Source organism: Bradyrhizobium sp. USDA 4538 (genome assembly GCF_024171045.1).
Classification (GTDB): Bacteria; Pseudomonadota; Alphaproteobacteria; order Rhizobiales; family Xanthobacteraceae; genus Bradyrhizobium; species Bradyrhizobium australafricanum.
Genome location: NZ_JALJZE010000001.1, coordinates 4,575,468 through 4,631,740, shown reverse-complemented (window position 1 = coordinate 4,631,740; position 56,273 = coordinate 4,575,468). Strand labels below are relative to the sequence as shown.

Annotated in this window: 58 protein-coding genes, 2 tRNA genes and 1 pseudogene (2 of these 61 cut by a window edge); 28 read left to right on the top strand and 33 right to left on the bottom strand. The window is 62.9% G+C overall.

Going from position 1 to position 56,273, the window contains the following annotated elements; all coding sequences use genetic code 11:
• Positions 1-728, bottom strand: the 5' portion of a protein-coding gene (glf, locus tag J2R78_RS20875) for a UDP-galactopyranose mutase (protein WP_253606531.1). It extends 481 nt beyond the left edge of the window; only the first 728 of its 1,209 coding nucleotides appear in the window; it begins with the start codon at positions 726-728; the stop codon falls past the left edge of the window.
• 197 nt (positions 729-925) lie between these two features.
• Here glf and J2R78_RS20870 point away from each other — a divergent pair, with 197 nt between their 5' ends.
• Positions 926-2,158, top strand: a complete 1,233-nt coding sequence (locus tag J2R78_RS20870; RefSeq protein WP_253606529.1) for a hypothetical protein — start codon at positions 926-928, stop codon at positions 2,156-2,158.
• 73 nt (positions 2,159-2,231) lie between these two features.
• On the top strand, positions 2,232-3,386 hold the full coding sequence (locus tag J2R78_RS20865; RefSeq protein WP_253606527.1) for a caspase family protein: 1,155 nt from the start codon (positions 2,232-2,234) through the stop codon (positions 3,384-3,386).
• Positions 3,387-3,399: 13 nt separating this feature from the next.
• Here J2R78_RS20865 and J2R78_RS20860 read toward each other — a convergent pair whose 3' ends face one another.
• The 11 genes from J2R78_RS20860 to J2R78_RS20810 form a co-directional block, all read right to left on the bottom strand.
• Positions 3,400-3,963, bottom strand: a complete 564-nt coding sequence (locus tag J2R78_RS20860) for a DUF488 domain-containing protein (RefSeq protein ID WP_256558913.1) — start codon at positions 3,961-3,963, stop codon at positions 3,400-3,402.
• The gene (locus J2R78_RS20855) at positions 3,956-4,165 is read right to left on the bottom strand and encodes a DUF2945 domain-containing protein (protein WP_057017689.1); all 210 of its coding nucleotides are present in this window, start codon (positions 4,163-4,165) and stop codon (positions 3,956-3,958) included. Before J2R78_RS20855 ends, J2R78_RS20860 begins: the two co-directional genes overlap by 8 nt.
• A gap of 319 nt (positions 4,166-4,484) precedes the next feature.
• A complete protein-coding gene (locus J2R78_RS20850; RefSeq protein WP_253606523.1) occupies positions 4,485-5,096 on the bottom strand; it encodes a DUF502 domain-containing protein in 612 nt (203 codons plus the stop codon).
• A gap of 233 nt (positions 5,097-5,329) precedes the next feature.
• Positions 5,330-5,677 (bottom strand): HdeA/HdeB family chaperone, encoded by a 348-nt coding sequence (locus J2R78_RS20845; RefSeq protein WP_253606521.1) that lies wholly within the window; start codon positions 5,675-5,677, stop codon positions 5,330-5,332.
• 61 nt (positions 5,678-5,738) lie between these two features.
• Positions 5,739-7,163 carry a lytic transglycosylase F gene (locus J2R78_RS20840; protein ID WP_253606519.1) on the bottom strand — a complete coding sequence of 475 codons (1,425 nt, stop codon included), beginning with the start codon at positions 7,161-7,163 and terminating at the stop codon, positions 5,739-5,741.
• 172 nt (positions 7,164-7,335) lie between these two features.
• On the bottom strand, positions 7,336-8,640 hold the full coding sequence (locus tag J2R78_RS20835; protein ID WP_253606517.1) for a DUF3300 domain-containing protein: 1,305 nt from the start codon (positions 8,638-8,640) through the stop codon (positions 7,336-7,338).
• Positions 8,641-8,736: 96 nt separating this feature from the next.
• Positions 8,737-9,747, bottom strand: a complete 1,011-nt coding sequence (locus J2R78_RS20830) for an HAD family phosphatase (RefSeq protein ID WP_253606510.1) — start codon at positions 9,745-9,747, stop codon at positions 8,737-8,739.
• 73 nt (positions 9,748-9,820) lie between these two features.
• Positions 9,821-11,527, bottom strand: a complete 1,707-nt coding sequence (locus J2R78_RS20825; protein WP_253606508.1) for an arylsulfatase — start codon at positions 11,525-11,527, stop codon at positions 9,821-9,823.
• Positions 11,527-12,501 carry a formylglycine-generating enzyme family protein gene (locus J2R78_RS20820; protein WP_256558625.1) on the bottom strand — a complete coding sequence of 325 codons (975 nt, stop codon included), beginning with the start codon at positions 12,499-12,501 and terminating at the stop codon, positions 11,527-11,529. Before J2R78_RS20820 ends, J2R78_RS20825 begins: the two co-directional genes overlap by 1 nt.
• Positions 12,502-12,516: 15 nt before the next feature.
• Positions 12,517-12,657, bottom strand: coding sequence for a hypothetical protein (locus J2R78_RS20815; protein ID WP_253606506.1), 141 nt, complete (start codon positions 12,655-12,657; stop codon positions 12,517-12,519).
• Between the two features lie 31 nt (positions 12,658-12,688).
• Complete coding sequence (locus J2R78_RS20810) at positions 12,689-12,934, bottom strand: hypothetical protein (RefSeq protein ID WP_229192917.1); 246 nt, start codon at positions 12,932-12,934, stop codon at positions 12,689-12,691.
• A gap of 272 nt (positions 12,935-13,206) precedes the next feature.
• Here J2R78_RS20810 and J2R78_RS20805 point away from each other — a divergent pair, with 272 nt between their 5' ends.
• Positions 13,207-14,994 carry a hypothetical protein gene (locus J2R78_RS20805; protein ID WP_253606505.1) on the top strand — a complete coding sequence of 596 codons (1,788 nt, stop codon included), beginning with the start codon at positions 13,207-13,209 and terminating at the stop codon, positions 14,992-14,994.
• A gap of 138 nt (positions 14,995-15,132) precedes the next feature.
• On the opposite strand, the gene J2R78_RS20800 is transcribed toward J2R78_RS20805, so the two are convergent.
• Positions 15,133-15,369: a hypothetical protein gene (locus J2R78_RS20800; protein ID WP_125459201.1), complete on the bottom strand. Its 237-nt coding sequence runs from the start codon at positions 15,367-15,369 to the stop codon at positions 15,133-15,135.
• A 790-nt stretch (positions 15,370-16,159) separates the two neighbouring features.
• Entirely contained in the window at positions 16,160-19,006 is a 2,847-nt protein-coding gene (locus J2R78_RS20795) for an autotransporter outer membrane beta-barrel domain-containing protein (RefSeq protein ID WP_253606503.1), read from the bottom strand.
• A 485-nt stretch (positions 19,007-19,491) separates the two neighbouring features.
• Between J2R78_RS20795 and J2R78_RS45005 the strand changes: the two genes are divergently transcribed.
• Complete coding sequence (locus J2R78_RS45005) at positions 19,492-20,343, top strand: hypothetical protein (protein ID WP_309145008.1); 852 nt, start codon at positions 19,492-19,494, stop codon at positions 20,341-20,343.
• A 153-nt stretch (positions 20,344-20,496) separates the two neighbouring features.
• Here the strand turns inward: J2R78_RS45005 and J2R78_RS20785 are convergent.
• Positions 20,497-20,754 (bottom strand): annotated as a pseudogene (locus J2R78_RS20785) (transposase); the annotation flags it as partial.
• A gap of 131 nt (positions 20,755-20,885) precedes the next feature.
• On the opposite strand from J2R78_RS20785, the gene J2R78_RS20780 reads away from it, so the two are divergent.
• From J2R78_RS20780 to J2R78_RS20770, 3 genes are all read left to right on the top strand, one after another.
• Positions 20,886-22,025, top strand: coding sequence for a TRAP transporter substrate-binding protein (locus J2R78_RS20780; protein WP_092080289.1), 1,140 nt, complete (start codon positions 20,886-20,888; stop codon positions 22,023-22,025).
• A 94-nt stretch (positions 22,026-22,119) separates the two neighbouring features.
• Positions 22,120-22,788 (top strand): TRAP transporter small permease subunit, encoded by a 669-nt coding sequence (locus tag J2R78_RS20775; protein ID WP_092080286.1) that lies wholly within the window; start codon positions 22,120-22,122, stop codon positions 22,786-22,788.
• Entirely contained in the window at positions 22,785-24,533 is a 1,749-nt protein-coding gene (locus J2R78_RS20770) for a TRAP transporter large permease subunit (protein ID WP_253606501.1), read from the top strand. The genes J2R78_RS20775 and J2R78_RS20770 overlap by 4 nt, the downstream gene beginning before the upstream one ends.
• Before the next feature lie 268 nt (positions 24,534-24,801).
• On the opposite strand, the gene J2R78_RS20765 is transcribed toward J2R78_RS20770, so the two are convergent.
• On the bottom strand, positions 24,802-25,107 hold the full coding sequence (locus tag J2R78_RS20765) for an SDR family oxidoreductase (protein WP_253606499.1): 306 nt from the start codon (positions 25,105-25,107) through the stop codon (positions 24,802-24,804).
• A gap of 101 nt (positions 25,108-25,208) precedes the next feature.
• On the bottom strand, positions 25,209-25,697 hold the full coding sequence (locus J2R78_RS20760) for a MarR family winged helix-turn-helix transcriptional regulator (protein ID WP_057017678.1): 489 nt from the start codon (positions 25,695-25,697) through the stop codon (positions 25,209-25,211).
• 250 nt (positions 25,698-25,947) lie between these two features.
• Between J2R78_RS20760 and ectA the strand changes: the two genes are divergently transcribed.
• From ectA to J2R78_RS44775, 8 genes are all read left to right on the top strand, one after another.
• Positions 25,948-26,493, top strand: a complete 546-nt coding sequence (gene ectA / locus J2R78_RS20755; protein WP_225648356.1) for a diaminobutyrate acetyltransferase — start codon at positions 25,948-25,950, stop codon at positions 26,491-26,493.
• A gap of 4 nt (positions 26,494-26,497) precedes the next feature.
• Positions 26,498-27,826 (top strand): diaminobutyrate--2-oxoglutarate transaminase, encoded by a 1,329-nt coding sequence (gene ectB, locus J2R78_RS20750; RefSeq protein WP_253606497.1) that lies wholly within the window; start codon positions 26,498-26,500, stop codon positions 27,824-27,826.
• A 15-nt stretch (positions 27,827-27,841) separates the two neighbouring features.
• A complete protein-coding gene (locus tag J2R78_RS20745; RefSeq protein WP_253606495.1) occupies positions 27,842-28,255 on the top strand; it encodes an ectoine synthase in 414 nt (137 codons plus the stop codon).
• Positions 28,256-28,320: 65 nt separating this feature from the next.
• Positions 28,321-29,199 (top strand): ectoine hydroxylase, encoded by an 879-nt coding sequence (thpD, locus tag J2R78_RS20740; RefSeq protein ID WP_305884492.1) that lies wholly within the window; start codon positions 28,321-28,323, stop codon positions 29,197-29,199.
• A gap of 38 nt (positions 29,200-29,237) precedes the next feature.
• Positions 29,238-29,648 carry a hypothetical protein gene (locus J2R78_RS20735; protein WP_253606492.1) on the top strand — a complete coding sequence of 137 codons (411 nt, stop codon included), beginning with the start codon at positions 29,238-29,240 and terminating at the stop codon, positions 29,646-29,648.
• A 20-nt stretch (positions 29,649-29,668) separates the two neighbouring features.
• Positions 29,669-30,919 carry an MFS transporter gene (locus J2R78_RS20730; RefSeq protein WP_253606490.1) on the top strand — a complete coding sequence of 417 codons (1,251 nt, stop codon included), beginning with the start codon at positions 29,669-29,671 and terminating at the stop codon, positions 30,917-30,919.
• Positions 30,916-32,232, top strand: coding sequence for an MFS transporter (locus J2R78_RS20725; protein WP_199805256.1), 1,317 nt, complete (start codon positions 30,916-30,918; stop codon positions 32,230-32,232). Before J2R78_RS20730 ends, J2R78_RS20725 begins: the two co-directional genes overlap by 4 nt.
• A gap of 149 nt (positions 32,233-32,381) precedes the next feature.
• Positions 32,382-32,516, top strand: coding sequence for a hypothetical protein (locus J2R78_RS44775; RefSeq protein ID WP_256560538.1), 135 nt, complete (start codon positions 32,382-32,384; stop codon positions 32,514-32,516).
• A 66-nt stretch (positions 32,517-32,582) separates the two neighbouring features.
• Here the strand turns inward: J2R78_RS44775 and J2R78_RS20720 are convergent.
• From J2R78_RS20720 to J2R78_RS20680, 9 genes are all read right to left on the bottom strand, one after another.
• Positions 32,583-32,658 (bottom strand) — tRNA-Phe (locus J2R78_RS20720).
• A gap of 139 nt (positions 32,659-32,797) precedes the next feature.
• Complete coding sequence (yacG, locus tag J2R78_RS20715) at positions 32,798-32,992, bottom strand: DNA gyrase inhibitor YacG (protein ID WP_057018155.1); 195 nt, start codon at positions 32,990-32,992, stop codon at positions 32,798-32,800.
• Between the two features lie 454 nt (positions 32,993-33,446).
• A complete protein-coding gene (locus J2R78_RS20710) occupies positions 33,447-34,076 on the bottom strand; it encodes a Maf-like protein (protein ID WP_018269043.1) in 630 nt (209 codons plus the stop codon).
• Positions 34,077-34,273: 197 nt separating this feature from the next.
• Positions 34,274-34,738: a low molecular weight phosphatase family protein gene (locus tag J2R78_RS20705; protein ID WP_076828053.1), complete on the bottom strand. Its 465-nt coding sequence runs from the start codon at positions 34,736-34,738 to the stop codon at positions 34,274-34,276.
• 114 nt (positions 34,739-34,852) lie between these two features.
• A complete protein-coding gene (locus J2R78_RS20700; RefSeq protein ID WP_016841326.1) occupies positions 34,853-35,359 on the bottom strand; it encodes a UPF0262 family protein in 507 nt (168 codons plus the stop codon).
• Positions 35,356-36,651, bottom strand: coding sequence for a histidinol dehydrogenase (hisD, locus tag J2R78_RS20695; protein ID WP_253606488.1), 1,296 nt, complete (start codon positions 36,649-36,651; stop codon positions 35,356-35,358). Before hisD ends, J2R78_RS20700 begins: the two co-directional genes overlap by 4 nt.
• Before the next feature lie 198 nt (positions 36,652-36,849).
• Positions 36,850-37,278 carry a DUF2948 family protein gene (locus tag J2R78_RS20690; RefSeq protein ID WP_253606486.1) on the bottom strand — a complete coding sequence of 143 codons (429 nt, stop codon included), beginning with the start codon at positions 37,276-37,278 and terminating at the stop codon, positions 36,850-36,852.
• 83 nt (positions 37,279-37,361) lie between these two features.
• Positions 37,362-38,021 (bottom strand): epimerase, encoded by a 660-nt coding sequence (locus J2R78_RS20685; RefSeq protein ID WP_253606484.1) that lies wholly within the window; start codon positions 38,019-38,021, stop codon positions 37,362-37,364.
• Positions 38,022-38,050: 29 nt separating this feature from the next.
• Positions 38,051-38,989 carry an SDR family oxidoreductase gene (locus tag J2R78_RS20680; protein ID WP_225160832.1) on the bottom strand — a complete coding sequence of 313 codons (939 nt, stop codon included), beginning with the start codon at positions 38,987-38,989 and terminating at the stop codon, positions 38,051-38,053.
• Positions 38,990-39,158: 169 nt separating this feature from the next.
• Between J2R78_RS20680 and J2R78_RS20675 the strand changes: the two genes are divergently transcribed.
• Positions 39,159-39,764, top strand: coding sequence for a TetR family transcriptional regulator (locus J2R78_RS20675; protein ID WP_253606483.1), 606 nt, complete (start codon positions 39,159-39,161; stop codon positions 39,762-39,764).
• 157 nt (positions 39,765-39,921) lie between these two features.
• On the opposite strand, the gene J2R78_RS20670 is transcribed toward J2R78_RS20675, so the two are convergent.
• From J2R78_RS20670 to J2R78_RS20650, 5 genes are all read right to left on the bottom strand, one after another.
• Positions 39,922-40,746, bottom strand: a complete 825-nt coding sequence (locus tag J2R78_RS20670; protein ID WP_050382324.1) for an alpha/beta fold hydrolase — start codon at positions 40,744-40,746, stop codon at positions 39,922-39,924.
• Between the two features lie 131 nt (positions 40,747-40,877).
• Entirely contained in the window at positions 40,878-41,378 is a 501-nt protein-coding gene (locus J2R78_RS20665; RefSeq protein WP_253606481.1) for a hypothetical protein, read from the bottom strand.
• Between the two features lie 177 nt (positions 41,379-41,555).
• Positions 41,556-41,864 carry a UBP-type zinc finger domain-containing protein gene (locus J2R78_RS20660; RefSeq protein ID WP_057018148.1) on the bottom strand — a complete coding sequence of 103 codons (309 nt, stop codon included), beginning with the start codon at positions 41,862-41,864 and terminating at the stop codon, positions 41,556-41,558.
• 168 nt (positions 41,865-42,032) lie between these two features.
• A complete protein-coding gene (locus J2R78_RS20655; protein ID WP_253606479.1) occupies positions 42,033-43,730 on the bottom strand; it encodes a cyclic nucleotide-binding domain-containing thioredoxin-disulfide reductase in 1,698 nt (565 codons plus the stop codon).
• Between the two features lie 41 nt (positions 43,731-43,771).
• Positions 43,772-43,984: a hypothetical protein gene (locus J2R78_RS20650; RefSeq protein WP_253606477.1), complete on the bottom strand. Its 213-nt coding sequence runs from the start codon at positions 43,982-43,984 to the stop codon at positions 43,772-43,774.
• 314 nt (positions 43,985-44,298) lie between these two features.
• Here J2R78_RS20650 and J2R78_RS20645 point away from each other — a divergent pair.
• From J2R78_RS20645 to J2R78_RS20600, 10 genes are all read left to right on the top strand, one after another.
• Positions 44,299-44,373: transfer RNA gene (locus J2R78_RS20645), tRNA-Thr, on the top strand.
• Positions 44,374-44,707: 334 nt separating this feature from the next.
• Complete coding sequence (locus tag J2R78_RS20640; protein ID WP_253606476.1) at positions 44,708-45,622, top strand: toprim domain-containing protein; 915 nt, start codon at positions 44,708-44,710, stop codon at positions 45,620-45,622.
• A complete protein-coding gene (locus J2R78_RS20635; RefSeq protein WP_253606475.1) occupies positions 45,619-46,728 on the top strand; it encodes an AAA family ATPase in 1,110 nt (369 codons plus the stop codon). Before J2R78_RS20640 ends, J2R78_RS20635 begins: the two co-directional genes overlap by 4 nt.
• A 644-nt stretch (positions 46,729-47,372) precedes the next feature.
• Positions 47,373-48,389: a hypothetical protein gene (locus J2R78_RS20630; RefSeq protein WP_253606474.1), complete on the top strand. Its 1,017-nt coding sequence runs from the start codon at positions 47,373-47,375 to the stop codon at positions 48,387-48,389.
• A 122-nt stretch (positions 48,390-48,511) separates the two neighbouring features.
• Positions 48,512-48,967 carry a hypothetical protein gene (locus tag J2R78_RS20625; RefSeq protein WP_253606473.1) on the top strand — a complete coding sequence of 152 codons (456 nt, stop codon included), beginning with the start codon at positions 48,512-48,514 and terminating at the stop codon, positions 48,965-48,967.
• 291 nt (positions 48,968-49,258) lie between these two features.
• Positions 49,259-49,960: a hypothetical protein gene (locus J2R78_RS20620; RefSeq protein ID WP_253606472.1), complete on the top strand. Its 702-nt coding sequence runs from the start codon at positions 49,259-49,261 to the stop codon at positions 49,958-49,960.
• Complete coding sequence (locus J2R78_RS20615; protein WP_253606471.1) at positions 49,957-50,577, top strand: DUF6441 family protein; 621 nt, start codon at positions 49,957-49,959, stop codon at positions 50,575-50,577. The genes J2R78_RS20620 and J2R78_RS20615 overlap by 4 nt, the downstream gene beginning before the upstream one ends.
• Positions 50,570-53,056, top strand: coding sequence for a hypothetical protein (locus J2R78_RS20610; RefSeq protein ID WP_253606470.1), 2,487 nt, complete (start codon positions 50,570-50,572; stop codon positions 53,054-53,056). Before J2R78_RS20615 ends, J2R78_RS20610 begins: the two co-directional genes overlap by 8 nt.
• 10 nt (positions 53,057-53,066) lie before the next feature.
• The gene (locus J2R78_RS20605) at positions 53,067-53,444 is read left to right on the top strand and encodes a hypothetical protein (protein ID WP_253606468.1); all 378 of its coding nucleotides are present in this window, start codon (positions 53,067-53,069) and stop codon (positions 53,442-53,444) included.
• A 6-nt stretch (positions 53,445-53,450) separates the two neighbouring features.
• Positions 53,451-54,965 carry a hypothetical protein gene (locus J2R78_RS20600; protein ID WP_253606466.1) on the top strand — a complete coding sequence of 505 codons (1,515 nt, stop codon included), beginning with the start codon at positions 53,451-53,453 and terminating at the stop codon, positions 54,963-54,965.
• Between the two features lie 83 nt (positions 54,966-55,048).
• Here J2R78_RS20600 and J2R78_RS20595 read toward each other — a convergent pair whose 3' ends face one another.
• Complete coding sequence (locus J2R78_RS20595) at positions 55,049-55,345, bottom strand: hypothetical protein (protein WP_253606464.1); 297 nt, start codon at positions 55,343-55,345, stop codon at positions 55,049-55,051.
• A 78-nt stretch (positions 55,346-55,423) separates the two neighbouring features.
• Entirely contained in the window at positions 55,424-55,624 is a 201-nt protein-coding gene (locus J2R78_RS45390) for a ribbon-helix-helix domain-containing protein (RefSeq protein ID WP_375167048.1), read from the bottom strand.
• Positions 55,625-55,708: 84 nt separating this feature from the next.
• Between J2R78_RS45390 and J2R78_RS20590 the strand changes: the two genes are divergently transcribed.
• Together J2R78_RS20590 and J2R78_RS20585 are read left to right on the top strand one after the other, a co-directional pair.
• Positions 55,709-56,083 carry a hypothetical protein gene (locus tag J2R78_RS20590; RefSeq protein ID WP_253606463.1) on the top strand — a complete coding sequence of 125 codons (375 nt, stop codon included), beginning with the start codon at positions 55,709-55,711 and terminating at the stop codon, positions 56,081-56,083.
• Positions 56,080-56,273, top strand: partial view of a hypothetical protein gene (locus J2R78_RS20585; RefSeq protein WP_253606461.1) — the 5' portion only. Its footprint extends 67 nt past the window's final position; 194 of the gene's 261 nt are visible here — the first part of the coding sequence; the start codon lies at positions 56,080-56,082; its stop codon lies beyond the right edge, outside the window. Before J2R78_RS20590 ends, J2R78_RS20585 begins: the two co-directional genes overlap by 4 nt.

The window sequence follows — 56,273 nt, the reverse complement described above, 5'->3', positions numbered from 1 at the left end:
TCGATCGGACCGGTATAGACCACGAGCTGCCACGGATTGATGTGGTCGGCGACGTCGAAATAGTCGACGCCGAGCCGGACGTCGATCGCGGGATGATCGAGCATTCGGCGGAAGATCGCGGTGTAGCCGTCGAGCGGCATGCCCTCATAGCGATCGGCGAAGTAGCGATCGTCGAAGGTGAAGCGGACCGGCAGGCGGCCGATGATGTCGGCCGAAAGCTCACGCGGATCGGTCTGCCACTGCTTCTGCGTATAGCCGCGGATCAGGAGATCGTAGAGCGTGCGGCCGACCGAGGCGATTGCCTTGTCCTCGAGATTGCCGATCCCTGCGGCGCCGTGCGCGGCCACCTCCGCCGCGATCACGACGCGGGCCTGCCCGGGCGTCATGGCGCGCCCGAACGCGGCGCACACGGTCGCAAGGTTAATCGGCATCGAATAGACGCGGCCCTTCGCCACGGTGAAGACGCGGTGACGGTAGCCGGTGAACTCGGTGAAGCGGTGCAGATAGCGCCAGACGGTCTCGGAATTGGTGTGGAAGATATGCGTGCCGTAGCGATGCACCTCGACGCCGCTGTCGGGGTCGAGCTCCGAATAGGCGTTGCCACCGATATGCGGACGGCGGTCGAGCACGCAGACGGAGCGGCCGAGCCTGCTCGCCACCTGCTCGGCGATCACGGCGCCGAAGAAGCCCGCCCCCACCACGACGACGTCGAAGCCATCAAGCTGCATGCGCTCTCGCCCTCATGTCGGATCGCGACGGCGCCCGACGCAGCTTCAACGTGCCGGCACGGCCGTTTCCGGCGAAATAAATCCGCCCATCAGGATAATTCCGAGCCCGGAACGGCCGGCTCGGCCGTTCAACTGACAGCATGCAAGGCGACGGAAATGCCCGCGCGAGCAGCAACACCGTCAAGCGCGGAGGTCCCATGTCCGTGATCTGCGTCCTGTACTCCAGCAACACCACCTATGATTCGCTGCGCGGCATCCTGGCGATGGCGGCCGCCGAGCTCGACCGGCTCGGGCACGAGGTCAGGATGCTCGATCTGCTGGCGCCGGATTTCTCGACCCGGCTCAACGCCCTGCTGCCGCGGCGTGCCGAGACCATGGCGCTCGGCTTCTCCGGCATTGGGCTCGATATCCACACCAAGGACGGCAGATTGTTCTGGGACGTCGCCCAGATCCCCGTCTTCACCTGGTTCTGCGATCACCCCTGCTATTTCGCCCGGCGTCACGGGCTCGAGAGCCGCTACACCGCGCATGGCTACGTGTTCCCGGACCATGCCGCATTCAACCGCGATCATCTGGGGGCCAATGGCGCCGTGTTCGCGACCCATATGGGCATTCCCGATCCCGGCTTCTTCGGCAGCCTGCCGCCCGAGCGGCGCAACGGCCGGCTGATCTTCGCCAAGTCCGGCTGGAATCCGCTGGCGCTCGAGCGCGGCTGGCGCAAGACGATGCCGCCAAAACTGTTCGCGCTGCTGTTCGACGCAATCGCCGAGGCGCGCGGCAAGACCTGCGGCGCATTTCCGAAGATCATCGTCGACGTCGCCGAGCAGCATCTGGTCTATCTGAAGCCCGGCGGCGACCTGTTCAACGTGATCCTGACCCGGCTCGACAACTACACACGAGGCGTGCGCACCCGCGAGGTGGGCGCCGTGCTTGCCGACTATCCGGTCGACTTCATCGGCGGCGGCTGGAGCGATCTCGACGTCAGCGGGCGTCCGGCCCGCGTGCTCGGCGCGATGACCTTCGATGCGATGCGCGAAGGCCTCGGCAGCTACCTTGCCGCGGTCTCGCTCAATCCCAATATCGACCTGTCGGTGCATGACCGGGTGTTCTTCGCGCTCGGCGCCGGCACCGTGCCGGTGTTCGACGCCAACCGCTTCTCGGCCGCGGAGATGCCGCATCTCGCCCGCTTCAGCTTCGGCCAGGACGCGATGAGCATCGCCGCCGCCGTCGAGGCCGTGCTTGCCGATCCCTCGGCAGCGCAGGCGGCGGCCGCGACCACCTTGCGCGAGCTTTATCCGCGCTTCTCGATGCAGCGGTCGGTGCAGGACATCCACGAGATCACGATGTCGATCGCGGGCGCCGCCGGCGCCAGTTTGTTGCCGGCCGAGCCGGTGCCGGCCGGCGTCTGGACGCCGAAGCAGGCGGCCTGATCGCGCGCCATTTCCGTGGCTGGCTCGCGCCGGCTGCGCTACCATGCACCCGTCACCTCCGATCGGGGCCAGCATGAATCGCCGCGCGTTTGTCTCGGGACTGGCCGTTGCCGCGGCGCTGGCGGGCTTCGCCTTGCCGGCTGCGGCCGACGGCAAGCGGGTGGCGCTGGTGATCGGCAATGGTGCCTACAAAAGCGTGCCGGCACTGTCCAATCCGCCGAATGATGCCGGCGATATCGCCGCCGCGCTGAAGCGCCTCGGCTTTGCCGTGACGCTGATCACCAATGCCGGCTTCGACGAGATGCGGCGCGGCCTGATCGCATTCGGACGCAATGCCGCCGGCGCCGATATGGCCGCGGTGTACTTCGCCGGCCATGGCATGGAGGTCAACGGCGACAACTGGCTGATCCCGGTCGATGCCGAGCTGAAGCGCGACACCGACGCCGCCAATGAAGCGATCAGCCTGCAAAGCGTGATGCTGCAGGTCTCCAACACCGGAAGTCTCGGCCTCGTCATCCTCGATGCTTGCCGCAACAATCCGTTCGCGGCGAAGATGAGCCGCTCGCTCGCCACCCGCGCCGCCGCTGGCAGCGGGCTCGGCCGCATCGAGCCGGTCGGCAATGTGCTGGTCGCCTATGCCGCGCGCGACGGCACCATTGCGCTCGACGGCGACGGCCGCAACAGCCCGTTCGCCGCGGCGCTGCTCCGCAACATCGAGACGCCGGGCGTCGAGGTCACCTTCATGTTCCGCAACGTCCGCGACGACGTGATGGAGGCGACGCGCAACGCGCAGCAGCCGTTTGTGTACGGCTCGCTGTCACGCAAGGCGATCTACCTCGTGGCCGCTCCGCCCGCCGACGCCGCCGCCACGAAACAGGCGAACGCTGCGCCGGCAGCCGCCGCATTGTCAGCGCCATCGGCGACAGCAGCCGGCGCGATCGATCCCGCGCTAGTCGGCACCTGGGAGATGATGGTGCCGGGTGGCCGCGGCCAGTCGCGCTGGATCTGGAAGATCATGGCCGACGGCACCTATCAATTCCACGCCGAGCCCTCCCGCGCCGCGCGCCCGCACGAAGGCACCGTCAGCTTCGCCAACGGCCGCTGGACGCTGCATGCGCTGAGAGGACTGAGGAACTACAGCGACGGCGGCTCCTACGAGGTCCGCGACGCCATTGCCGTGATCACCGGCAAGCTCGGCACCGGCTATTGGAAACGCAGTGTTGAGTGAGGCTGCCGTCCTCTCATAAATCCAGTTCACCCGTAGCCGGATAGACCACCGTGCCGTCGCCCTGGATGACGGCGCCCTCGGTGAGACGGGCGGGCTCGAGGCGGCCCTCCCCCATGATGTGGACGACGGTCTCGCCGGACGCAATGAGGTAGTCGGCGACGATGCGGCGGTGGCAGCGCCACCACACCGCTTCCGAGCACATCATCGCACAGCGTTGCCAGTGCCCTTCCTCGCGCAGATGCTGCAGCGCTGCACGAAACTGCGGCGACAACGCATAGTCGGCGTAGTTGTGAAAACTCTCGTTGCTCCAGAACCCGTTGACGGACGGCGCCACGCTTCGCGCCTTGCCGCGGAGCCCGCCGAGATCGGCCAGATGCTCATACGAGATGCCCGCGGCCTTAAGCGGCTTGGGCAGCGTATCCTTGTTGAACTGCGGATTGGTTCGCGACCGCGGCACCGTTCGGATGTCAACGATACGCTCGATCATGGCCGCGCCGAGGAGAGCGATGAAATCTTCGAGGCTGCGGGTGGAATGACCGATCGTGAAGAGCGGAAGCGCCACGTCTTTGCTAGGCATGATGCAGCGCGCTGCCCTTGTGGGCCGCGACATGATCGGTCTTGTCGCTCTTGATCTCGTATTGCGGATCGGCTTCCGAGGCGCGGTGGGTGTGCCCCTTGTAGTCGAAATCGCTGATGTGGACCGCGATGATGGTGCCGGAGACGCGGCCGGCCTCGGAATTCCAGCTGACGTGATCCCCGACTTTGAATTTCCTGGCCATCGTTGCAGGCTCCTTCAGGCGCGAAATTGATCGTACGATACGCCGCCAATCGACGGCACGGGACTAAAAAAGCCCGCCGGAGCAAACGAGCTCGCAGCCGGCCAAGTTCCTGCCTCGCATTAGGGGTTCACTCGCAAATTGATGGTCTGCGTTGCGGTATCCCGGAAGCTTGCCGCCGCCGTCCGGAATTCGATAGCGGGATTGATTGACGAAGCGATACCGGCAACGGATACAGCAAGTTACAAGTTATATGGCTCAACGCGCAAGCCTGACAGAAAGCTCGGTCAGATTCCCTCGTCACTTACGTGGATCCGCGGAATCAAGTTGCTGCCCTGCTCAGATCTTCTCCTTTGAGGGCCGCCGCGGATCCAATGCCGACATTGGTCACGATTGCCCTCGCCTGCAACATCGACATGCTCAGAGGACGAATGCGATCGACCGAGCAATATCTGACAATGCCGACCAACGGCGTCGGCGCCTGCGGGACGAAGACAGCCACCCAGTCGTTCTCGAGTGTCTCGAGGAGATATCCGAGCTGCCAGCCACCCTCGACGTTCACTAGCACTGGCTTGAACTCATCGCTGGCGCCTTCGGCTTGAGCAAGGCCTTGAGCCATACTCTTCACCATCTGGTACTGCGGAAGGCTGCCAAGAAATGATTTTTCGACCCATGCGCTAATCCGAGAGCCGGTTTTGGTTCGCGCGACGATGCCGGCGAGGAACGACACCAGGATCAATAAAGCCACTGCCACGACTGTAACAATTCCAATGCCTGCGACCTTTCCGATCTGGTCGAAATGAAGGGCATGAGACACCGGAAGCGCGGCCTTCACCGCCAGACGCATCGCGTGGCTGAGAATCGCCAGTACAAGAGCGACGGGCAGGAGAAACAGTGCGCCTCCGATTAAGGTCGTTTTCAAAAACTCCTTCATTGCCGCGGCCTCTCCATTTGCACACGCCGTTTGAAACCGGGCCTTTCGCCAACAGCCGAAAGAACTCGCCCGGATCGACAAGAACGGCCATGGCGCATCGAGCGTCAACAGACCGCCCACGTCGCCACAACCATCGCGTCCCGATGCGGATCATTGCGATGCTTGGCGAGTGAACGGGCAGTGCGGCGAGACATCCCGGTCTCGCCGCACCGGTTGCCTCGGGGAGCCGCCGATCATTTCTCGTTCTTGAAGAGAACGTCGATGGCCTGGATCACCACCTTGAGTTCCGGGTGGGCCTTGCAATACACAATGACTTCGTGCTCGCCAGATTTGGTCCGCGTAATATGGGCAAAATGCTTCTTCGCGAGGCCGTTGTACCAGCCGCTGTACCAAATCGCGAGAAAGTCGGCGTCCTCCTGATAAGTGTTGGCGAGTTGCGCGCAGGTCAAAGCCTGCACATCAATGAACCCTTTCGAGTCCATGTAGGTCGAGAGCGGGACCTGGGCATGAACAGAAGCAATCGAGATGACGAGGGCGCCAAGGCTGAGCCCAATCTGGTTCATGAAGGATTTGCGTTTCATGATTAGTCTCCTCTTGATTTTGGTCCACCACCCAAGCCAGCGAACACTTTGAACAAACCGATCATTTCTGCGATGGGTCGGCCGTTGCGCTCGCCGGAGCGGGCGAGCGAAGCGACTCGTAGGAGATGTAGTACTTGTAGATCTTGCCGACGTACTGAACCGTCTCCTGCCCGACGATCGCAGCCGCGCCGTTCTCGACATTGTCGAACCAGACGGTCGAGTCGAAGCCGTGCTTGCTCGCATAGTCCCGGAAACGCTTCAGGTTTCCCGGGCCTGCATCATACGCCGCCAGGGCCATGAACACGCGCTCGCGCGGATCGGTGACCGAAGCGTCGACATAGGTATCCGCCAGGTAGCGCAGGTATTTGGAGCCGGCGTGGATATTGGTGTCGGCACTGGCCGCGACGCCGGTGATCTCGATCGGCTTCTCCTTCGCGGTACTGGGCTTGATCTGCATGATGCCGGTGGCGCCGGAGGCATTGTGGCAGGCCTGGTCGAGCTCTGACTCCTGATAGCCCTGTGCAGCGAGCAGGACGGGGTCGATGGAGTATTGCACCCCGTACTTTTCGAAAGATCCGCGCAGCGTCTTGAACTTCTCCGCCTCGGTGTGCGCGAGGGCGTTCTTCAGAGGCTTCGCCGTCTTGAAATAGCGTGCACGCAGGTCGTTGCCGAATTCAGTTCCGATTTTGTGAGTACTGACGAATTCAGCGAGCTCCTTCCTGAGCGCCGGACTGTCCTTCCGGATCGCCCAGGCGATGTCGCCGCCTTCGTTGATCGCAATATCGTCGCGCACCGTCAGCCCGTTCAGGAGGCCCGCCCACGCCTGCGCCTTGAAGCGGTCGACGACGGCCCAGGGCAACAGGCCGGTGCTCACCATCTCCAGCAAGTCCTCGTCCTCGAGGTTCTTGTCGGCTGGCTTGACGACGATGCGTTCCAGCCCCTTGGCTGCCCGGTCCGCGTTGAGCGCGTTCAGGTGCTCGAAATGGCTGCTGGCTTCCCGGACGAAAATCGTCTTTCCACCGAGCTCGTTCAGCGAGCCGATGCTCGGCGCCGCAGATCCCGTCACGAGCACTTCGCGAACGCCGGATGCCCAAGGATCAGCGAAGTCAACCAACTTGCTCCGATCCGGCGTGACCGTGAGCAGGCCGGCGGCGATATCGCCCTTTCCGGCGATCAAGTCACCCAGCAGTCTGTCGCGCCTGGTGGGTACGAAGCCGACATAGATCCTCTGCTTCTTCCTGCCGTACCGCTTGTTCAGCCAGCCCTCGAACTCGACGCCGAGTTCGGCTTCGAAGCCGAGTGTCTCGCCCTTGTCGACGAAGAACGATGTCCTGTCGGTCGGCACGAGAATGCGCACGAGTTTGCGCTTCAGCATGCCATCGAAGTCGCCCTCCCAGACCTTAAGGGACGGCAGCGCCAGGACCTGTGGATCGGCCCTGGCTGATTTTTCTGCCACGACGACGGCGGCGGCGGTTGCGAAGGCCATGGCGAATAACCTGGGACTTGCGTAGGTCGATGAAAAAATCATTGATCCAACCAATCATTTGAAACGTGCCGCTGAAATCTGCCTGGACGTTACCTCTCTTCGTGGAAGATGTATTGTAATTATGCAGCAACCTGGGCTCGCAGATGTCGACGCGCGAGCCCAGGCACTCTGATCAGCGCCGCCGGCCACCTCCATGGAAACCGCCCCCTCCCCGGAAACCGCCACCTCCGCGGAAACCGCCCACGCGGCCGCCTCCGTGGAAGCCGCCGGCCCGCATGCCGCCGCGGATTGCGGCCGGCCGGCCGCCTGCGTGAACACGTCCGCTGACGCGCGAGCGCGTGACGCTCCTGTGCGAGATCGCGGCGCGATTGCCGGCACCTGTGCGAGCACGCGTGACACTCCTGCTGCTGGTGCGGCGCGATACCGAGGCACCGCGATTGCCGGCGCGTTGCGAGACCGCGGTCCTGGCCCGGCCAGCACCCGCATTCGAGACCCTGCCGCCGGGACCACCGGTGCGATTGCGCAGCGCCTCGCGCGCGGCGGGGGTATTGCTGCTGCCGAACCGCCTCGCCACGCCGGCATCGCGATAGGCAACTCCGCCGCGATGCGCCGGATTGTGGGCCCAATTGGTGTTTCTGATGTTGGTGCGGTTGAACTGGTTATAGCGGTTGACGTTGACATAGACGCTGCGGCCCCACCAGTTGCAGCCGCCCCAGATCGCAGCGCCGACGGCCACGCTGGCGGTGAAGCCGATCACGCCCGCGGCGACATAGCCTGGCGGAGACCAATAGAACGGCTGGTAGTCGGGATAATCCCAGGCCCCGTAGACGACGCCGGGATCGTAGACCGGGACGTAATACTGGTCGGGATCGACCGGCTCGATCGAGATCGCCTGCTGCATGCCGGAGGGCGCGGTCACACCGGCGGGAGGCGCGCTCTTTATCACCTTCTGCTGCGGCGTCGACTTGAGATTGCCCGCGGCCTCCGCGCGCTGGCGCAGGGTCTGCACGGCGCTCATCACGTCCTGTTCCTGAGCGAGGAATGCATCGCCAAGCTGCTGGGTCCAGTCGAGTTTGTCGTTCATCATCTGAAGAACCTGCGGCACCGCCGCGAGGGCCTTGACGCTCGGATCCCACGACTGCTTCTGCATGGCGTCTTCGAGCGCCTTGCCGGTGACGGTCTTGTTGTCTTGCGACCAGCGCGCCGCCTCGACGACTTCCAACGGATAGGTCGACGCCATCAGGATCTGCGACAGCAGCGCGTCCGGATAGAGCGCGATCGGCGCCACCAGTTGCTCGATCTGTCCGTTCGGAAGCTTGCTGGCTGTCGGGGCCGGCGGCGGCGCGGCGGCCTGGTCCTGGGCTGGCTTCTGGTCCGCGGGTGTCTGCGCATATGCCGGGCCCCCCAGCATCAGACCAACCGCCAGCGCCGCGCTCGCGAAGGTAACCCGACGCATTCCCGGAAGAAGTTTTGTCATGATGCCTCCTCGTTCTTCGTCTCGCTTGCATCACCGGCGGCGCCGGCGTGCTCCGCGGCGCCGGGCGTCAGCGATGCCTACGCAATCGTTCGGCCTCTATTCAAAGCGGAACATGCGTTTCCAGTCGTCCTTCATGCTGACAACGATCCAGCCATTGGAGTTCGCCGCGTCGAGCGCCTTGTCGAGTTTGCCGAATGAGGACTTCCGATCGTATGCATATTCTCGTTCGGCATCGGTGTGATGCACGATCAGGCCGAAGCGTTTCCCCGATGATTGCGTCGCCCATTGCAGCATCTGGAAGTCGCCGTCCGAATTGCCGAAGGCCGCGATCGGCCGGCGGCCGATATGCGAGTTGATGCCGACCGGCTTGCCGGGTCCGTCGTCGACGAGATCGATCGCCGGCAGCCGGATCAGTGTCGGCTTCCCCTTGTCGATCTCGAACTTCGTCTTGATGCTCGATCCGACGACCTGCTCCGGCGGGATGCCATAGACCCGCTCGCTCCATGGCCGCATGAACTCGATGCCGCCGCCCGAGACAATGAAGGTCTTGAAGCCATTGGCCCGCAGACAGGCGAGCAGTTCCAGCATCGGCTGGTAGACGAGATCGGTATAAGGCCGGTTGAACTTCGGGTGACGCGCCGACTTGATCCAGTCGCCGGCGATCTGCGCGAACTCGGCCGTTGTCATGCCGGCATGGGTCGCCATGACCAGTTCGACCAGGCCCTTCTCGCCGGCCTTGGCCAGCGCAGCGATGTCGTTGTCGAGAACCGCCCTGAACGGCTGCTTCCGCTTCCATTCCGGATGCTGGCCCGCCAGCGCCTTCACCCGGTCGAGCGCAAACGCAAGCTGCACATACATCGGCTGCTCGCACCACAGCGTGCCGTCATTGTCGAATGTCGCGATGCGCTCCGGCGCCGGCACGAAATCCGGCGTGCCTTCCCGCGTCACCGCCGCGACGAAGTCAAGGATCGACTGCTTCGCCCGGCCGTCATTCCAGGAAGGAAGAGGATCTTCCTGCGCAAGCGCATGACCGCCAGAGGTCGCTGTCGCAGCCGATATCAGAAGACCTGCAAGGACCGAACGACGACCGACCGGATTCCCCGTCATGAGTCCCCTTTCCTGTTCTCACATGAAGCAAGTCAGAACGGCCCCGCGTTCCGGGGCCGCTCTGTTCGCGTGTCTAGTTGCCTGTGGGCAAGCCGATCTGGAAGCCGTCCTTGGCGAGTTGATCCCTGAAGAACGCGAAGCGCTCATACTGTTGGATTGTGATCGGTCCCGCGTAGGTCTCGCTCTGTATCTTGCGAGGGGGATACTTCACATAGGTCTGCATCAGATCCTTGATCGCGGCATTGATGGAAACCAAGGACCAGGTGTGCTCGGTGTAGTTGTTCATGAAGATGTCGTAGCGCTCCTGCGGGTCCTGCCAGAGATCGAAGACCTGCGGAACGGTCGCCACGTAGGACTCCGGTCCCTTCCAGCCGAGGTTGCTGTCGACCGCCAGACCGCCGGTCTTTGCGCCGTTGTCGCCGCGCAGATTGAACACCGCCTTGTAATTGCCGACACGGGCTGCGCCAGGCGAGAGCTCGGATTCCGTGAAATAGAACCAGTTCTTGCGCTCGGACTTGCCGGTTCCGAACAGGATCGGCGACATGTCGATGCTGTCGAAGATGATGGGCTTACCCTCGCGATCGTTCTCCGGCAGCTTCACGCCGGCAAGCTTCGCGAACGTCGCCATGTAATCGAGGCCGCCGACGATGTCCGAATTCTTCGAACCGGCCTTGATGCCTGGGCCCCACGCAAGCGACGGGACGCGGTTGCCGCCCTCGCGAACCGTGCCCTTGGTGCCGCGGAACGGTGTGTAGCCGGCGTCCGGATAGACGTCCTGCCAGGCGCCGTTGTCGGTCGTCCAGAACACATATGTGTTCTTGTCGAGGCCGAGGGACCGCACCTTGTCCATGATGCGGCCGATACGCGTGTCGTTCTCGACCACGGAATCGGCGTACTTGCTCTTGGACATCGACTTGCCCTGGAATTCGGGCGCCGGCATGTTGGGCTGGTGCACCTTCATGAAGTTGATGCTCATGAAGAACGGGCCCGATGACTTGTTGCGGTCCAGATACTCGAGCGAGGCCTTCTCGACGTAGTCGTCGAAGAAGGGAATGCCGACGACGCCCTTGTCCGGCGTGTTGACGTACTGGCCGTTGATCTTGAAATCTTCCTTCGCCGGCTGCCCGGCATTTCCGGAAAGTGCGCCTTTGGTGACCTTCTCGAACATCGCCCTCAATTCGGGGTCCATGTCGGGAAACCAGGTCGGATCGGCGTAGGTGTACGCGTTGAGATGATAAAGGCCGGCATACTTCATCTCGTCGTAGCCTTGCGCGCTCGGCAACGCATAGTCGGCCTCGCCAAGGTGCCATTTGCCCGTGAAGAACGTTTTGTAACCGCCGGTCTTCAAAACCGAGGCAAGCGTCCATTCCGCCGCCGGCATGCCGCCGCCCTGGCCCTGGAACGCGACGGTCGTCATGCCGCTGCGATTTGGAATCCGGCCGGTTTGCACCGCGGCACGTCCAGGCGTGCAGCTCGGCTGCGCGTAGAAGGACATGAATTGCAGTCCTTCATTCGCGAGGCGATCGATGTTCGGCGTTGGCATGCCGCGATTTTCGCCGCCGCCATAGGGCCCGGAGTCACCATAACCAAAATCATCCGACAGGATCAGGATGATGTTCGGCTTTGCGCCGCCGGCGGCGCTAGAGGGTTGCGTGGTCGCTTGCGCCTGGGCTGTCTGGATGGGCGCCATTGCCGAGAAGGCGGCGATGGTGGCGAGCGAACTAGAGGCCGCGAGCAGGTTGCGGCGGCTGAAGGTCTCTGTCGTTGTCTTCTCAGTCATCACTTTCTCCCTGAACGTGTAATGCAGCGAAATCCGAGATGGCTGGTCGACGTATCGATCGGCTCGGCATGGCGCGCCGCCGGTCGATAGCGCCGGCAATAGTTCGGCGCGCAGAGATGCGAGCCGCCCTTGATCACCTTTCGCGGTATCCTGCTGAGCGGCAGCGACGGATCGTGGCTGTCATGCTCGCAGCCGCCCCGCGGGTTCTGGGGAATGCAGCAGGCCTTCTTTGCATCGGCGCGGTGTTTTGGAGCCCACCAGTCGCTGGTCCACTCCCAGACATTCCCGATCATGTCGAACACGCCATAGCCGTTCGGCGGATAGGTCATCACGGGCGAAGTGCGCGCATGGCCGTCCTCGCACCGGTTCTCGAACGGAAAGTGACCTTGCCACGTATTGGCTTGATGCACGCCGCCCGGCACGAATTCATCGCCCCAGGCATACTCAGCACCATCGAGGCCGCCGCGTGCGGCAAACTCCCACTCTGCTTCCGTCGGCAAATCCTTGCCGGCCCATCGCGCATAGGCGAGTGCGTCAGCATGGGTGACGTGCACCACGGGATGGTCGTCCAGCGACTTGATGTTGCTTTTCGGACCATAGGGATGGCGCCAATTCGCGCCCTTGAGCAGCGTCCACCATTGGCCGTAGTCACGAAGATCGACCGGGTGATCCGGCGGCGTGAAGACCAGCGATCCGGCGTAGAGCATGTGCGGGAGCGCATCCGGATAGTCCTTGGGATCCGGAGCGACCTCGGCGAAGGTGACGTGGCCCGCGGCACGCACGAACTGCTTGAATTGCCGGTTCGTCACCGGCGTGCGGTCCATCCAGAACCCGTCGACGCTCACCATGTGGGACGGCGCTTCTTCCGGATAATGCCGATCCGATCCCATGCGAAACGTGCCGCCGGGAATGAAGATGCTGTCTGACGCGCCGGTTTCGTCCACGTTCGCGACCGGTCTCTCGGCAATATTCAAGAAGGTTGCCTCCAGTTACTCGTTGCGGCCGATTGCGTGCTTGGTCGGTTCGGCGGCCTCGCTGCGCAGGTTCTGCGTCTGACCGATCGCACCACGCATCATGTCCGCGGCAAGCACGCCTGATATCGAAAGGTTGATAAGAATCGTATTGTTCACGCACTGCTCCAGTTGTGCGAACGCCCCTGGATCACGGCCGGTTCAGGTGAACCAGAGCCTCGGCTTCCAGTTCGGCAACGAGCCGTTCGTAATCCGCGGCCTTCCGACTTCCTTCGCGGTCTCCTTGCTTTGCCGCTTGTTGCCAACGACGAAGCGCTTTCACAGCTTCGTCATAATCTGCGCAAATGGCTCTAAACTGCGCGTCGCGATTGAAGCAGCGCCGAATGTCAAGTTCGCGCAGCGGAAAGCGGGTCACAATCGCGCGGAACTCCTCCATGATGAACTCGCTTGTGGCCAACGTGACCTTTGCCGCTGGTTCATCGAGGCTTCAAGGTACGAACATGTTCGTACACGGCGCGACGCTCGTTGAGCGCGTCGTCTCAGGCGCGACGGCTTCAAGGCCGATGCGACCAGCTGTCGCTGCAGTCGGGAACTCGTTGTTCCGATGATTGAAAGCTGTCGCGTCAGCGCCGGCTGCTTGTTTCGCTTACGAGTTGCAACATGTATTGGGAAGGCCTACCGTCGAGCGACGATTGGGGTTGCCGGTTGATGCCTGATGTACCCTTCGCTCAAGATGCCGTCAGCGGCTCATCCGATATCCCGCGTCGTGATGATTCCGCGGTGCTGCCGGCGCATGTAGCGAAAGAGCTGGACCGCATCCTCTCGAGTCCGCATTTCCAGGCGAGCGAACGGCGGCAAGCTTTCCTTCGTTTCATTGTCGACGAGACGCTTGCAGGTCGCGCTGAAAGCCTGAAAGGCTACACAATTGCCTTGGCCGTGTTTCGGCGCGACCATTCTTTCGATCCCCAGGCTGACCCTGTCGTCCGTCTTGAAGCTCGACGATTGCGCCGCGACCTCGATAGCTACTACGTGGATTCGGGCCGGGATGATCCGGTACGCATCACAATTCCAAAAGGCTCCTATGTGCCTCATTTTGAGTGGCACAAAATGCATATTGCCGACGCTTCCCCTCGCGAACCTGCTCTTGAACTGCACGATGATTCGACAACTGCTGCTGCTACACGTGCGAATTGGACGACCAAGCCTGGCATCAGGCGCTATGGGCCCGTCGCTGCCGCGCTGGCAGCCGGCGTGGTGGCTTGGATATGGCTTGCAGCAAGACCGCCTCCGTCCCCAATGACGCCACGCGAACCCGCGGTCCTGGTGATGCCATTCACGCCACTGACTCCCGGGGAGAACACGCGGCTCTTCGCCATCGGCATGGGACACGAACTGACCAGCAACCTGTTTCGATTCGGAGGATTCCGGCTCTACACGTCGCCGTCGAACGGGTCCTCCGCAAAAGGCGACGAAGCGCCCCAACCTAATCGTCCTCTCGGTGCTTCCTATGTCGTCCGTGGAAGCGTTCAAACGAGCGCCGAAGAAGTGCAAGTCACGACGACTGTCTTCAATGCCGAGAACGACGAGATCGTATGGATGCGGACATATGCTCGACCGTTCGATCCTCAGTCGCTCATGAATGTCCAGCGCGAGCTCGCAAGCGAAATCGCAACCGTCGTCGGCCAATCCTACGGCGTGGTTAGAAACGACATTCGCGCGGATCCACCGAGGAATATGGAAAGCTATCTCTGCGTCCTGCGCGCTCAGGCCTATCGCAGCACTTTCCGGCGCGTCGACTTCGATCCGGCCATGCAGTGTCTTCAGCAAACCGTTCAGCGGGATCCGCAGTATAGCGATTCATGGGCGATGCTTGGATGGCTGCATCTCGACGCCGGACGGTTGGGCTATTCAGCCGACGGCAATCCGCAAACGGAGTATGACAAGGCCCTTGAGGCAACGTCGCGCGCCATCGCCCTGCAGCCGAACAGTCCCCTGGCGCTGAAGGCCCTGGCTGCGGCCTACCATTTCACGGGACGTTACGCCGATAGTGATCGCATCAGCCATCTGGCGATCGACCTCAACCCCAACGATCCCGACATTCTTGCCCAATTCGGCTGGCGTCTCGCCATCCGCGGGAACTTCTCGGAAGGCGTGCCGATGCTCAAGCGCGCGATCGAGCGCACGTTGCATCCGCCAGCCTGGTATCTTCATTTCATCGCGGTCGACCTTTACTTGAAGGGTGAATACAAGCAGATGCTCGACGTGGCCGAGACGGCATCGTTGCGCGATTCCGGATTCAGCCAACTGTTGATTGCGATAGCGAATACAGAGCTGGGGCGCCGCGATGCGACCCAAACGGCCTTGAAAGGAATGTCGCGGTACAAAGCGTTGGCCGATGATCCGGCCGGCTTCTTGCGCCGCAACGGAGCGGCGGATCAGGTTGTCGACACTCTCGTGGCCGGATTGCGCAAAGCCCAGGCTCTCGTCGCAAGCTGACCTTCCCTGCAGTTTTGGCGCCGCTCAGCCGGCATCTTCGGCTTTCGACGGCCATGCCGCCGTCGCCGTTTTTCACTGCGCATGGAATAGACCGCCCGAAGGCGGCCTTCCATGGGTTAGCGGAAACCAAAGCGATGCTTACGGGCGAATGCCGTTCTTTCGCGCGCAATCCCGATAGGCGGAATAGCCCGCCGAGTTTCGGGCGGCAGTCGCCCCGCTTGTCATGTTCGCACCGCCGGCGGCAGCGGCTTCATTCGCCTGCCTGAAGCATTCAGCACGAATTGCATCGACATTCTTGCCACTATTCTTTGGAGCCGCATTTGCCGGAACCGCGACGAGCAAAACCAGCGCGCCAAGCACTCCTGTCTTCCACATGGTCGTCTCCCTGTAGTGGACCAGCTGCCGTACCGGCCCGCCAATCCTGCTGCGCCGGCACGTGAGCATCAGCATTGTTTCAGGCGGGGAGGTCATCAAGGTACGAACACGTTCGTACCTGCCTTGCGTACCTGCCTTGCGCAGCCGAGGTCCAAAGGATCGAGCTCGGCATTGGCGCTCGCTGCGCTTGCCTCCGAAGCCGCGACGCGCTGCTTTGGACGTGCATTCGGTTCTGAACATGCAGTTTGTGCCAGCGTGACACGTAGTTGAACCAACGGAACGAAGCTCGTGCAGCGGGATTGATCGGGACACCCTTGCAAGGAGTCCGGATATGCGACCAACCAAGGCTTTGCTGGTTCTCAGCTTCATCGCATCTGCAGCAATGATACTTCCTTATGACGCCCAAGCCCGGCCCAGAGGAGCCGGCGCTCGATCGGCTCACTTCCACGGCGGAGGAATGCGGCCTGGTTGGCACGGCGGCGGCACGCGATGGCATGCCGGCGGCTGGCACGGCGGCCGCGCACGTTGGGCCGGCGGCGGCTATTACCGCGGTGGCGGTTACTATCGAGGCGGTTGGGGATGGCCCGGAGCTGCCGCAGCCGGTTTGGCGACCGGTGCAGCCATCGGAGCCGCGACAGCCTACAACTCCTGCTATCAGACGCGAAACGTGTGGAACGGTTACGCGTATGTTCAGCAAAGCGTGAGGGTCTGTTAGGCATTTCCTCGTCCGCTATGCCTGCGCGAGTGCGTTTCGCCGACCCCGTCTGGGTCGGCGTCACGCCCTCGCGCGCTACCAGTTAACGCGCAGTCCGGCTTTCCCGCTGTAGGAGAAGCCGCCACCGTCGAACCGGCTCTGATAGGAAGCGTTGGCATAAAGCGACGTGGTCGACGTGACCTGTCCGCTGATGCCGGCATTGATTTCGCCCCACAGGCCGCCGAGGCTGGCCTGGAATGGAACGAAGCCGGTGTCCGACGAGAACAACGTTTTCGGGTTGCCGAGGAATTCGTTCCACAGGCTCGGACGGATCCAGGCCGTCAGCGTACGCGGACTGTCATCGACCGCCCAGGTTCGGCCAAATCGGGCACCGATCCGGGTGGCGAGCGAATCCACATCCGCAAAGCGGATTTGCGCCGCGATGTCGCTGGCGTCATTGATGTGGATGTTCTGATACACCAGTTGCGCCTGCGGCTCGATGAAGAAGCCGCCGGCGAACTTGAAGGGATATCCACCCTCCACCGACGCAGCCCCACCTTGAGCACCGGTCTTGAGCGCCGGAATGCCGCGATTTGCGCTGCTCGTGATGTCGTAGAACGTGCCTTGCAGGATCGAGTCGATGTACCAGCCGGTCGGTCCGAAATGCGTCCAGTAGCCACCGAGCGTGTAGGCCGAGAAGGTGTTGTCACCCTGGCTGCCATCGAAATGGGTGACCCGCCCGCGCGCGCCGCCGATCGCGAAATACGCCCCCGCCTGGTCGCGCGAACCGTCGGGACCGTCGTGTCGATAGACATCCATGCCCGCCTGCAGCGCCAGGAAATCATAGCTGAAGTGCGGTCCGGCTTCGCCGCCTAACACGCCGAAGCTGTCGCCCTGGTGCACGCCGTTGACTCCAAGCACGCGACCCCATCCGACCCTGGCGTTCTCGGGATTGGCGCGGAAGCGTTCGTCCTCCTCCTCGCCCACGCGTTCATGCAGCGTGTCGAGCAGGCTGCGTCCGTACAACAGCGTCATCGACGGAATTGCCGCGTAGAGCGAAGTCTCCTCGCGATAGTCGGGAATATCGCCGCCGCCGCCATCGGCTCCGCCTCCACCGCCGCCGCCTCCACCGCCGCCGCCACCGCCGCCTCCGCCTCCTCCACCTCCGCCTCCGCCGCCGCCGCCTCCGCCTCCGCCGCCGCACCTAGGCACGTTGGGCAGATTGGTGCAGTTGACAAGACCGCCACCGCCGCAGGCACGCAGATTGGGATGCGCGACGCAGTCGAGGGTGTCGCGCAGATACCAGGCTTGCGGGTTGCTGGAGTCGACGCTCGAACGATACAGCGAATATTGGTAAGGGCCGGCCAAGACCGGGTGAGACAGGCTGAAGGCACCAGCCGTCGTCGTCGCGCCATTGATCGCGTCGACGACGAGGATTCCGTTGCCGGTGGTGAGCGCGCCGCCACCGGTCGTGTTCGCGATCTTCAGAGACGTATTGCCGGCTGCCGTGCCGCCGTTGATGACGAGCTTGTCCGACGGCGAACCGTCCGTGCCAAGATATGTATTGAGCCCGATGGTGCCGCCCTGGCCGACATAGTTCACTGCCGTCAGCGTCTTGTAGCTCGACAGCTGCGTCGGATCGCCGACAGGGGACGCGAACTGGATCATGCTCGAAGCGTTGATCAAATTGGTGACGTTCGAGTTGCCGGTCATGGTCCAGAGAGAGTTGTTTCTCAGCGCAACGCTGGAGGTGCTGCCGGAGTCGGTGAGCGCAACGCCCTGCAGGGTCGAACTGTCCGCGACAAGGTTGAGTGTGGAGCCGCCGCTGACGTTCAGCCATTGATTGTTGTTCACGACCGCAGTCACGCCGGTCAGGTCTACGCTGCTGGTGCCGCCCGGGGCGGCGATCGACGCACCGTTCGGACTGGTCATGGTGACTCCGGAGAGCGTCGCAGCACCGCCACTTATGTTGAGCGCGTTGGCATCGGCTCCATTGGCCGTCAGTGAGCCACCGGTCATGCTCAGCGTACCGCCGCTTGTCACGCCGGCCGCATGGGTGCTCGCGCCGGAGGTGGTGACCGTCGAGCTGCCGTCGAGCGTGACGCTGCCCGAATTGTCGGCCTGCACTCCGCGGCCCCCGCTGCTGTTCGGAACCGTTACCGTCACGCCGCTCGCCGTGAGCGTGCTTCCGGCACCGCTCGCCTGCAGGCCGATCTCGCCCCCGCCGCTGCCCGTCGCGGCGACGCTGCCTCCCCTCAAGATGATCGCGCCGCCGTCGAGTGCCTTGGCGCCGACATCTCCACCGCCGCCGGAAACCGTGACCGCAACGCCGTTTGCCGTGACAGTGCTTCCGGACGATTGCGCCAAGAGGCCGGTTTCGCCGCCGCCGTTCCCCTCAACGTTGACGGTGCCGCCGGTCAGCGTGACCGCCCCACCGGTGTCCGCGCGCGCGCCAACGTCGTTGCCGCCGCCGCCGGGCATCGAAATGGTTGTACCCGTCGAGCTAATCTGGCTGCCGGTGCCCGTTGCCCACAGGCCGGTGTTGCCGCCACCGCCGACCGCATAGGCGATTGAGCTGTTGAGCAGACTGACCGTCGCCGCGTTGGTCGCCTTCGCAGCGACGTTGTTGCCGGCGCCGTTGAGACTGACGGTGAGTCCTGTCGCGCTGATCTGACTGCCCGTTCCATCAGCGCTCAGCACAGTTCCTCCGCCGCCGAAGGCCGGATTGATGATCGAACCCGACTGAAAGATGATCTGGCCGCCGCTTTGTGCCGACGCGGCAGTGCTCCAGTTGCCGTTGATGCTCGCCCCGGAACTGAAGATGATCGTACCTGCAGCGTCCGCCAAACCGCCGATACTGCCGCCATTGAATGGGTTGATGTTGACGTTGTTGGTCGTGATCTGAGCGCTCGTACTTGCGTGAACGGCAGGCGTTCCGGTCAACGTCGTATTCGCGTCGATCGAGCAGCTTCCACTCGTTGCTGAGACAGTCGAATCCGGTGCGACCGTGCAGGACTGAGCCGAGGCCGCATCAATCAGCGCGCCCGACGCCATCAAGGCAAGCGCGGCGAGCCGGAACCGGCTCAGACAGGTCGCGACACATGGTCCCGGCTTATTCCCGAAGAATTGGACCAATGATTGCAGGGCAGCGCGCGTCGACGCCTGTTCCATGCGATTGCGCGCGCAAAATCCAAGGAGAGTCGAGCCGGTAAAGCACTTCATTTGCGCCGCCTTCCAAACCTGTCGTTCTCAACAACGTCAAATTGAAAAGAACGGGTTGCTTGGTCGCGGTGCAAAAAGCAGGAGCGGCTACAATTCAAGGTCGCAAATCATCATCCGACTATCAGGACGAAGATCAACTCGAATGTGGCGATCCGAAACGCGCGCTGCCGTTTGTTGGCAGTTGATGCTTTCGCATCACACAACTTATGCAGTTCGCGCCAAACGTCGCGCTCTCTCGCGCACGTCCGGCGCAACTTGGTGTGACCGTCGTGCAGTTGCGCGATGATGCAACCTTTCATCAATTTGCATTCTCGCCTCCGTCCGGAGTCGTCGGACCAATGGAATTGCCGTCCCATCGTTTGGCATTGATCGCGGCATCCTTGCTCGCCGCGACTCCCTGCCGCACCCATGCCGCCTCTGCTGAAGTCGGCATTCCAAATCGATCGGCAAGTCACGTCGATTTGATGCCGCGCACGAGATGCACAGGAACCACTTCCGGAGGTTGCATTTGGTTAGGTGCGAGAAAACGGGAACCTGCGGACCTGGCATTCAGTCATGCCAAGCTTCGCAAGGCTCGCAAGCAAACCAAATCCAGGGAGCAAGCCATGATGAGTCTAAGAGTTCTTGGCGCGGCCGTGATAGTGGCGTCCGCAGTTTCGAGCCCCGCATCGGCGCAAGCGGTCTTCTCCAACCCGGCCGCCTGTTCATCTCAATTCGCCAGTGCCAACTGCCTCAACAGAGGAGCCGGGAGCCCGTACGACAGCAGGCGGGGCTATTATCAGCGGCGAACCGCCTATCGCGAACCCGTGGGGCCGGTGGGGGCCGCTGCCGGCGTGGCCGGCGCTGCCGTCGGAACCGCCGCGGCGATCGCGACCGCTCCCTTCGGCGGCTGGCGCAATTCCTACGCCGCATACGGCACCTACGATCGGCCCGCCGCATATGGCGACTACTATGCGTGGAACGGCGACTGGAACTCGTACGCGTCGCACAACGGCATCGTCTGCAGGCCCGGCACCTTTTTCAAGGGATCCGACGGACTCCAGCACCCCTGCCAATAGGGCTCTTCTGCTCTCAGGCTAATCTACCCAGGCGGCCCGCAGGGGCCGCCTGCTTCCTGCCCTGTCGCTAGCGGCAGCGTCGTCACCGGCGCGGCTGCAGGTCGCGTCACCGACGACGTCACGACACCATGCATGGACGGGGTGGACCACACATGCCGACCAGACCATGGCGTCGACCAACAACCGCTTCAGCCGTGTTCTCGTCCTCCAGCGTCTTCAGCCGCTTGGCCTCCGACACCTCCATCCCGCCGAACTTCGCTCTTCATTTGTAGATGCTGGCGTCGCTGACGCCATGCTTGCGGCAGATCGGCGGGCCGAAACGTCGGCCTCATGCTCTTTCAAAATTCCGATGATCTGCTCTTCCGAAAGGCGGCTACGCTTCCGTGGTCTGGTCGTCTTGCGGCGCGTCATCACTGCAGTCCGCGTCGTAGCGTCGCATCATTCGGAACATTCTTGCCAAACCCCGGCGCAAGACTTTGACTTGTCCCAATAAAAAAGGCCGATCCGCAAAGGATCGCTATTCCAGGGGGGAGGAGGCAGCCATGACCAAATCAAACAGGGGCAGAACTTCGAGCCGCCGCGGCTTTCTCAAGGTCGCTGCTGCGGGGGCCGCCGCGACGGTAGCCGCGCCGAGCGTCGTCAGCGCCCAGGGGCCGATCAGCATGCGCTGGCAAAGCACCTGGCCGTCAAAGGACATTTTCCACGAATACGCCCTCGACTACGCCAAGAAGGTCAACGACATGACCGGCGGCGAGCTCAAGATCGAAGTGCTGCCGGCAGGCGCTGTCGTGCCCGCCTTCGGCCTGCTCGACGCCGTCTCCAAGGGCGTGCTCGACGGCGGCCATGGCGTGCTGGTCTATCACTACGGCAAGCAGACCGCGCTGGCGCTGTGGGGCTCGGGACCGGGCTTTGCGATGGACGCCAACATGCTGCTGGCCTGGCACCGCTATGGCGGCGGCAAGGAGTTGCTCGCAAAACTTTATGAATCGATCGGCGCCAATGTCGTCTCGTTCCCCTACGGTCCGATGCCGACCCAGCCATTCGGCTGGTTCAAGAAGCCGATCACCAAGCCCGAGGATATCAAGGGTCTGAAATTCCGCACCGTCGGCATCTCGATCGATGTGTATTCGGGGATGGGCGCTGCCGTGAACGCGCTGCCCGGCGGCGAAATCGTAGCTGCCATGGACCGCGGTCTTCTGGACGCGGCGGAGTTCAACAATGCCACCTCCGACCGCGTGCTCGGCTTCCCCGACGTCTCCAAGGTCTGCATGCTGCAGAGCTATCATCAGAACGCCGAGCAGTTCGAGATCACCTTCAACAAGGACAAGTACAACGCGCTGCCGGACAAGATGAAGGCGATCATCGCCAACGCGGTGGACGCAGCCTCGGCAGATATGTCCTGGAAGGCGATCGACCGCTATTCCAAGGACTATGTGGAGCTGCAGACCAAGGACAACGTCAAGTTCTACAAGACCCCCGATACCATCCTGAAGCAGCAGCTCGAGATCTATGACGGCGTGGTGCAGAAGAAGGCGGCCGAGAACCCGCTGTTCAAGGAGATCGTGCAGTCGCAGATCGCGTTCGCCAAGCGTGCGACACAATGGGAGCAGGACACGGTGGTGAACCGCCGCATGGCCTACGACCACTATTTCGGGCCCAACGCCGCGGCCAAGAAACTCTGATGCCGAAATAAATCCGGCACGGGCGCCGTCCGGACCACCCTCCGGACGGTGCCTTGTGTTACGTTGGGATCGTTTTTATGCCGAACCATATCATATGAGCGTCCAGAGTTTACTGTACAAGATCGACGGCATCTCGACCTGGGTCGGCAAGGCGACCGCCTGGCTGATGATCCTCCTGATGAGCGTTGTCTGCATCGAAGTGTTCAAGCGCTATGCCGTCAACATGCCGACGGCATGGATCTTCGACGCCGAGAACATGCTGTACGGGTCGCTATTCATGCTGTGCGGCGCCTATACGCTGGCGCAGAACGCCCATGTCCGCGGCGACTTCCTGTACTCCTCGATGCGGCCGCGCACGCAGGCCACGCTCGATCTCGTTCTCTACTTCGTCTTCTTCATCCCGGGCATCGCCGCGCTGATCTATGCAGGCTATTTCTACGCTGCGGATTCCTGGCACATCAACGAGCATTCCAACGTTACGGCGGACGGCCCGCCGGTCTACCACTTCAAGACCGTCATCCCGATCGCGGGCGCGCTGATCATGCTGCAGGGGATCGGCGAGATCATCCGCTGCATCGTTTGCCTGAAGACCGGCGAATGGCCGAGCAGGCTTGCCGACGTCGCCGAGACCGACGTCATCGGGGAACAGCTCGCGCACTCTGAATTCGTGGACGAGGAATCGCGCAAGCTCGCCATCGAGGGCGCGGCGCGCATCGATGAAATGGCGCGGCAGCGCGGCATGGGCGGGGACCTGAACACATGAGCGATCCCGCGCTCGGCCTGTTGATGCTGGCGCTCATCGTCGTCGTCATCATGATGGGCTTTGCCACGGCGTTTACGCTGATGGGCCTCGGCATGTTCTTCGGCTTCATCGCGTTCTACGATCCGTCGCAGAACTGGACGCACAACAAGGTTTTCGAGCTGATGGTCCAGCGTACCTACGGCGCGATGACCAACGACGTGCTGATCTCCATCCCGTTGTTCGTGCTGATGGGCTATGTGATGGAGCGCGGCGCCCTCGTCGACAAGATGTTCCATTCGATCCAGCTTGCCTTCCGCCGCCTGCCTGCCTCGCTCGCGGTTGCGACCCTGATCGTGTGCACGTTCTGGGGCATCGCCTCCGGGCTCGTCGGCGCGGTGGTGGTGCTGATGGGCGTGATCGCCTTCAACCCGATGCTGCGCGCCGGCTATGACGTGAAGCTCGCCTCCGGCGTCATCACCGCGGGCGGCACGCTCGGCATCCTGATCCCGCCTTCGGTGATGATTATCGTCTATGCCGCGGTCGCCGGCCAGTCCGTGGTCAAGCTCTATGCGGCGGCGATGCTTCCCGGCTTCTTCCTGGCGTTCCTCTACCTCGTCTATGTCGTGGGCTGGGCGATGATCAACCCGAAGATCGCCCCGCCGCTGCCGGAGGAACAGACCCGCGTCAACGTGCCCGAATGGATCAGGAATTTCGCGGCGCTGTATTCGCCGAACCTGTTCGTCGGCCTGGTCAAGGCACTGCTCTCGCCCGCAAAGGCGAAGACGCTCCGGATCGACGGCAAGCCGATGGGCTATGGCGCGATCGTGCAGAACTTCCTCATTTCGCTGGTGCCGTTCCTGACGACCGCAGCCGCGCTCGGCACGGTCTGGTGGTACGTCGTGATCCACCAGCAGCCCGGCGCCGCGAGCGGAGCCGTCGAAGGCCTGCAGCAGCTCGGCAGCCCGGTCGAGCCGAAGGAGCTGTCGCCCGCTGAAAAGGGACCGGACACCCAGTTCTACGTCTGGTTCGCGATATCAGCCGCCGTGCTGGCTGCGTGGACGGCGCGCTCTTACTTGCGCATGGACGGCGAACGCTTCGAAGTGTTGAAGCTCTTGACGTCGTCGGTGATGCCGCTCGGCATCCTCACCGTCGTGGTACTAGGGGTGATCCTGTTCGGCATCACGACCGCGACCGAGTCCGCCGGCGTCGGCGCCGCCGGCGCCTTCATCCTCGCTTTCCACGCCCGCACGCTCGACTGGAAGCGCACCAAGGAAGCGGTGTTCCTGACCGCAAAGACGACCGCGATGGTGTGCTGGCTGTTCGTCGGCTCGGCGCTGTTCTCGGCGGTGTTCGCCATTCTCGGCGGTCAGGCGCTGCTGGAAAGCTGGGTGCTGTCGCTCAACATGACGCCCGTGCAGTTCATGATCTTGTCGCAGGCGATCATCTTCGTGCTGGGCTGGCCGCTCGAATGGACCGAGATTATCATCATCTTCGTGCCGATCTTCCTGCCGATGCTGAAGCACTTCAACATCGATCCGATCCTTTGGGGCACGCTGGTGTTCGTGAACTTGCAGGCCGCGTTCCTGTCGCCGCCGGTCGCGATGTCGGCGTTCTATCTCAAGGGCGTCGCCCCGAAGCACGTTACGCTGAACCAGATCTTCGCCGGCATGATGCCCTACATGCTGATCGTGATCCTGTGCATGGTGATCATGTATCTCTGGCCGGGCATGACGCTGTGGCTGCCGAACTATCTGTACGCGAGTTGATGCGCAGCGGGGAGCACCGGGCGCTTGTCAAACGGAAATGGTGCGCCATTCAGAACAAACCTGCGAACTCGTATGTCATTGAAATATCCATGTAGTTTCCAAGGCCGCCACGCCTGGCGCTTGACTCGCCGTCAAAAGATGCCTGTAGCCACTACCAGCCGGCAACTCCTACGGCCCGCCATAAGTACCCCCCGTCAACCGGGAGCACGACGCCCGACCCACGTGGGACGCATCATCGGACACGAGAAAAGCGACGGCAGCCGCGATTTCATCCGCGGCGCCAAGCCGCCGCATTGGCAATCGCTGCTCGATCCGGCCGCGGTTCGACGCGTGAATCGGCGAACATCTCCGCCGACATCGGCGCCTCGATATAACCAGGTGCAACGCAACTGACCCGAATGCCTTTCGCGGCCCACTCGCAGGCAAGATTTCGCGTCAGATGCGCGATCGCTGCCCTAGAAGCGCCGTACCCGTTGGAACCGGAATGCCACCCAGCCCTGCCAACGAGCCGATATTGACGATGGCGCCTCCGCTGCCGCGCGGCAAGAAGCTCGACAAGCGAGGAAGGTGCCACGGAGATTCACGCCCGCACCCGGCAATTGCTTCAGCCGGGGAAGTGACCTGCGCGGGAAGATCCGGCTCTGTCGAGCCGTCCACGCAGTCGAGGCAATCGACCTATCTGGGTTGGGATCGATCGATGGCCCCGCTGTCCAGCAATGGCGCGGCATCGATGTTGTGCGCGTCCATCAGCATGGCCAGCCGCTCTACTGCAGCAAGGATCATGGCCTGCTCCCATTGCGGCAACTGGACGAAGCGATCTGTAAACGTCAGGTGAAGCAAGTCGGGTGCGTTGGCCACGATGTCCCTGCCTGCCGGCGTCGCCGTCAGAAGGAACTGGCGCTTGTCGTTTGCGTTACGCTGGCGCTGCACTAGATCGAGCGCCACAAGCCGATCGACGATCGTCGTGATCGTTGCCTGACCGAACTGAAGCGCCTGCGCAATGACACCCGGCGTGGTTTTCTCGCGCGCGTCGATCTCTCGCAACACGAGCCATTGCGATGTCGTAAGGCCGGTCGCAATGGCCAGCTGGCGACTGCCGATCTCAGTTGCCCGCAGCACTCTTCGCAGGGCGCGCAGCGTCAGTGAGGCGATCTCTGATTTCATGTGGCTTTTCTTATAGCTACGGCCGCGCCGAGGCGAATCGTAACCGGTTCCAAGTCAGTCCTTCAAATTTTATTCGTATAACGAAATATCTACGAAGCTTTTGATGTGAGATCTCAAGCCAATTTTCAAGATTTCGCCACTTATTTTCCTATAAGGTAAAGCGCTATATATTTCGGAGAATGAAGCGATTAATTCGAAATCTGAAGCAATAGCCGGCCGTCGGGTCGACGCTTTCGGTGGATTCTCGCCAGTGGCTTTCGACGCCGCTCCGGATGTCAGCGAAGCGTTCCAGTTGAGAAAGCCGTCGCCCGCTGACGGCCCCGCGGTTACCCGCCTGGTCGCAGCCTGCGCGCCACTGGACTCCAATTCCGCCTATTGCAACCTCCTCCAGTGCACGCACTTCACGGACTCCTGCCTCGTTGCGGAACGTCACGCGCAAATTCTAGGATGGGTTTCAGGTTATCGCCCGCCTTCGGAACCGAACAGCTTCTTCGTCTGGCAGGTCGCGGTCGCGAAGGCGGCGCGCGGCAAAGGCCTTGCTCAGCGCATGATCAACGCGCTGCTGGATCGCCCTTCCGCCGAAAGTGCCAAGTATCTCCTCACCACAGTGACCGACGACAACGCTCCATCCTGGGCATTGTTCAACGGACTGGCCCGCGCGTGGGGCGCTCCGCTGATCCGCAGTGTGATGTTCGAGTGCGACGCGCATTTCGCCGGTAAGCACGCCACAGAGTGGCTGGCCCGCATTGGCCCCCTGCCAAACCGACAGCCCGGAGCCAGAGATCAGGAGAACTGACGACATGACCACAACAACCACACTTGGTCGCCATACACGACCCAAGCCGACCAGCCATATCCCGGACCGATCAATTTACGAACGCCGGGAGTCGGTCGTGCGGAGCTATGCGCGCACCATGCCGCGCCAGTTCAGCCGAGCCGACAATGTCTGGATGTATGATAATCAGGGCGGACGCTATCTGGACTTCCTGTCGGGATGCTCGACGCTTAATTACGGACACAATCATCCCGCGCTGAAGCAAGCGCTGATCGACTACATCTCGACTGACGGCATCACGCACGGGCTTGACCTGCATACCGACGCCAAGGCGGAGTTCCTCGAAACATTCGAGTCGCTGATTCTGAAGTCACGCGGGCTGGACTACCGCGTCATGTTCACCGGACCGACCGGCACTAATGCGGTCGAGGCCGCCATCAAACTGGCTCGCAAGGTGACCGGCCGTGGACTGGTGATCGCTTTCACGAACGGTTTCCACGGCATGACCCTCGGTGCGCTGGCCTGCACCGGCAATGCCGCCAAGCGCACCGGCGCGGGCGTACCACTCAGCCATGTCAGCCACGAGCCTTACGATGGCTATCACGGCCCGGATCTCGACACCGCCGCGCTACTGGAACGGCGGCTGTCCGACCCTTCCAGCGGGCTCGATGCGCCGGCCGCGATTCTAGTCGAGACGGTTCAGGGCGAAGGCGGTCTCAACACCGCATCGCCGGATTGGCTGCGTGCAATCGCCGATATCGCAAAACGCCACGGCGCACTCCTTATCGTCGACGATATTCAAGCAGGATGCGGGCGCACCGGTCCGTTTTTCAGCTTTGAAGGCATGGGTTTTACGCCCGACATCGTCACCATGGCAAAATCGCTGTCCGGCATGGGGCTTCCCTTCGCGCTGACACTGTTCCGACCCGAGTTGGATCAATGGTTGCCCGGCGAACACAACGGCACGTTCCGGGGCAACAATCACGCCTTCATCACGGCAACCGCGTCTCTGCGGAACTTCTGGAAGGATGATGAGTTCGAGCAGGACGTCCAGCGCAAGGGACGATTGCTCGCACGACGCCTAGATGCCATCGCTTCTGGATTCGGCCTTTCGACACGCGGCCGCGGCATGATGCGTGGCATCGACGTCGGGTCCGGTGAAACTGCCGATGCCATCACCAGCGCCTGTTTTGCCGCCGGACTCATCATCGAAACGAGCGGCGCACACGACGAAATCGTCAAGGTGCTTGCACCTCTCATTATCGACGACGCCGCTCTCTCGGCCGGCCTCGACATCATCGAGGAGTCGGTCCGCGCGGTGCGGACCGGCAGTTACGGCATTGCAGCCGAATAACGAAAGGAAAGAACAATGATCGTTCGTCAACTCCGCGACATTCGAAAGACCGATCGTCTCGTCAAATCGAAGGGCTGGGACAGTGCCCGCCTTCTGCTCAAGAGCGACGGCATGGGCTTCTCTTTCCACATTACGACGATGTACGCGGGCGAAGAACTCAAGATGCACTACCAGAACCATCTCGAGGCGGTTTTCATACTGAAGGGAACCGGGACCATCGAAGACCTCGGGACCGGCGAAACGCACAAGCTCGCACCGGGCATCATGTACGCACTCAACAAGAACGACCAGCATATCGTTCGCCCGGACACCGACCTCCTGACGGCCTGCGTGTTCAACCCGCCGGTCACCGGCCAGGAAGTGCACGACGAGACTGGTGCCTATCCGACTGATGTCGAAGCGCCGCGCGAGGCGGCCGTTAACTCCTGAAACAACTGAAAGAGGGAAAGGCATTGACAGACATTTACCCATCCCGTCTCACCTCGGAGGCCCAGATGCTTCCGCGTCTCGATCCCGTTATTCATAGCGACTGGAGCGAGAGCGCACCGCTAACGCGGCAGCAGGCCGAGCAGTTCGATCGCGATGGCTTCCTCGTGCTCAAGGATGTCCTCTCTCCCGAGGAAGTCGACCACCTGCAGACGCAGGCAAAGAAACTGCTATCGAGCCCTAACGGCCTCAATCCGGAAACGATCATCGCCGAGCCGGACAGCCAAGAAATCCGTTCGGTCTTCGAGATCCACTCTCAGAGTAGAGTGATCGGGCGCCTCGCCGCCGACGCACGCTTGGCAGGCATCGCTCAGTTCCTGCTGAACGACAAGGTCTACATCCATCAGTCACGCCTGAACTACAAGCCCGGCTTCGAAGGCAAGGAGTTCTACTGGCACTCCGACTTCGAGACTTGGCACGTGGAAGACGGCATGCCGCGCATGCGAGCACTCTCCATGTCAGTCCTGCTGGCGGAAAATACGCCGGACAATGGCCCCCTGATGCTGATGCCCGGATCGCACCGCGTCTTCCTGACCTGTATCGGCGCGACGCCGGAAGACCACTATCGCACGTCACTGAAGAAGCAGGAGTATGGCGTGCCCGACCGGCAAAGTCTGACCGAGTTGGCGCACCGCCACGGCATCGTGGCGCCGACCGGTAAGGCGGGCACGGTGGTGATCTTCGATTGCAACACGATGCACGGATCGAACGGCAACATCACGCCATTTCCACGCGCTAACGCGTTCTTCGTCTATAACGCCGTGAGCAACCGGCTGCAGGCGCCATTCGGCGTCAAAAAACCGCGGCCGAGCTTCGTTGCCGCGCGCAACGACCCGAAAGCTCTCGTGCCTCAGCACGGCCCGTTGATGGAGGATGCTCTCGCATGAGCGGTTTTCATAGTGTCGAGAAGATCGGCGGCACATCGATGGCCGCGACTGGCACGCTATTCGACGACGTTCCGATCGCGGAGCGCAAGGGCGAGGACCTTTACAATCGCGCCTTTGTCGTCTCCGCCTATGCCGGGATGACTGACCTGCTGCTGGAGCACAAGAAGACCTGCGAGCCCGGTATCCATGCATGCCTTGTTGCCGATGACGGCGCGGACGGATGGCGTCAAGCGATGGCCGACAGCGACATCGCTTGGCCAGGCTTGGTGTTCGATGCGCTGCGAGCCCTCGATAACGCACGAATCGACGTGATTGCGACGCGGCATCAGATTCGCAACGCTGACGTTCAGTTCGTCGTGACCGTTTGCCACTTCGATGCTAGCGCTAGGGTTCTGGATCGTGTCCCGGTGGAGGCCGACGGGGAAGCGGAAGGCCGGCGCGCGGCCTGACGGCGCGCGTCGCAATCGTCATGCTTGCGGCAATCTCCCCGGTTCGTAGCCTGCTGCTCGCCATCTTTATGCTCATGGCGGGAAGCGGGTTTATGGCGACGCTCCTGAGTTTGCGGCTCGAGCGGGCGGGACAGGGCACGATCGTGATCGGCGCGGTGGCGACCGCCTATTTTGCCGGGCTGGTCGTCGGAGCCCTGCGCTCGGGGCGTATCGTCCGGCGCGTGGGACATATCCGCGCCTTTGCGGCGTTCGTTGCGCTTCTCTCCGCGAGCACGCTCGGCTACGCGCAAATCATCCATCCTCTGCTCTGGTCGGGACTGCGGCTGACCGACGGCTTCTGCGTCGCCGGCGTCTTCGTCTGTCTCGAGAGCTGGCTAAACGAACGCGCTGACGCGGCCTCGCGCGGCAGCATTCTAGCGGCCTACATGGTTGCACTATATTGCGGACAGGCGGTGGGACAGTTGCTGCTAGGAGCCAGCGGTGATTTGCCTGCTGTTCCGTTTCAACTAGCCTCAATGCTAATCTCGCTCGCGATCATTCCACTTTGTCTCACACGCAACTCGGCGCCGCCGCCTGCCGAAGCCGCGGCGTTCGGAACCCGAACACTCTTTGCCGCATCTCCCCTCGGTGCTGTCGGAGTAATGACGACCGGCTTGATGTTAGGGGCATTTTACGGATTGGCCGCAGTGCAGGTTCGACGCCTAGGGTTCGATTTATCGCAGACAGCCCACTTCATGATGATCGTGATTCTTGGCGGCGTGATCCTGCAATGGCCGCTCGGACGCATTTCCGACCGCTATGATCGTCGCCAGGTCATCGTGCTCAGTTTCGCAGCAACCCTGTGTATCAGCTTGGTCATCTCCTTTCTCTCGTCGGTCGGCCCGTGGCTGCTGATTCTCGGAACAATGTTTGGTGGCCTCAGCTTTGCGCTCTATCCACTCTGCGTGGCCCATTGCAACGACCGTCTGCACGCCGCACAACGTATCGCCGCAAGTGGACGGCTGGTGCTGCTGTATTCCGTCGGCGCCGCGCTCGGGCCGATCGGTGGAGCGATATTCATGACAGGCTGGAGCAGCGGCGGGCTTTTCCTTTTCATCGCCCTTTGCGCCGGCGGCGCGGCCGCGTTCGGCATGTGGCGGCAGACGGCAACCCCACCTGTTCCTGCACCCGAGCAGCAGGACTTTCAGATTCTTCCACGCACGACGCCGATTGCATCGCTGCTTGACCCCAATACGCCCGACGCAGCGGTGATCGGAGAACAGCAATCGTGAATGCCCCCGTTTCCGCACCTGATCCAACTGCTGATCGCGCCACGTTGCGCCGTGCGATTGCCGCCTCTGCCGTCGGCAATGCGACGGAATGGTTCGACTACGGCATTTATGCGTATGGCGTGACGTACATTTCCGCGGCACTGTTTCCCGGCGACGTCGGGGAAGCGGTGCTTTTTGCGTTGGCCACGTTCGCGATCTCCTTCCTCATACGGCCGCTAGGCGGGATATTCTGGGGATCGCTGGGAGACCGGGTGGGCCGAAAATCCGTGTTGGCGCTAACGATACTGCTGATGTCGGGCGCGACGCTGTGCGTCGGGCTTATTCCCCCCTACAACAGCGTCGGCTTCTGGGCGCCACTGTCGCTCGTTCTTCTCCGCATCGTACAGGGCTTTTCGACCGGTGGCGAATACGGCGGCGCCGCGACGTTCATGGCCGAGTACGCTCCCGATGACCGACGCGGCTTTTATGGGAGTTTCCTGGAGTTCGGAACGCTGGCCGGCTTCTCGCTGGGCGCATTCCTGATGTTATCCTTCTCGCTCTTTCTGGGTGATCAGGCGATGCACGACTGGGGATGGCGCGTTCCGTTTCTGGTCGCCGCGCCAATGGGCCTCGTCGGCGCGTATCTGCGCGCGAGAATGGAAGATACGCCGGTCTTCCGTGCCCACGAAACCGCAAGCCAGGCACGATCCTCACCAGGCCTGATCGCCCTTCTGGCACGTCACCGGCGTCCTATGCTCGTCGTCGGCGGCCTGGTGGTTGCGCTCAATGTCGTCAATTATACGCTGCTCAGCTACATGCCAACCTATCTTCAGAGCCGCATCGGCCTGTCGCCGGATGAGGCGCTTGCGGTGCCGCTCCTCGGCATGCTGTTCATGATGCTGTTCCTGCCATTTGCTGGCCGGCTCTCGGACCGAATCGGGCGCCGTCCGATGTGGAGCTTCTCCCTGATCGGGTTGTTTCTGCTGGTGGCCCCTCTCTACATGCTCATGGGCACGGGCCTCGTCGGCGCCTGTGTCGGCTTCATTCTGCTCGGGCTGCTCTACGTACCGCAACTCGCGACCATTTCGGCGACTTTCCCGGCCATGTTTCCCACCCATGTGCGCTTCGCCGGCTTCGCCGGCGCTTACAACATTTCGACATCCATTTTTGGCGGCACGGCGCCGGCAATCAACAGCGGCCTTATCTCTGTTACCGGGAACGAGCTGATGCCGGCCTATTACATGATGGCTACATGCGTTGTTGGGCTGATCGCGCTGCGCTTCATGCCGGAGACAGCTGGACGGACTCTTTATGAAGATCCTTTCGCGCGATAGGCTCTAGCTGGCACGCCAAGCTTCCGAGGCCGAGGAACGGCTGGAGCGCCTTTATGCGGCCATTGAGACAGGCGCTATCGATGGTACCGATGGATCCGGATCCCTCAAAAACCGGATCGCCGCGTTGATGGCAAGCCGGGGTAGGGCCGTTGTGGCTCGCTATCGATCGGTTCACCCGCCTGATGCGTCAGCAACTCGTGTCGGGCGACGTCGCTGCTCGGAAGGCCTATCTCGCAAGCGTGGTCGACGCGATCATCGCGTCGGAGGACCGTCGGCTCAAATGACAACATCCGGTCCGTTTTCGGCCGAAAGGGTCAACCCAAACCTGGTTTCATAAATCTGTTCAGGAGTGGTGCCCAGGGGCGGGATCGAACCACCGACACTGCGATTTTCAGTCGCATGCTCTACCAACTGAGCTACCTGGGCATACCCGCGGGGCCGAAAGGCCGGAGCGAGCGGGCGGTTTATAGAGAGGTCGGAGCGCCGTGTCCACCCGCCTTCGCCAAAGGCTTCGGCGCGGCGAGCCCGACCGGCACTCTTTCCCCAACTTGTTGGGAAATCTTGGCTATTCCGGGTCCTCAGCGTCGTCCTCGCGGCCCGGGACGACATAGCGGCCGGTCAGCCAGCGGTTGAGGTCGACGTCGCGGCAGCGCGCCGAGCAGAACGGGCGGAAGGCCTGCTCGACGGGCTTGCCGCAGATCGGGCAGGCGCGCGGGGTGGCAGAGGGTATGGCCTTGGGCGTTCGGGCTTGGTCGGTCATGGCTGGGCCGGAGTTTACATCATCTGCCGCATGTTCCGCTGCGCTCCCCCTCTGCTTGCGGGTAGGGCAATCGCATATGCGTCTTCGCCGGCCGCGCAGGTGCTTGGCCTCGTGGCTCGAGACGGCGACCTCGCCCGCAAGCGCAGGGCGATAGCCTCGGAGCGAGGGGCGTCTCCGCGATTTCTGGATAATGGAAGAATGCCGCTGATTTGCCCGACGAGTCAAGTTGTCGTGTCGAACGCCGGCAGCCGCCGGCTACTTTGCATGGGGTTGTTTTCGATATTTTGGCAGCGCGCCCCTGCGGCAAGCTATCGCGTCCGGCTATCGGCCTCGTTCCATAGCCCGGCCATGACGATGTGGAGCAGTTGGGGTGGGGGGTCTCACCGCGAGTCGTTCAGGAGGAAAGAGCCCACCCGTATCGCATCTTCGATGCGATACGACCTCAGTGGATATCTCACACCGCGACGGAGTTGAGCCAGCCGTGGCGGATCGGAAAGCCCTCGCCGCCGAGCAAGGTCACCGTCTCGTAGAGCGGCAGGCCGACCACATTGGTGTAGGAGCCGACCATCTTGACCACGAACGATCCGGCAATGCCCTGCACCGCGTAGCCGCCGGCCTTGCCGCGCCATTCGCCGGAGCCGATATAGGCTTGGATGTCGTCCTCGCTGAGCCGTTTGAAGCGTACGCGCGTTTCGACGAGGCGCTGACGGAATGCCTCGCGCGGCGTCACCACGCAGATCGCGGTGTAGACGCGGTGATTGCGGCCCGACAGCAGCCGCAGGCACTGCGCGGCCTCGTCGACCAGATTGGCCTTGGGCAGGATGCGGCGGCCGACCGCGACCACGGTGTCGGCGGCAATGATGAAGGAGCCGCGCAGGTCGTCGTCAAGATGCACCGATTTCAGCGCCGCGTCGGCCTTGGCACGCGCCAGGCGGTTGGCGCAGGCGCGCGGCAACTCGCCCCGCCGCGGGGTCTCGTCGACATCGGCCGGGCGCAGCGCATCGGGCTCGATGCCGGCCTGGTTGAGCAGGGCCAGCCGTCGCGGCGAACCGGAAGCAAGAACGAATTTGGGACGGCCTAGCATGCGGGCTTTTGGGCTGAATCGGGGGGACAGACGCGGGCGGAACCTATCGGATGGGGCATGGATGCACAACCTTGGAACCGGCCGCGAATCGCGCCCCGCCTGGAGACCAGGCCCCATAAGCACAGCTGTTTGTCAGTCTGGCGACAGGCGGCGGTTCTGCGAATCGGAACACGCTGGTCCGCTCGCCTCGCCGAGCCTCACAGGTTTGCCGCGCCGGCCCTGGCAAAGCGGCGGCGGATGCGAAGCAACAGGCCGTCGCAGACCTCGCGGTAGGCGGCGAGCTTCTGCTCGCGGTTGCCGCTGGTGCCGGTCGGATCCTGCGTCGGCCAGTATTCGACATCGGCGGCGAGCGTGCGGGTGAGATCCAGCGCCCTGTGGTGCGCCTCCGGCGACAGCGTGATGATGAGATCGAAGTTCAGCCCCTCCCAGTCCTCGAGCTCCTCGAAGGTTTGCGGCTTGTGGCTGGAAATGTCCTGGCCGAGTTCGGCCATCACCGAGACGGCGAACGGGTCGAGCTCACCCTTCTTGACGCCGGCCGAGCGGACATAGAGGCCTTGCGGAAACATCTGCTGCAGCAGGCTTTCGGCCATCGGCGACCGCACGCTGTTCAGGCCGCATGCGAACAGCACGGCCTGGGGATTGCGCGCGCGCGGCGCTTCCATGCGATCAGGCTTTTTTCGATCGGGGTACGCCCCCGTCAATCACCGCTTCACCGATCATGCGCCACTTCGATTGGCGCATAATCTGATCCGAAAACCGGTATCCACTTCTCGGGATCATGCGCCTTCACCCTTCCAGTGCAGCACAGTGATCAGCGTGAACAGCCGCCGCGCGGTCTCGAAATCGACGCGCACCTTGCCCTTGAGCCGCTCCTGCAGCGTGCGCGAGCCCTCGTCATGGATGCCGCGGCGGCCCATGTCGATCGCCTCGATCTTGTCCGGCGTCGCGGTCCGGATCGCCTGATAGTAGCTGTCGCAAATCATGAAGTAGTCCTTCACGACGCGGCGGAACGGGGTCAGCGACAACAGATGTGCGACCACCGGCGCGCCGTCCTCCTTGCGGATATCGAACATCAGCCGGTTGCCGGTGATCGCGATATGCAGGGTGTAAGGCCCCGGCCCGGCGGCGCCCTCGGGCGCGAACAGGTTCTGCTCGATCAAATCGTAGATCGCGATCGCCCGCTCATGCTCGATATCGGGCCCGGAACGGCCGATCGATTCCTCGTCGAGCGTCACCGCGACGATGCGATTGTTGGAATCCTCGTCGTCTGGTGGCTTGTTCATGAGAGGTTGAGGCGCAATCCGACGGAACGTGAATGGGCATCGAGACCCTCGGCCTGGCCGAGCGTCATCGCGGCGGGCCCGAGCGCACGCAGCTGATCCGGCCCGCACCGCAGGATCGAGGTTCGCTTCATGAAGTCAAGCACCCCGAGGCCCGAGGAGAACCGCGCCGAGCGCGCGGTCGGCAGCACATGGTTGGAGCCGCCGACATAGTCGCCGATCGCCTCCGGGGTATGGGCCCCGAGGAAGATCGCCCCGGCGTTGCGGACCTTGTTCGACAGGCCCTCGGCATCCGCGGTCATGATCTCGAGATGCTCGGCCGCGATCGCATTGGCGAGCTCGACGGCGTCGTCGAGTTTTGCCACCTTGATCACGGCACCGAAGTCGTTCCACGAGGTGCGGGCGATCTCGGCGCGCGGCAGCGTCGCAAGCTGCGCCTCGACTGCGCGCTCGACGTCGGCGGCAAGCCGTGCACTGTCGGTGATCAGGATCGACTGCGCGCTGACGTCATGCTCGGCCTGCGCCAGGAGATCGGCCGCGATCCAGTCGGCATTACCGGTGTCGTCGGCGATGACCAGCACCTCGGAGGGGCCGGCGATCATGTCGATGCCGACCTTGCCGAACACCAGCCGCTTTGCCGCGGCGACATAGGCGTTGCCGGGGCCGACGATCTTGGCGACCGGCGCGATCGTCGCGGTGCCGTAGGCCAGCGCCGCCACCGCCTGGGCGCCGCCGACCCGGTAGATTTCCGAGACGCCGCCGAGATGGGCGGCGGCGAGCACCAGCGGGTTGAGCTTGCCGTCCGGCGCCGGAACCACCATCACCACCCGCGGCACGCCGGCAACCTTGGCCGGCACCGCGTTCATCAGCACCGAGGACGGATAGGCCGCGGTGCCGCCGGGCACATAGAGCCCGACCGCATCGACCGCGCTCCAGCGCCAGCCGAGCTCGACGCCGGCGGCATCGGTGAAGCGCTCGTCCTTCGGCAACTGGCGGCGGTGGAAGGTCTCGATCCGGTCGCGCGCGAATCTCAGGGCCTCGACGGTCTTGGGGTCGCAGGCCGCCACCGCGGCGTCGATCTCGGCTGCGGTAATGCGCAGGCCGGCCGCGTCGATATCGAGGCGGTCGAACTTTTTGGTCGCCTCGAGCAGCGCCGCGTCGCCGCGGGCCGCCACGTCGTCGACGATCGTGCGGGTGGCGCGCTCGACGTCGGCCGACACCTCGCGCTTGGCCGCCAGGAAATCGCGGAATCGCTGCTCGAAATCGGCGCTCTGTCGGTCCAGGCGAACGGGCATGACGGCTTTCTTAGGAGGAATTCGGGTCCCTGCTCAATGGCGCGACGGATAATGGCCGTCAACCCTTGGGGGATGTCATTCCGGGATGGTCCCAAGGACCAGACCCGGAATCTCGAGATTCCGGGTTCGGTCCGGAGCCTGTCATCGGGCCGCGCTTTGCGCTGACCCGTTGGGACCGCCCCGGAATGACGTGCCCAATCACCCCGGCGCCACGCCGAGATCGTCGATGCCCAGATCGGTCAATTCGCACTCCAGGCACTCGACATCCAGCCGCAGCGCCCCGCCATGGCCGAACATCAGGAGCGCGCTGCCGCCCGGCGGGTCGGAGGCATAGAACTCGATCCCGAGCAGTTCCAGGGTGGCTTCCGGGGCCTCCAGGTCGATATTGCGCGACTTGCATGCCAGCACCCGGTCGAACCTGAGCGCGGCGATCAGCCGGCGCGAGCAGGTGCCGCCCGACAGGGTCTGCTCCCAGTCCAGCCGGTTCAGGCCGACCACGAGCCGCTTCTCATCCTGGCGCCAGACGATGTCGGAGGGCTGGACGTGGGCGTCCTGCACATGGGCCGAGATGACCGCGAGGTCATCGGCATCGAGGGCGATCAGCTTCAGCGGCGCGGGTGGGGACATGACGGTGGTTATAACGCCTCGCGGCCCGGGAGGTACCAAGAGACCTGGCGAAATCGCCGATCGAGGGAACCGGCCACCGCGCTTCAGAGGCGATTGATGTCCTCGCTCTCCAGCACCGGCCTGGGGTAGCCGTCGCGGGCGACCTTCAGCATGGCGCGGCCCAGTTGTTCCGACGTCGTCATGTAGCTCGGGGCGACCCGCACCAGAAAGGAAAGCAGCGGCGAGGTCGCGAGATAGATCGCCTGCACCCAGCCGGTCTTGGAGCGGACGCCATGCAGCGGCTGGATCCCGGCGGGCCGGAACATGTAGGCGGCCTTGAACGGCAGCTTGAGCAAATCGTTCTCGGTCTTGCCCTTCACCCGCGCCCACATCAACGGCCCGCGCTCGGTGGAATCGGTGCTGCGCCCCGTGACATAGGTAAACACCATGCCGGGATTGAGCCGCGCCAGCACCGTCGCCGCGGCCAGCGTGATGTCGTAGGTGAGATGGCGGTAGCGTGTCTCGTCCATGCCGATCGAGGAGACGCCGAGGCAGAAGAAGCAGGCGTCGTAGCCGGCAAGCTGCGGCTCGATCGCGCTGTAATCGATGAAATTGTCGTGGATCAACTCGACAAGCTTGGCGTCGCGCTGCCCGGTCGGGCTGCGCCCAACCGCGAGCACGCGCTCGACACCGGGATCGAGCAGGCATTCGCGCAGCACGCCCTGCCCGACCATGCCGGTCGCGCCGAACAGGATGACCTTCATCTCGATTGCCCCGCTGCCGCCCGATCCATTCAGGCGGCGGTTGCGACCTGGTCAAACGATACACCGGTCAGCGCGGCCGAGATATCCCATAGCCGCTCCGCTACCGCGGCGTCCCTGGCGTGCGGCATGATGCGCGCCGGCGCAGGTGGGCCCTTCAACTCGTAGAACCCGTTGGGCCCGTAATAGCCGCCCGGCTGGGCCGCGGCTGAGGTCGCCGCGAACAGCGTCGGCAATGCGCCCGCCGCCGCGGAGTGGCTCATGATCGGCTGCAAATATCGACCGAACCGCCACGACAGGCTGTCGGTGCCGGGACCGTTCGGGATCAGCTCGGTGCGCGCGTAGCCGGGATGCGCGGCATTGCTCATCAGTCCCCAGCCGTTGATCGCACTGCGACGCTGCAATTCGAGCGCGAACATCAGCATTGCAAGCTTCGACTGGCAGTAGGCGCGCCACGGCGCGTAAGAACGGCGGGCCTGCAGATCGTCGAAATTGATGACGCCGGAGCGATGCGCAAGGCTGGAAAGATTGACGACGCGGGTGTTGTGGCCGCGGCGGAGCTGCGGCAACAGCAGCGCGGTCAACGCATAGTGGCCGAGATAGTTGGTGCCGAACTGCATCTCGAACTCGTCAGCGGTGACCTGCCGCTTCGGCAGCGACATCACCGCGGCATTGTTGATCAGGAGATCGAGCGCGGTATGCGTGGCGGCGAAGCGCCCGGCGAAATCGGCAACCGATGCGAGGTTCGCGAGGTCGAGCGTTTCATAGGTCACCGCGGCATCGGGAAGCTGCGCGCGGATCCGCGCCAGCGCGTCCTGCCCCTTGGCGCCGTTGCGGCCGGTGAGCACGACATTGGCGCCGGCGCGCGCCAGTTCCAGCGCGGTCTCGTAGCCGAGTCCACCGGTTGCGCCCGTGATCACGGCGGTCCTGCCGCCCTGCCGCGGAATGTCTGCAGTGCTCCAGCCGGTCATGCTTATATCTCCTTGCGACACGATTCGGGTTTCTCGTCGGGTTCTTGCGGGTCCAGCCGCATCCGACGAAATGTGCACTAAGTGCATTTTTGCAAGGGGTGAAAAATTGCAGCGTCCGGCGTCCGCGCGCAAACCGGCCAAGAAATCGGCCAAGAAACCGGTCAAGTCGATGCAATCCAAAGCGAATCCGGCGCCGCCGACGGCGGGCCTGCGCGCGCGCAAGCGGCAGGAGACCCGGGAGCGGCTGACCAAGGCGGCGATGATGCTGTTTCTCGAGCGCGGCTTCGAGGCGACCACGCTCGACGACATCGTCGCCGCCGCCGACGTCTCGCGCCGCACCTTCTTTCACTATTTCGCCTCGAAGGAAGACGTGGTGCTGGCCTGGCAGGAGGACGGTACCGCGGCACTGATCGCAGCCGTTGCGGCGCGCCCGGCCACTGAATCCATGCTGCAGGCCGCCGAGAACGCCATCGCCGACATGGTCAAGCAGATCGACCCGCGCGAGGCGGTCGCGCTGGCGCGGCTGAAGCGCGACAATCCAGCGCTGCAGGCGCGCGATCAGGCCAAATATGAAAGGCTTGAGCGCGAACTCGCCAACGCGTTGCTCAAGCGCGCCAACCACAAGAACGACCGGATGAAAGCCCGGCTGGTCGCGATGATCACGACCGGCGCGATGCGCGTCGGCAGCGAGCTCTGGGCCGACGATGGCGCCCGCGAGAAGCCGGACCTGGTCGCCAAGCGCCTGTTCGCCGCGATCCGCGCAATTTTCGAGTGAGCCAGCCGATCACGGCGCTTCCGAAACATAGTCCTCGTAAGGCGAGCACATGCTTCGGATTCCTCCCCCTTGTAGGGAGAGGAGTAAGCCACCGGCGAGGTGGATTGAGGCTGCGCAATGTTGAGACGCGCGGCGCAGAGCACAGCCTCTCTCACCTTCAGCCCTTGATGAACGCCAGCAGGTCGGCGTTGATCGTCTCGGCTTCGGTGGTCGGCATGCCGTGCGGAAAACCCTTATAGGTCTTCAGCGTGCCGTTCTTCAGAAGCTTGGCCGAGAGCGGGGCGGAGTCGGCGTAGGGCACGATCTGGTCGTCGTCGCCATGCATCACCAGCACCGGCACGTTGATCTTCTTCAGATCCTCCGTGAAGTCGGTCTGCGAGAACGCGACGATGCCGTCGTAATGCGCCTTGGCGCCGCCCATCATGCCCTGCCGCCACCAGTTCTGGATCACGGCCTCCGACGGTTTTGCGCCGGGCCGGTTGTAGCCGTAGAACGGCCCGGCCGGCAGATCGCGGTAGAATTGCGAGCGGTTGGCGGCGAGTTGGGCCTGCAAGCCGTCGAATACCGACTTCGGCAAGCCGCCGGGATTATTCGCCGTCTGCACCATCAACGGCGGCACCGCGCTCAGGATCGCCGCCTTCGCCACCCGGCTCTCGCCGTGGCGGGCGATGTAGTGCACCACCTCGCCGCCGCCGGTGGAATGGCCGACATGGACGGCGTTCTTCAGATCGAGATGCGCGGTGACGGAAGCGAGGTCGTCGGCATAGTGATCCATGTCATGACCATCGGCGACCTGGGCGGAGCGGCCGTGGCCGCGGCGGTCATGGGCGACGACGCGAAAGCCGTGCCCCACGAAGAACAGCATCTGCGCGTCCCAGTCGTCCGACGACAGCGGCCAGCCATGGCTGAACACGATCGGCTGGCCCGAGCCCCAATCCTTGTAGAAAATCTCGACGCCGTCTTTGGTGGTGATGGTGGGCATTTGATTGCTCCTCTTGTTGCCAATGCGTCATTCCGGGGCACGCGAAGCGTGAACCCGGAATCTAGAGATTAGATTGCGAGATTCCGGGTTCGACGCTGCGCGTCGCCCCGGAATGACGAGGTGTTGTCAGATCAGGCGAACGTGACCGGCCTGAACCGGCGCCAGGCACCGATGGTCACCAGGACGAAGAACACCAGCACGATGCCCTGCACCACGGCAAAGACCGGCCCGGATGGCGGGTTCGGCGGCACGGCTGGCGCCAGCGCCTGCAACGCCGGCACCTTGAGGAAGCTCTGGATGACCAGCACGAAGACGTTGAGATAGAGCGAGACCATCGCGGTCACGATATAGATCGGACGCCAGACACCCTTGAGCTGCATCGCATAGAACGCAATGCAGGCGATCGCGAGCAGCACCAGCGAAAGCCCGCCGATGATGTGCGACGGCAACAGCTTCTCGGTCACCAAAGGCGGGATCACGAAGCCGGTGGCGCTGGTCAGGATCGTGAGCGCGAGGAAGGTCGCGGTCAGCCCCGGCATCGCGCGCGAGCTGAGCAGCCCGAACATCACGAGCACGCCGGCGACGATTGCAATCAGGCTGATAATGACGTGCACAAGCACCAATGTCGTCATGTGGCGCACTCCCCGTTGAGACCCGCGTGCGAGGTTACGATGCGTGAAGGAAAATTGCTACATGCTTCGATGGCAGGACGGCCGACATCTCATCAAAAATTGCCGGCGCCGGCGACTGCTGAAAATTTTCGCACGCATGTCACACGATGCGGCACGTGCGCCGTGTAAGAAGCTGAATCAATAATAGCGCGGGATCGGTCCGTTATGCGGTGTCTTGCGCTTCGACAGGTCGAACAGCACCTCGTCGACATAGCACCAGCCCCAGCCTTCCGGCGGATCGTAGCCCTCGATCACGGGATGGCCGGTGGCGTGGAAATGCGCCGTCGCATGCCGGTTCGGCGAATCGTCGCAGCAGCCGACATGGCCGCAAGTGCGGCAGATGCGCAAATGCAGCCAGCGGCTGCCGCTCTTCAGGCATTCCTCGCAGCCGAGCGCGCTCGGCGTGACATCCTGGATGCCGGCGATATGGGTGCAGCCTTTCGTCATTTTTCGGCCCTTACCTGTCGCAGCTATCTGATCCGTCATCCTGAGGTGCGAGCTCTTGCGAGCCTCGAAGGATGCACGGCCACACTGTGGCCGATTCATCCTTCGAGACGCCGCTTCGCGGCTCCTCAAGATGACGGGAAAACGTTTGCGTGAGTCGCATCGACGTTGCTACAGCGTGTGATCACCCGCGTCAGCGAGATAGCCGTGCAGCGCGGCGACGACCTGCGCGCCCTCGCCGATCGCGCCGCCGACGCGCTTGACTGATCCGGAGCGGACGTCGCCGACCGCGAACACGCCGGGCACCGTGGTCTCGAGCAGCGGCACGGCGCGCGCGCCTTCGCCGGTCTGCACGCCGGTCATCACGAAGCCGCCGCGGTCGACCTGCACGCCGCAGCCCTCGAGCCAGCCGGTCGCGGGATCGGCGCCGACAAACAAAAAGAGATTACGGATATCCATGGTGAACTCGTCGGGCGCGAGCCGGCTGCGCCAGCGCACCCGCTGCAGCGTCTCCGCGCCGTCGAGCCCGATCACCTCGGTGTTGAACATCAATTCGATGTTCGGCGTCGCCTCGATGCGCTCGATCAAATAGCGCGACATGCTGGCTCCGAGCCTGCCGCCGCGGATCATCATGTTGACCTTGCGGGCATGCGCCGACAGGAACACCGCCGCCTGTCCCGCGGAGTTGCCGCCGCCGACCAGCACGACGTCCTGGTTGGCGCAGAGCCGCGCCTCGATCGGCGAGGCCCAGTACCAGACGCCGCGGCCTTCAAAGGCATCGAGATTGTCGATCTCGGGCCGGCGATAGCGCGCCCCGCTGGCGACCACCACGGATTTCGCGCGCAGCGTATGCCCGCAGGCGGTGTCGAGCACGAATGCGCCGGACGCTTTCGTGCAGTCGAGCGATTTGATCGAGACCGGGATCAGCATCTCGGCGCCGAATTTCTGCGCCTGGTTGAAGGCGCGCCCGGCCAGCGCCTGGCCGGAGATGCCGGTCGGAAAGCCCAGATAGTTTTCGATGCGCATGCTGGCGCCGGCCTGGCCGCCGAAGGCGCGGGAATCGAACACCGCAACCGACAGGCCTTCCGACGCCGCATAGACCGCGGTGGCAAGCCCGGCCGGGCCGCTGCCGACCACGGCAACATCGTAGAGTTTTTCATGCGCGCTGTTGCCGATCATGCCGAGCGCCATCGCAAGCGCGGTCTCGGACGGATTGCGCAGCACCGTGCCGTTGGGACAGACCACCAGCGGCAGCTCGGCGCGCGTCGGCGAATAGCGCGCGACGAGGTCGGCGGCATCCTTGTCGGTCGCGGGGTCGAGGAGGTGGTGCGGCTGGCCGTTGCGCGCCAAAAAATTCTGCAGCGACGCCATGTTGCCGACCGAGGCGGGGCCGATCAGCACCGGCCCGCCGGCGCCGCCCTGGATCAGGCTGACGCGGCGCAGGATCAGCGCGCGCATGATGCGCTCGCCGAGATCGGCCTCCGCAACCAAGAGCGCGCGCAGCCGGTCGGGCGGCAGCAGCAGCGTCTCGACCACCCCATCGGCATGGCCGTCGACCAGCGCCGGGCGGCCGGAGAGCTGGCCGATCTCGGCGAGAAACTGGCCCGGTCCCTGGTCGATGATCGGCGCGACATGGCCGAGGCCGTCGCGCTGGGTGATCGAGACATTGCCCGACAGCACCACGAACATGCCCGGTCCGGGCTTGCCGGTCTCGAACAGCGCCTCGCCGTCCTGGTATGCGCGCGGCTCGCCGAAGCGGCGCATCCGCTCGATCTCGTGCGCGGTCAGGGTCGGAAAGGTCTGCTCATGGCGCGGGAAGGCGTAGGCGGTTGCGCTCAGCCGATCGATCGTCGTCTCATCTACAGCCATCTCGGCGACCCGCTTCCTTATAACAATGCGCACGAACCGGGTTAACGGCGCGGCTCGCTTCCGCCGGCGTCATCTGGCGAGCCGCCATCTAGCGAACCATGGGCGGCTTCGGAAGAGGCCGCATCGTCACGACCGCGCGCCTGCGATTTCCGCCGCTTCAGGTTTTCGCGCAGCGCCAGCTTGAGACGATCCTGTCGTGAATCCTTCACGCGGGCTCCGGCCTGCCCGCCGCCTCTGTCCTGGTCGCCTGTCATTGCAAAACTCTCGAACCGCCGCCGCCCTGCGCGAGGTGAGCATAGCCAATGGCGGGTGCTCGCGCACCCTGCCCGGTCGGCCAGTTGCGGAGATATGATTCGGCGGCAAGCGCAGATCGGGATAGTTTCGGCGCGATCGGGAACCCAATCCGGCCGAAATCGGCCAGATTGGCCGGAATCAACGGCGAGGCCGTCGATTTCTGCCGATTTCAAGGGCGACAGGGGCGCTGTTTCGCTTGCGCCAAAGGGAGGCCTGTGGCAAGAACCGCCCGCTTGGACAGGCCCTTGGGGCCGATTCAATTTTTCCCGGGCATGCTGCCGTAGCTCAGTGGTAGAGCACTCCATTGGTAATGGAGAGGTCGACAGTTCAATCCTGTCTGGCAGCACCACCATCCACCTGAAAAATCAGCAACTATTCGGCAGACCACTCCACACTCCCCCACGTCTCGACCGTGAACCGAGATGGAACGTGCGGCCAAATGTGGGGGAAAATCTGGGGAATTCGTTCCCGAAGCGTTCGGCGTCAAGGCCGCCACCTGATCCAGAAACGCGAAGCCGGCGCAGGGGCGGCAACCTCTGCACCGGCAAAAACAATCTGGAAGTTTCGCCCGTTGAACGTGACATAGCAGCCGCCCAAGCGCAACACCTTCAACACCTATTCGGCCTGCCCCCAGCCACCGCGATGCTGCTCGCCGAGCTCGCCTTCCCTGCGGAGGCGCGCCGATGACGATGCAAGACGAAGCCGATCGGATCGGCATAGCGCTGAAGGGGCGCAAGAGCGCCGGCGGCTGGCTGGTGCGCTGCCCTGTCCCAACCCACGGCAAGGGCCGCGGCGACCGCTCTCCTTCGCTCTCGATCCATGGTGGCGACGGCAAGCTCCTGCTGAAATGCTTTGCCGGCTGCTCGTTCGATGACGTCCTCGACGAGCTGCGCGCCCGAAACTTGGTTGATGCGCCCAGGATCAGCACTGCTCGCGCAGCACTGGCGCGCGTCACGCCCGAGCCGACTGAGCACAAACCCGACCCGGCCGCCTTGCACTTCATCGATGAGTGCGAGCCACCGCAGGACACGGCCGCCGAGGAATATCTGCAGCGGCGCGGCATTCCCATTCTTCCGAAATCGCTCCTGTTTCATCGACCCTCGCTTTCGCTGGTGGCCGTGCTTCAGCGCCCCGATGGATTAGCTGTGGCCTTGCAGCGGACAATGCTGACCCCCGGCGGGGAAAAGGCGTCGGTTAACCCCTGCAAGATCACGATGGGTGCCCTCGGCGCCGGTGCTGTTCGGCTCGATCCGGCGGCCCAAACGATGGGTATTGCCGAAGGCGTCGAGACCGCTCTGTCGGCACAAATCATGACGGGAATGCCAGTGTGGGCTTCCCTTGGTGCCTCGCGGCTCCATCGCGTCGAAGTTCCGGAAACTGTTCGTGAACTGCACATTTTCAGCGACAATGATCAGCCTGGCCTCACGGCAGCCAAACGAACCGCAGACGCAAATCAGCGGTCCGGCCGACGTGTCCTTATTCGAACCCCACCGGACGCGTTCAAGGATTACAACGATTTCTTGAATGCGCTAGCCGACTACGACGGTGACGGTGATCGATTGCTTGCAACGTTCCCTGAGAAGGACGCCGCAGCATGAACATCATCCCCGGCGAAAAAATATTCACGTTGGAAACCGCCACCCCAGTGCAGTCGGCCCAACTCAACACCATCACGCCAACAGCATGGAAAGGCACCGAGCCTGTTAAGCAGAAATGGCTTGCTCACGCGAGAATTCCATCGGGTGATTTGACGATCGGCGCTGGTAATGGTGGCGCAGGCAAGACTGAAATATTCGTGCAGCTCTTGGTCTACGTTGCCGCTGGCTTGGCTGACTGGCTCGGCTGCACGATCGAGAACGGCGTGACATTGTTCCTTTCCTGCGAGGAGCCCGAAAGCAACATCCGCGACCGCGTTGAGCGCATTTGCAAGCACCGGGGAGTTGATCCTCACAGCCTTGAAAACCTGCATCTGGTCTTTCCAGACCTAGAACAAACCTGGCTGGTTCATGCTGGCGGGGATGGCCGCCTGACCAGAGCTCCACTGCTCGATGGTTTGGAAAGCTGGATCAGAAAATATCGCCCTGCACTGGTCGTGATTGACTCCATCGCGGCCGTTTTCGATGGCGAAGCCATCGCTCGCCGGCAAGTGCGAGCTTTCCTCGCAATGCTGCGAAAGATCGCCAGAGAGCACGACACCGCCATCGTCCTCTTAGATCACCCGAGCGTGCGCGGCATGGCGGATGGGTCCGGCACTGCAAACTCGGTCGACTGGCGGAACTCCGTGCGGTCGATGTTGAGCCTGACCGAGCCGGACAAGGATGACCAGGACGCGCGCTTGCTCGAGGTGACAAAGAGTAATCGTGGGCGCAAGGGCGAGAAGATCAACCTGCGCTGGGATGGCCTCACCTTCGTTCCTGAAGGTTTGAGCGGTGCTCCCTCGCACCATCGCGCGGCCGCTGAACGGGACGTCGACGAGCTGTTCCTGCGGATCCTTGATAAGCGCAATGCGCAGCGCCGTCCGGTGCGCCCTCACCCAGGACGCGGATACGCGCCAGCCGAGTTCGTGAACGATCCGGATGCTGCAGGCGTCGCAGATAAGGCCTTCGTCGCCGCGATGGAACGTCTGTACACCGCCGGTAAGATCACCACCGTCACCACGGGCCCCAAGAGCCGAGCCACGAGCCACATTGAGCGGGTGCGGTGATGGTATCCCGCTGCACTTCGATCCCCCCTTCGATCCCCCTTCAATCGGTTCTATCCCCCCTTCGATCAGGTGTTGTATCCCCCATTCAAACGCCTTCGATCCCCCCTTCGATCGGATGTGTTCAATCCCCCCACACCCCTAAGGGCGTTGGAAGCGCCCAACGCGGCCCTTTGGGCGGGCCGCTGGCGCTACCCCCGCCTCAAGAAAGATTTGTACCGCCGGAGAACAAATCTTTCGACCTGCACCGCCTCGCGGACGCGCTCGCCACCGGCGCCGAGTTGTCGGTCTCGGACAGAGCGGCGGCCGCGGAGGCGCTGCGCGCGGTGATGCCGGCGAGACACGCCGAGCGGGATTCGCTCATCGTCGATTGCCGGCGCCGATACTTCGCCGAGCTCGCTGACCACGCCGCGGCGCATGAGATCTCGCGCGGCCTGAGCCGCTACGCGGCGGGCGCTTGGCGCCGAGATCGATCCGCAGCGACGCCACCAGCAACAGGTAGGATCGAGCTGTACTGGATGATCCTTCGGACAGCGCCGCCGAATCCGGACACTCCAAGTCCATCAACCATCAGGAGAATTCTTGCCAAGTTGCGATGAGCAATGCGGTGCGCGACGAATTCGGCAACTGATTTGGGAGCAAAAAACATGAGCATCATTCGCGGCGCGACGTTGTCGGAGGGAGTGGAAGCCAAGGCCAGGGCGGATCGCAGCGAGGCCGGTGCCGAGCCGCTCCGCTTCGCACCCGACATCGCCGACCGTGTTCCGCACCAGGTGCGCGACAAGTTGCTCGGGTTGCGCGACATCAAGGGCGACCGACACGCGGCCTTGCGCCGGGTTTCCGACAGTGTCTCGGAAATGCGGCTGCACCTGCAGACGTGGGAAGGTCGGCTGCAAAACCTTCGCACCAATATGCCGCCCGAACGTCGAAACGACGATAGCCACCCCGCGCTCATCGAGGCCAATACAGAGATCAAGAATGCGACCGCGGCGCTGGCCCGATCGACCGAGCGTAATTCCGAGCTGAGCACATCTTGGCAAGCCGCGGCTCGCCTCGTGACCAACCTCGAACGGTATCTGCTCGATGCCGAGGATGGCGGCATTCGGCTGCATGAAGGCGATGCTTCGGCTCTCAAATCAGGTGAAACTGCCATCGACGCACTGGAGCGCGCGGCGCGCCGCACCCGCACCCTCAAGGCTGACAGGCAGGCGGTCTTGGCATCACCGTTCCCGGTGGCTCTCGCCAAGAAACTCATCCGCGAGCAGCTCGAGCAGCGCATCGAGGCGGCTCGACCTGACGTGTCGCCGCTGATTGACCGGCTGGAGCCGATCGAGTTTCCCCAAAAGCGCGTCGGTGTTTCCCAGCACGGCGGCAGTGCGGCCGCGGTCTATCTGACCGACCCGGTCGGTCTGCTCGCTTGGCTGTTCCCTAAGGAATTCATCGCGGCGATTGATCGCGAATTGGCCGGCGCCGGCGACGATGCCAACGCACTCACCGTTGAGCAGCGCATCGCCAAGCTCGCCGAGATCGATGCCGACACGCTGGCGTCCGAACGCGACGAGGCGGCCTTTAGCGAACTTGCTGGGCTGTTGCCTCGGGCAGATCTGGATCCGCGCGCAGCGCTCGGCCTTGCCAGCGATATGCCCGCACCGAAGAGGGATTGAAGCTATGCCGGCCGTCGGGCGTACCGAGGATGGATCGGTGCTGTGCCGGCATCACTCCGGGAGCGCGTGTTTTGCTCCGTTGGCGCGCGCTCCCGGACACTTACTCAGGAAGGGGACTTGAGATGTTCGACGCCTACTACATGCAGCGAAAGAGTCGGCCGGCGTCGCCGCCGCGCAAGCAGCGAGCCCGCCCCGGTTCGGTGGAATGGGTCGCAGCAACGTTGCACCTGGACTGGTACGACCGCGAGCAGCTGGAACGCGCCGCGGCGATCGAGGCAGCGGCCGAGCGTCGCGACTTGATCACCGGCTCCATGTTCGCCACCGGCCGCACCAAGGCCGTCGCCGAGCATCTCGCCGACCACACCGACATGTCGACGCAGGACGCCGTCGCATGCCTCAGCATCGCCAGCCAGTCGACCGGCCGGCAAGTGCCGCCACTCGCGGAACGGTGCAGCGCAGCCATCGGCACCATCGGCGTCGTCACGCAGGCGGAAGCCGCCGGCATGAACAACCGCATGAGCTGGAGCAACCTCGCTGCGGATGTTTACGGATCACGACGGAAAGGACAGACGAAATGACCCTCGACGCCAAGGCAATCTTCAACCAGCGCCGTCAGCAGCGCGAGACCACCCCAAAGCCCGCCCAGAGGGCCCCAAGCGTCCCAGCAGCACAGGAGAATCCGTTCACACCGGAGTGGGTCGCGTCGATCTACGAGCAGCGCAGGCAGGCCCGGCAGCCATCTGGGCTCCTGAGTTTCCAAGGTACTCCTGAGCGGAAAAAAAATAATGCGGAACGACAAAGGGCTCGGGTTCGCTAGCGACAGACCCCCAAATTTATTTACGCAGCCGCGTAGTTGAGGCAACCGATCGATGGGATTGAGCCGAAGAGAGTTCGCAAAGGCTGAAGGCTGCAGCGAAGGCGCGGTTCGATATGCTTTGCGCCAGAGGCGGTTAGTCGCGAAGCCCGATGGCACGCTCGACCCGTCGCAGCTTGGCGGAGGCTGGCTCCGCAACTATCGGCCGAAGTCCAAAGGCCGCGCAAAAAGTGCGCAGGTTGCGGAAGTTACGCAGCCTTGTGCAGAAATTCCGCCGGATGTTGCGCACTACCATGGATGGGACTTTCCGGAGTTCAACGAAGAGACCACGAACGCGATGGGTGTCTTCTTGCCCATAGGAGACGCCTGTCGAAAGGACTTGGAGACGATCGGCATTTCGGCCGCGGGGTACGGCAGCAGCCTGCTGGATCGGGAAGCCTACAAGTTGGGCTGGCGCGGCGGGGGTGATCCGCCAGCCGACGTCGGCTTGTCAGGCATGGACGACGCCGCTTCGATTGGTCCTGAGGCGGAGATGGACGACCTGAACGCCCAGTCGCTGACCTTCGGCCTGGTGCGGAGGTTCGGCCGCGCGATGGCGCCGGATGATCCGGAGGATGAGGACGCCGTTCCCCTCGACATCAGCGATCCGATCGCGGTCGCGAGCCGGATGATCCATCTGGCTGTCCATTTTTACATGGAAGACCTGAAACGTCGGCGCCGCGCGGCCGGGATCGCATCACCGAGGGACAGCCGATGAAGCTTTCCATCAAGGTCAAGGGCGACGTCGCCCAGATGTTGAACGAGGAAAGCAAGCGCGTCGCCACGTCGCTGACCGGCGCGTTTCGTGCTGCGGGCGACAAGCTGAAGCAAAACGGACGATCGGCTATCGCTGCCGGTGGCTTCTCCTCGAAGTGGCAGAACGCCTTCCGGGTCAACGTCTATCCGAAGACCGGTGATTCCACGTCGCCGCGCATCTTTGGCTACCACAAGATCAAATACGCCGGTCAATTCCAGGACCCCCAGCCGGTCATTGGCTCGCCCTACGTCTGGTTGCCGATTGAGAAGAACCTGCCCGGTGGGCAGCATTGGTCACCACGAAAATACACTCGGACCATCGGGCCGTTGAAGAGCGGCCGGCACGGGTCACGGCCGCTCCTGTTTGGTCAGGTGTCAGTCAACCGCGCCAATAAGCCTCTGAAGCTGACCCGAAAGGGCGTTCGGCTGACTAAGGTTCGGAAGGTTTGGCTGCCGGTGTTTGTCGGGGTTCGGTCAGTGAGTGATCCAAAGCGTTTCGATCTCAACGCGGAGGCGCAGAAGGTGGCATCAGAAATTGACGGGCTCTTCGCCGCAGAATGGAGCAAGGCTGGTGGCTAAAGGTAAGAATGAAATTCTGCTTTCGATCGCGCTCGAAGGCGATCAGGACATCAAAAGCAAGCTGCAGTCCATCGGCGACATCGGCAAGCAGTCGATGGCCGGCATCGAGAAGAAGATCACTGATGCCGGCAAGGCCATCGGGGACTTGCCGGAGGGTGGCGGGCTGCAGAAGGCGTTGGCACCGGTGTTGGAGACGTCGGGCATCCAGGGCGCACTGTCAGGCGTTACCGGGCTGCTCAGCCGGTTTGGCGGGGTCATCGCTGGCGGCGGTCTGCCGGCGGCGCTCGCTGCAATCGGTGCGCATCTCGCGAAGATCAACGAAGAAACCCAGCAAACCGAGCAGAGGCTCAAGGCTCTCGGTGCCAGCGAAGGTGCCGCCGGCCGACTGCGCCAGAGTGCCCGGACGATCGACGCGGAGCCGAAGGACCTGGCCGGCGGATTCGAGGAATTCTTGCCCTTCAAGCGTCGGCAGGAAATCCAGTCCCCGTTCGGCGTCGCCGATGTCAGTGAACAGCAATTCCTCACCGCGCAGCGCGCGCTGATCGCCGGTGCCAAGGTCGACAACGTCCCCACTGCAGACGCCATAGCCAAGGCCGGAGGCTTTCTCAGTCGCCTGTACCAGCCACACGATATCGGCGACGGCACCTCGGCCCAAGGTCTTGCCGCGGGCGGTCTCTCCGGCTTGTCGCCATCTCAGGCCAACCGGGTGGCCCGCGCGGTCGGCGGAGAGATCGGCCTCCCGTTCCGGAACGCGGAAGAGTTGTCGCTCTTTCTCGAGCAGAAGGACAGCCAGGGCCGTTCGCCTGTGATCCGGCCCGATGCCGTGTTCCGCGCGCTCCAGCGTGATGAGCCCGCCGCGCGGGCGGAGGCGGAGAAGCATCGCACCGTCGGTGATGCCAATGAACGGGTGAAAGGTCGATTGAGCGACATCCAGGATTCGCTGAGCGATATCTTCGGGGAGCCAAGCGGCAAAGCCGCGACCGGGTTCACGGATACCATCTCGGAAGGGCTCGGCCACATCCGGCAGCGGATCGACGCAAACAAGCCCTTGGCGAAGGCGTTCGGCGAGAGCGGCCGCGACCTCGGCGAGCGCACAGGGATTCCGGGTGCCGCGCGCGCGGGCGAACTGCTCGGCACCACGGAGGGCCTCGGCTTCGGCGTCCTGCGCGACGCCGCGAAGGGCTACGGCGTGATCGGAAGATCCGTCGGAGACGCGCTCGGCTTGAGCCCCGGCACCACCCCAACGGTTTCGCCAGAAGCGCCCTACGGGTTTCTGCAGCCCTTGCAGCAGCGCGAGCTGGAACAGCAGCGCATCCGCGACAAGATGCAATCCGCTCCTGTTCCGCCACAGCCGGCACCCGGGGAGCAGCCGGCGACGCTGGGACCGCGGAGTGAGGTACAGCAGCCTCAGCAGGTTGCGGATCTGTCAGGCGCGCTGATGCGTGTCCTGGAGACGATATCGGCCGCCGCCAACAACGCGAACAAGCCGGACTTGAAGGTCGACGAACCCGCCGCCGGCGGCATCCGGGGTGATGCCGAGGACGGCGCAAAGAGCAGCATCGCCGAGTTCCGTGATGTCGCATCGCTGCTGTCGGCAGCGATCGCCGACGCGGCGGCGGATATCAAGAAGGCGAGCGGCGGATCTCCAGTGACGGTGCAAGCGGCCGCGTGGGGTGGCCTGATCCGGCGGCTCGACGGCGGCGGCCATATCAGCGGGCCCGGAACGTCGACCTCCGACAGTATCCCAGCAATGCTTTCAGATGGTGAGTATGTGATCCGCGCGAGTTCAGCAAAGAAGCTCGGTCGCGCGAACCTCGACTGGTTGAACTCCGGAGCTCCCGGGCTCGCGAGTGGTGGCGCGGTGAAACGGTTCGCTGACGGCGGCGATGCTGAAGATGATGGCGACACCGGCGATGTTATCGGGCGCACGCTCGCCAACGCCAATACACTCGGACCCGGCGATCACCAGATCCAATTCGACCCGACCACCGGCGGAGCATTTATCGACGGTATTCTCCATGTGCCAGGCGATCCGCTTCTCGACGATCCGCTCGTCAAATCAGCGCTGGCGCAGTCCAAAGCCGGCATGAACCAGAAGCCATCGAAGAACAAATACAAGTCGGACTTCGTCGGCCGCTTTGGTCATAGCGATGATGCCGACACTTACGTCGCTGAAGGCGGCCCGATTGGACACTTCGCTGGCGGTGGTGCCATCGGCAACCTTCTCCGCAGACAAATCAGCCTGCCGCAACTTGCGATCGGCGGTGCAGTTGGCTTCGATGGCAGCATCGGTCACGGATCGGAACCTTTGCTGAGCGAGAGCAGTTCTGGCGGCGGTGAACATCATGTCGTCGATCTTCGCACCAATAGCGGCAATTATCCTGTAAAAATTGAGAAGAACGTTCTGGATCAGATGAAGAAAGCAGCGCGCGATAGCGCCGTGGCCCGAACAGGTGAGGCGCCGAGCTGGTATAGATGAGATGAAAAATATGGACCGCGACGAAATCGTTTTCGGGCAAATGCTTTCAATGATCAGAGAGTCCGCGGACGCAAAGCGCTCACGGCCCCTGACGCTTGACGACATCAATCCCGCTCTCGTGAACTTTATCGGCAGCTACGATTCCTATGTAGTTTTCTGGAACGAAGGCGACGTCGAGCGCAGGCTCGTGATCCACTGGTCAAACAAGGATGATGGCACCCACTTCAGGGGCAATGCTGCTTTCGTTCAAGATCATCTCGCCGCGCTCGCGCTTCGCATTGCGTGCCGCTCGGATGACAACATCGCGCCCGAGGTCGAGCACACTGAGGCTACGCCGGAAATGCTCGCCGAATGGGACGACAGCAAGGTCATCAAGGGTGAGATTTAACCTCTGATGGCGACTGATCCTCCCGAAACGCGCAAGATGCACATTACCCGCATCTTCGGTGTGAACAAAAAAGGCGAACGTCTAGAAGACCTTTGGGTCGACGTCGAGCGCATCGACATCGCCAAGAGCAAGACCCAGATGTCAACGGGCCATTCACAAGGCCTGCAGCGCAAATTCCGCTGGTGCGACGACCCGAATTCAGACGACTATGATCCGGACGGGACACCGTCGCGCAGCACCGAAATCCTAAAGGTCTGTGATCCCGAGACGCAGGACCCTGACGACCCTGATGAGTGGGTGCCCGTCCGTATCATCAAGGGCATGCGCGCGCGCGTCGAGACTGGAACCGAAGACAACGGCGGCACAGCTCAAGATCGATTTCTGGCGAGCGTTGACAGCGAACTGACGACCGCCCGTACTGTCGAAGTTCGCAAGATAATTCACTACGACACCAACATCGACGACGCTGCAGAGGCCGCATTCAAGGCAGGCCAGGATGCGTTTGTTTTTCCGAGAGAGGAGTACCAGCGGGACGATAGCACCAAGGACAAATCGCAATACATCGAGCAAGAAGTAATTCTCTCTCTGAAGCAGCGCGGCTACCGTAATGACGTCATGGGACAGAAGCGGCAAACTAGGCTGCTCAACCAGTACTTGATCGACGGAAGTGAGACTCCAGAAAGAAAAGTGACCGGCGGTTCTGGCTACAATCCGCCGTACCGGCTCGATCCCTACCAGAACATAATCAACGTTCAGCTCGGCGCTTATGACAACCGCATCGTCTTCGCGATCGGCAATGACGGTAACGAGACTGACCAAAATCCCAGCGTCTATACCTCGACTAACGGGTGGGATTGGATTCGACAAACGTCGGCATCGTCGGCCTATGTGGGTGATGCATCATTCATCAATCTTGGCGGCTATCGACGTGATACTAAAATGTTTGTCGTGTCGGGCGTGAAAAGCGTCTTTGACGGTGTTTTCTTCATCAATACCAATATCGACATGGCTTCCGCAGATGGCATTAGGTGGGCCCACAATGGCGCGAATGTGGATGCGAGTTTGCTCTATGCCTATTCCGAAAAGGCCAGGAAGCGCGACGTGAACGGGTTCGTCTATCGCGTCGCCGGAGGCGATGTGAGCAACGCCGAAAAAATCTGGAATGTTGTCGATGACAAACGGTTCAAAGAGCCGAAGTACGCCCGGCATCGCGCCAGATTCGTTCAGCGCTGCGACGATCTCGCGGCAAAGGAAGACGACAACGCCCAGCCGTGGCAGAACGTGCTTGTGGCTGACACGAGGTATATCGATTTCGGGCCTCTGACCGTCATCAAAGGCGATGGACCAAACGACGTGCCAACTGTCGTGTGCGTTGCTATCACACCGACCGGTTCGCCGAATAAGTTTGCGATCTTGTCGTCAGTCGATGGAGCGAAATTCATCAAGACATTTAACGGGCCGCCAGTTGTGAGCGGCGGCTCAGATATCGTCTCGTTCTGCTCGGGGCGCGTGACGAAGTGATCAGCGCCACAGGCTCCAGCCGATGGCAAGGGCCAGTAGCACCAGCATGGCAACCGCCGTGAATTGCCCCTTTGTGTGCAGGCTCATTCTTTCCGCTTCGGCAGCGTAGCGATGATGATCAGCATGAAGAGCGAAACACCGAGCGCAACCATGAAACCGAGCACAGCCCAGCCCATGCCGTCCTTATACAATTCCGGCTTTCGCATAGCCGTCCCGAAGTAGAGGAAGACGAAGAGCGGAATTAAGATGAAGACGAATGTGCCACAGCCCCATGCTGCACCCGTCCTGCGCTTCCACGATTGGGCCAACCAACCAACCCAGATTGCTGCAATGGCCATGAACGCTAAGGCCCAGAGCAGGCCCGTTCCGGTATCTTCCATCGAAATGCTGCCCCGACTTTGAAAAGCTCAAGTCTCATGCAACCTTCGAGCGACCGCAACCGTGGTTTCACGGGGTAGTTAAGGGCTCCGCTTGGTCTTGAGTCCGATCTCGACCAATTGGCGAATTGCCTCTGATCGGCTGACTTGCTCGGCAGCCGAATAGGCATCGATCGCCGCGATCATTTCCTCGGGTAGTCGAATGTGCACGCCAGGATCACGCCCGCCGGAGGGCGGCCGTCCGCGCTTCTTTTTTGGTGCTACCGTAATTGACTTTCCCATAATTACGGTGCTACCATAAAAGCAAGCCGAGGGGAAGTTGGAGCTTCCGCCTCGGCTCTAACCCAGCAACACGGAGTCGCTTCCATGTCACAGGCTAAGACCAAAGATACCACGTCTCGAAGGCGGTTTCTCGCCGCGGCAGCCGTCGCCGCCCTTGTCCCCGCCGTAGCCGCAGCCGCGCCGGTGGGCGCCGACGCCGCCCTGGTCGACGCCGCGGCCGGTGTGGTCCAGCTGCGCGATGCCCTTGAGGCCTTTCTCGACGCCAACGATGACGATGACGAGCATCCGGAATATCAGGCGATGGAGACCCAGAGGGCCACACACTGGGACACGCTAGCCACGGTGCCCTCCGTCGGCACCGCCGGCCTGTTGGCTAAGGCCCGCGCAGTGCAGGTCGATCTCCGCCAGCATGACGTCGCGTTGTCGCTCGCCGAGGATCTGGAACGGGTGCTCGCATGAGGAGGTCCGCAACCAGCCGGCGCGCCCCTGAATACACCGCAACCCAGCTCAACAAGGTCGAGCCGATCGGCGGCGGGCTCATTCGCCTGCATTTCAGCATCGCCGCGGATGCTGCGTGGGACACGCAGTGCACGATCATAATGCCGCTGTCGTCGATTGACGGGGCGCTGGGCTTCGCGGTCGACGCCGC

Coding starts and splice junctions, on each gene's coding strand:
- J2R78_RS20700 (WP_016841326.1), bottom strand. CDS start 35,359: ATGAACAAGCCACCAGACGACGAGGATTCCAACAATCGCATCGTCGCG.
- J2R78_RS20745 (WP_253606495.1), top strand. CDS start 27,842: ATGATCGTTCGTCAACTCCGCGACATTCGAAAGACCGATCGTCTCGTC.
- J2R78_RS20770 (WP_253606501.1), top strand. CDS start 22,785: ATGAGCGATCCCGCGCTCGGCCTGTTGATGCTGGCGCTCATCGTCGTC.
- thpD (WP_305884492.1), top strand. CDS start 28,321: ATGCTTCCGCGTCTCGATCCCGTTATTCATAGCGACTGGAGCGAGAGC.
- J2R78_RS20860 (WP_256558913.1), bottom strand. CDS start 3,963: ATGCCTAGCAAAGACGTGGCGCTTCCGCTCTTCACGATCGGTCATTCC.
- J2R78_RS20690 (WP_253606486.1), bottom strand. CDS start 37,278: ATGTCCCCACCCGCGCCGCTGAAGCTGATCGCCCTCGATGCCGATGAC.
- J2R78_RS20675 (WP_253606483.1), top strand. CDS start 39,159: ATGCAATCCAAAGCGAATCCGGCGCCGCCGACGGCGGGCCTGCGCGCG.
- J2R78_RS45005 (WP_309145008.1), top strand. CDS start 19,492: ATGCAGTTCGCGCCAAACGTCGCGCTCTCTCGCGCACGTCCGGCGCAA.
- J2R78_RS20680 (WP_225160832.1), bottom strand. CDS start 38,989: ATGACCGGCTGGAGCACTGCAGACATTCCGCGGCAGGGCGGCAGGACC.
- J2R78_RS20595 (WP_253606464.1), bottom strand. CDS start 55,345: ATGGAAGATACCGGAACGGGCCTGCTCTGGGCCTTAGCGTTCATGGCC.
- J2R78_RS20620 (WP_253606472.1), top strand. CDS start 49,259: ATGGGATTGAGCCGAAGAGAGTTCGCAAAGGCTGAAGGCTGCAGCGAA.
- J2R78_RS20830 (WP_253606510.1), bottom strand. CDS start 9,747: ATGACGGGGAATCCGGTCGGTCGTCGTTCGGTCCTTGCAGGTCTTCTG.
- ectB (WP_253606497.1), top strand. CDS start 26,498: ATGACCACAACAACCACACTTGGTCGCCATACACGACCCAAGCCGACC.
- J2R78_RS20735 (WP_253606492.1), top strand. CDS start 29,238: ATGGCCGCGACTGGCACGCTATTCGACGACGTTCCGATCGCGGAGCGC.
- J2R78_RS20665 (WP_253606481.1), bottom strand. CDS start 41,378: ATGACGACATTGGTGCTTGTGCACGTCATTATCAGCCTGATTGCAATC.
- J2R78_RS20630 (WP_253606474.1), top strand. CDS start 47,373: ATGAGCATCATTCGCGGCGCGACGTTGTCGGAGGGAGTGGAAGCCAAG.
- J2R78_RS20625 (WP_253606473.1), top strand. CDS start 48,512: ATGTTCGACGCCTACTACATGCAGCGAAAGAGTCGGCCGGCGTCGCCG.
- J2R78_RS20850 (WP_253606523.1), bottom strand. CDS start 5,096: ATGAAGGAGTTTTTGAAAACGACCTTAATCGGAGGCGCACTGTTTCTC.
- J2R78_RS20655 (WP_253606479.1), bottom strand. CDS start 43,730: ATGGCTGTAGATGAGACGACGATCGATCGGCTGAGCGCAACCGCCTAC.
- J2R78_RS20780 (WP_092080289.1), top strand. CDS start 20,886: ATGACCAAATCAAACAGGGGCAGAACTTCGAGCCGCCGCGGCTTTCTC.
- J2R78_RS20600 (WP_253606466.1), top strand. CDS start 53,451: ATGGCGACTGATCCTCCCGAAACGCGCAAGATGCACATTACCCGCATC.
- J2R78_RS20670 (WP_050382324.1), bottom strand. CDS start 40,746: ATGCCCACCATCACCACCAAAGACGGCGTCGAGATTTTCTACAAGGAT.
- J2R78_RS20825 (WP_253606508.1), bottom strand. CDS start 11,527: ATGACTGAGAAGACAACGACAGAGACCTTCAGCCGCCGCAACCTGCTC.
- yacG (WP_057018155.1), bottom strand. CDS start 32,992: ATGACCGACCAAGCCCGAACGCCCAAGGCCATACCCTCTGCCACCCCG.
- J2R78_RS20835 (WP_253606517.1), bottom strand. CDS start 8,640: ATGACAAAACTTCTTCCGGGAATGCGTCGGGTTACCTTCGCGAGCGCG.
- J2R78_RS20710 (WP_018269043.1), bottom strand. CDS start 34,076: ATGCTAGGCCGTCCCAAATTCGTTCTTGCTTCCGGTTCGCCGCGACGG.
- J2R78_RS20635 (WP_253606475.1), top strand. CDS start 45,619: ATGAACATCATCCCCGGCGAAAAAATATTCACGTTGGAAACCGCCACC.
- J2R78_RS20705 (WP_076828053.1), bottom strand. CDS start 34,738: ATGGAAGCGCCGCGCGCGCGCAATCCCCAGGCCGTGCTGTTCGCATGC.
- J2R78_RS20840 (WP_253606519.1), bottom strand. CDS start 7,163: ATGGCCTTCGCAACCGCCGCCGCCGTCGTCGTGGCAGAAAAATCAGCC.
- J2R78_RS20855 (WP_057017689.1), bottom strand. CDS start 4,165: ATGGCCAGGAAATTCAAAGTCGGGGATCACGTCAGCTGGAATTCCGAG.
- J2R78_RS20685 (WP_253606484.1), bottom strand. CDS start 38,021: ATGAAGGTCATCCTGTTCGGCGCGACCGGCATGGTCGGGCAGGGCGTG.
- J2R78_RS20870 (WP_253606529.1), top strand. CDS start 926: ATGTCCGTGATCTGCGTCCTGTACTCCAGCAACACCACCTATGATTCG.
- J2R78_RS20775 (WP_092080286.1), top strand. CDS start 22,120: ATGAGCGTCCAGAGTTTACTGTACAAGATCGACGGCATCTCGACCTGG.
- J2R78_RS20650 (WP_253606477.1), bottom strand. CDS start 43,984: ATGACAGGCGACCAGGACAGAGGCGGCGGGCAGGCCGGAGCCCGCGTG.
- J2R78_RS20605 (WP_253606468.1), top strand. CDS start 53,067: ATGGACCGCGACGAAATCGTTTTCGGGCAAATGCTTTCAATGATCAGA.
- J2R78_RS20810 (WP_229192917.1), bottom strand. CDS start 12,934: ATGGAGGAGTTCCGCGCGATTGTGACCCGCTTTCCGCTGCGCGAACTT.
- J2R78_RS20760 (WP_057017678.1), bottom strand. CDS start 25,697: ATGAAATCAGAGATCGCCTCACTGACGCTGCGCGCCCTGCGAAGAGTG.
- J2R78_RS20845 (WP_253606521.1), bottom strand. CDS start 5,677: ATGAAACGCAAATCCTTCATGAACCAGATTGGGCTCAGCCTTGGCGCC.
- J2R78_RS20615 (WP_253606471.1), top strand. CDS start 49,957: ATGAAGCTTTCCATCAAGGTCAAGGGCGACGTCGCCCAGATGTTGAAC.
- hisD (WP_253606488.1), bottom strand. CDS start 36,651: ATGCCCGTTCGCCTGGACCGACAGAGCGCCGATTTCGAGCAGCGATTC.
- J2R78_RS20800 (WP_125459201.1), bottom strand. CDS start 15,369: ATGTGGAAGACAGGAGTGCTTGGCGCGCTGGTTTTGCTCGTCGCGGTT.
- J2R78_RS20590 (WP_253606463.1), top strand. CDS start 55,709: ATGTCACAGGCTAAGACCAAAGATACCACGTCTCGAAGGCGGTTTCTC.
- J2R78_RS20730 (WP_253606490.1), top strand. CDS start 29,669: ATGCTTGCGGCAATCTCCCCGGTTCGTAGCCTGCTGCTCGCCATCTTT.
- J2R78_RS45390 (WP_375167048.1), bottom strand. CDS start 55,624: ATGGGAAAGTCAATTACGGTAGCACCAAAAAAGAAGCGCGGACGGCCG.
- J2R78_RS20865 (WP_253606527.1), top strand. CDS start 2,232: ATGAATCGCCGCGCGTTTGTCTCGGGACTGGCCGTTGCCGCGGCGCTG.
- J2R78_RS20805 (WP_253606505.1), top strand. CDS start 13,207: ATGCCTGATGTACCCTTCGCTCAAGATGCCGTCAGCGGCTCATCCGAT.
- J2R78_RS20660 (WP_057018148.1), bottom strand. CDS start 41,864: ATGACGAAAGGCTGCACCCATATCGCCGGCATCCAGGATGTCACGCCG.
- J2R78_RS20640 (WP_253606476.1), top strand. CDS start 44,708: ATGACGATGCAAGACGAAGCCGATCGGATCGGCATAGCGCTGAAGGGG.